55 protein-coding genes and 4 tRNA genes (1 of these 59 running past the window's edge) are annotated in these 55784 nt (G+C 62.9%); 40 read left to right on the top strand and 19 right to left on the bottom strand.

Going from position 1 to position 55784, the window contains the following annotated elements; genetic code table 11:
* On the bottom strand, positions 1-299 hold the 5' end (the start) of the coding sequence (locus BLP76_RS17360) for an outer membrane protein (protein ID WP_111328853.1). It extends 958 nt beyond the left edge of the window; the window shows 299 of its 1257 coding nt (coding positions 1-299); its start codon is at positions 297-299; its stop codon lies beyond the left edge, outside the window.
* Positions 300-537: 238 nt separating this feature from the next.
* Positions 538-1323, bottom strand: coding sequence for a 3-oxoadipate enol-lactonase (gene pcaD, locus BLP76_RS17355; RefSeq protein WP_092816270.1), 786 nt, complete (start codon positions 1321-1323; stop codon positions 538-540).
* Between the two features lie 236 nt (positions 1324-1559).
* On the opposite strand from pcaD, the gene BLP76_RS17350 reads away from it, so the two are divergent.
* From BLP76_RS17350 to BLP76_RS17310, 9 genes are all read left to right on the top strand, one after another.
* A complete protein-coding gene (locus BLP76_RS17350; RefSeq protein ID WP_092816268.1) occupies positions 1560-2480 on the top strand; it encodes an AAA family ATPase in 921 nt (306 codons plus the stop codon).
* A gap of 15 nt (positions 2481-2495) precedes the next feature.
* A complete protein-coding gene (locus BLP76_RS17345) occupies positions 2496-3692 on the top strand; it encodes a vWA domain-containing protein (RefSeq protein WP_092816266.1) in 1197 nt (398 codons plus the stop codon).
* Positions 3693-3703: 11 nt separating this feature from the next.
* On the top strand, positions 3704-4030 hold the full coding sequence (locus BLP76_RS17340; RefSeq protein ID WP_420867637.1) for an XdhC family protein: 327 nt from the start codon (positions 3704-3706) through the stop codon (positions 4028-4030).
* Entirely contained in the window at positions 4030-4725 is a 696-nt protein-coding gene (locus tag BLP76_RS17335) for an XdhC family protein (protein WP_092816264.1), read from the top strand. Before BLP76_RS17340 ends, BLP76_RS17335 begins: the two co-directional genes overlap by 1 nt.
* Positions 4722-6344: an NTP transferase domain-containing protein gene (locus BLP76_RS17330; protein WP_092816262.1), complete on the top strand. Its 1623-nt coding sequence runs from the start codon at positions 4722-4724 to the stop codon at positions 6342-6344. The genes BLP76_RS17335 and BLP76_RS17330 overlap by 4 nt, the downstream gene beginning before the upstream one ends.
* Positions 6345-6414: 70 nt before the next feature.
* The gene (locus BLP76_RS17325; RefSeq protein WP_244514655.1) at positions 6415-6738 is read left to right on the top strand and encodes a c-type cytochrome; all 324 of its coding nucleotides are present in this window, start codon (positions 6415-6417) and stop codon (positions 6736-6738) included.
* A gap of 102 nt (positions 6739-6840) precedes the next feature.
* Positions 6841-7122, top strand: coding sequence for an usg protein (locus BLP76_RS17320; protein ID WP_092816258.1), 282 nt, complete (start codon positions 6841-6843; stop codon positions 7120-7122).
* An 89-nt stretch (positions 7123-7211) separates the two neighbouring features.
* Positions 7212-7604 (top strand): Cu(I)-responsive transcriptional regulator, encoded by a 393-nt coding sequence (gene cueR, locus BLP76_RS17315; RefSeq protein ID WP_092816256.1) that lies wholly within the window; start codon positions 7212-7214, stop codon positions 7602-7604.
* Positions 7601-8005: a c-type cytochrome gene (locus tag BLP76_RS17310; protein ID WP_092816254.1), complete on the top strand. Its 405-nt coding sequence runs from the start codon at positions 7601-7603 to the stop codon at positions 8003-8005. The genes cueR and BLP76_RS17310 overlap by 4 nt, the downstream gene beginning before the upstream one ends.
* 18 nt (positions 8006-8023) lie before the next feature.
* On the opposite strand, the gene radC is transcribed toward BLP76_RS17310, so the two are convergent.
* Both radC and map read right to left on the bottom strand, forming a co-directional pair.
* Complete coding sequence (gene radC / locus BLP76_RS17305; protein WP_244514654.1) at positions 8024-8728, bottom strand: RadC family protein; 705 nt, start codon at positions 8726-8728, stop codon at positions 8024-8026.
* Between the two features lie 7 nt (positions 8729-8735).
* Positions 8736-9539 carry a type I methionyl aminopeptidase gene (gene map, locus BLP76_RS17300; RefSeq protein ID WP_092816250.1) on the bottom strand — a complete coding sequence of 268 codons (804 nt, stop codon included), beginning with the start codon at positions 9537-9539 and terminating at the stop codon, positions 8736-8738.
* Positions 9540-9692: 153 nt separating this feature from the next.
* Between map and BLP76_RS17295 the strand changes: the two genes are divergently transcribed.
* From BLP76_RS17295 to BLP76_RS17280, 4 genes are all read left to right on the top strand, one after another.
* A complete protein-coding gene (locus BLP76_RS17295; protein ID WP_244514653.1) occupies positions 9693-10454 on the top strand; it encodes a competence/damage-inducible protein A in 762 nt (253 codons plus the stop codon).
* 24 nt (positions 10455-10478) lie between these two features.
* The gene (gene gpt / locus BLP76_RS17290; protein ID WP_092816248.1) at positions 10479-10976 is read left to right on the top strand and encodes a xanthine phosphoribosyltransferase; all 498 of its coding nucleotides are present in this window, start codon (positions 10479-10481) and stop codon (positions 10974-10976) included.
* Positions 10977-10998: 22 nt separating this feature from the next.
* Positions 10999-12447 carry a TrkH family potassium uptake protein gene (locus BLP76_RS17285; RefSeq protein WP_244514652.1) on the top strand — a complete coding sequence of 483 codons (1449 nt, stop codon included), beginning with the start codon at positions 10999-11001 and terminating at the stop codon, positions 12445-12447.
* A gap of 50 nt (positions 12448-12497) precedes the next feature.
* Positions 12498-12584 (top strand) — tRNA-Leu (locus BLP76_RS17280).
* A gap of 222 nt (positions 12585-12806) precedes the next feature.
* Here BLP76_RS17280 and BLP76_RS17275 read toward each other — a convergent pair.
* The 3 genes from BLP76_RS17275 to BLP76_RS17265 all read right to left on the bottom strand — a co-directional run bounded on the left by BLP76_RS17275 (position 12807) and on the right by BLP76_RS17265 (position 16113).
* Entirely contained in the window at positions 12807-14555 is a 1749-nt protein-coding gene (locus BLP76_RS17275) for a PRC-barrel domain-containing protein (RefSeq protein WP_170130557.1), read from the bottom strand.
* A 139-nt stretch (positions 14556-14694) separates the two neighbouring features.
* Positions 14695-15831 carry an FAD-dependent monooxygenase gene (locus BLP76_RS17270; RefSeq protein WP_092816244.1) on the bottom strand — a complete coding sequence of 379 codons (1137 nt, stop codon included), beginning with the start codon at positions 15829-15831 and terminating at the stop codon, positions 14695-14697.
* A 45-nt stretch (positions 15832-15876) separates the two neighbouring features.
* Positions 15877-16113, bottom strand: a complete 237-nt coding sequence (locus BLP76_RS17265) for a zinc-finger domain-containing protein (protein ID WP_092816242.1) — start codon at positions 16111-16113, stop codon at positions 15877-15879.
* A 170-nt stretch (positions 16114-16283) separates the two neighbouring features.
* Between BLP76_RS17265 and BLP76_RS17260 the strand changes: the two genes are divergently transcribed.
* From BLP76_RS17260 to BLP76_RS17240, 4 genes are all read left to right on the top strand, one after another.
* Positions 16284-17048 carry an alpha/beta fold hydrolase gene (locus BLP76_RS17260; RefSeq protein WP_092816240.1) on the top strand — a complete coding sequence of 255 codons (765 nt, stop codon included), beginning with the start codon at positions 16284-16286 and terminating at the stop codon, positions 17046-17048.
* A 242-nt stretch (positions 17049-17290) separates the two neighbouring features.
* Positions 17291-18136 (top strand): serine O-acetyltransferase, encoded by an 846-nt coding sequence (gene cysE / locus BLP76_RS17255; protein WP_092816238.1) that lies wholly within the window; start codon positions 17291-17293, stop codon positions 18134-18136.
* 62 nt (positions 18137-18198) lie between these two features.
* Positions 18199-18411, top strand: coding sequence for a DUF3126 family protein (locus BLP76_RS17250; protein WP_092816236.1), 213 nt, complete (start codon positions 18199-18201; stop codon positions 18409-18411).
* A 250-nt stretch (positions 18412-18661) separates the two neighbouring features.
* Positions 18662-19189: a gamma carbonic anhydrase family protein gene (locus BLP76_RS17240; RefSeq protein ID WP_092816232.1), complete on the top strand. Its 528-nt coding sequence runs from the start codon at positions 18662-18664 to the stop codon at positions 19187-19189.
* 122 nt (positions 19190-19311) lie between these two features.
* Here BLP76_RS17240 and BLP76_RS17235 read toward each other — a convergent pair whose 3' ends face one another.
* Positions 19312-19977, bottom strand: coding sequence for a transglutaminase-like cysteine peptidase (locus BLP76_RS17235; protein WP_244514651.1), 666 nt, complete (start codon positions 19975-19977; stop codon positions 19312-19314).
* A gap of 228 nt (positions 19978-20205) precedes the next feature.
* Positions 20206-20871 carry a PilZ domain-containing protein gene (locus BLP76_RS17230; protein WP_092816228.1) on the bottom strand — a complete coding sequence of 222 codons (666 nt, stop codon included), beginning with the start codon at positions 20869-20871 and terminating at the stop codon, positions 20206-20208.
* A gap of 216 nt (positions 20872-21087) precedes the next feature.
* Between BLP76_RS17230 and BLP76_RS17225 the strand changes: the two genes are divergently transcribed.
* Positions 21088-21783, top strand: coding sequence for a rhomboid family intramembrane serine protease (locus BLP76_RS17225; protein ID WP_244514650.1), 696 nt, complete (start codon positions 21088-21090; stop codon positions 21781-21783).
* A gap of 149 nt (positions 21784-21932) precedes the next feature.
* Positions 21933-22361 (top strand): CBS domain-containing protein, encoded by a 429-nt coding sequence (locus BLP76_RS17220; RefSeq protein WP_092816226.1) that lies wholly within the window; start codon positions 21933-21935, stop codon positions 22359-22361.
* Positions 22362-22370: 9 nt separating this feature from the next.
* Here BLP76_RS17220 and hisI read toward each other — a convergent pair whose 3' ends face one another.
* Both hisI and folE read right to left on the bottom strand, forming a co-directional pair.
* On the bottom strand, positions 22371-22778 hold the full coding sequence (hisI, locus tag BLP76_RS17215; protein ID WP_092816342.1) for a phosphoribosyl-AMP cyclohydrolase: 408 nt from the start codon (positions 22776-22778) through the stop codon (positions 22371-22373).
* Positions 22779-22797: 19 nt separating this feature from the next.
* A complete protein-coding gene (folE, locus tag BLP76_RS17210) occupies positions 22798-23418 on the bottom strand; it encodes a GTP cyclohydrolase I FolE (RefSeq protein ID WP_092816224.1) in 621 nt (206 codons plus the stop codon).
* A gap of 123 nt (positions 23419-23541) precedes the next feature.
* Between folE and BLP76_RS17205 the strand changes: the two genes are divergently transcribed.
* From BLP76_RS17205 to thrS, 3 genes are read left to right on the top strand one after another with little or no spacing between them, the layout of a single operon-like run.
* Positions 23542-24039, top strand: coding sequence for an iron-sulfur cluster assembly scaffold protein (locus BLP76_RS17205; RefSeq protein ID WP_092816222.1), 498 nt, complete (start codon positions 23542-23544; stop codon positions 24037-24039).
* The gene (gene yidD, locus BLP76_RS17200) at positions 24008-24397 is read left to right on the top strand and encodes a membrane protein insertion efficiency factor YidD (RefSeq protein ID WP_338081430.1); all 390 of its coding nucleotides are present in this window, start codon (positions 24008-24010) and stop codon (positions 24395-24397) included. Before BLP76_RS17205 ends, yidD begins: the two co-directional genes overlap by 32 nt.
* Before the next feature lie 37 nt (positions 24398-24434).
* Complete coding sequence (gene thrS / locus BLP76_RS17195) at positions 24435-26426, top strand: threonine--tRNA ligase (protein ID WP_092816340.1); 1992 nt, start codon at positions 24435-24437, stop codon at positions 26424-26426.
* 17 nt (positions 26427-26443) lie between these two features.
* Here thrS and BLP76_RS17190 read toward each other — a convergent pair whose 3' ends face one another.
* Positions 26444-27577, bottom strand: a complete 1134-nt coding sequence (locus BLP76_RS17190) for a hypothetical protein (protein WP_244514649.1) — start codon at positions 27575-27577, stop codon at positions 26444-26446.
* A 77-nt stretch (positions 27578-27654) separates the two neighbouring features.
* Between BLP76_RS17190 and BLP76_RS17185 the strand changes: the two genes are divergently transcribed.
* Both BLP76_RS17185 and BLP76_RS17180 read left to right on the top strand, forming a co-directional pair.
* Positions 27655-28266 (top strand): nitroreductase family protein, encoded by a 612-nt coding sequence (locus BLP76_RS17185; RefSeq protein ID WP_244514648.1) that lies wholly within the window; start codon positions 27655-27657, stop codon positions 28264-28266.
* A 9-nt stretch (positions 28267-28275) separates the two neighbouring features.
* Positions 28276-28893, top strand: a complete 618-nt coding sequence (locus tag BLP76_RS17180; RefSeq protein ID WP_092816218.1) for a flavin reductase family protein — start codon at positions 28276-28278, stop codon at positions 28891-28893.
* Here the strand turns inward: BLP76_RS17180 and BLP76_RS17175 are convergent.
* Complete coding sequence (locus BLP76_RS17175; protein WP_244514647.1) at positions 28859-29782, bottom strand: HpcH/HpaI aldolase/citrate lyase family protein; 924 nt, start codon at positions 29780-29782, stop codon at positions 28859-28861. The two genes, BLP76_RS17180 and BLP76_RS17175, sit on opposite strands and share 35 nt — an antisense overlap.
* Before the next feature lie 121 nt (positions 29783-29903).
* Between BLP76_RS17175 and BLP76_RS17170 the strand changes: the two genes are divergently transcribed.
* Positions 29904-31046 carry a DUF2336 domain-containing protein gene (locus BLP76_RS17170; RefSeq protein ID WP_092816216.1) on the top strand — a complete coding sequence of 381 codons (1143 nt, stop codon included), beginning with the start codon at positions 29904-29906 and terminating at the stop codon, positions 31044-31046.
* Between the two features lie 3 nt (positions 31047-31049).
* On the opposite strand, the gene BLP76_RS17165 is transcribed toward BLP76_RS17170, so the two are convergent.
* A complete protein-coding gene (locus BLP76_RS17165) occupies positions 31050-31829 on the bottom strand; it encodes an NAD kinase (protein ID WP_092816214.1) in 780 nt (259 codons plus the stop codon).
* A gap of 145 nt (positions 31830-31974) precedes the next feature.
* Between BLP76_RS17165 and cutA the strand changes: the two genes are divergently transcribed.
* Both cutA and BLP76_RS17155 read left to right on the top strand, forming a co-directional pair.
* On the top strand, positions 31975-32340 hold the full coding sequence (cutA, locus tag BLP76_RS17160) for a divalent-cation tolerance protein CutA (RefSeq protein ID WP_092816212.1): 366 nt from the start codon (positions 31975-31977) through the stop codon (positions 32338-32340).
* A complete protein-coding gene (locus BLP76_RS17155) occupies positions 32337-32861 on the top strand; it encodes a P-loop nucleotide/nucleoside kinase family protein (RefSeq protein WP_200170622.1) in 525 nt (174 codons plus the stop codon). Before cutA ends, BLP76_RS17155 begins: the two co-directional genes overlap by 4 nt.
* 16 nt (positions 32862-32877) lie before the next feature.
* On the opposite strand, the gene BLP76_RS17150 is transcribed toward BLP76_RS17155, so the two are convergent.
* The 3 genes from BLP76_RS17150 to BLP76_RS17140 all read right to left on the bottom strand — a co-directional run bounded on the left by BLP76_RS17150 (position 32878) and on the right by BLP76_RS17140 (position 38479).
* Positions 32878-35052: a putative bifunctional diguanylate cyclase/phosphodiesterase gene (locus BLP76_RS17150; protein WP_092816208.1), complete on the bottom strand. Its 2175-nt coding sequence runs from the start codon at positions 35050-35052 to the stop codon at positions 32878-32880.
* Positions 35053-35210: 158 nt separating this feature from the next.
* Positions 35211-36860 (bottom strand): alpha-amylase family protein, encoded by a 1650-nt coding sequence (locus BLP76_RS17145; protein WP_092816206.1) that lies wholly within the window; start codon positions 36858-36860, stop codon positions 35211-35213.
* Between the two features lie 26 nt (positions 36861-36886).
* Positions 36887-38479 carry an alpha-amylase family glycosyl hydrolase gene (locus BLP76_RS17140; RefSeq protein ID WP_092816332.1) on the bottom strand — a complete coding sequence of 531 codons (1593 nt, stop codon included), beginning with the start codon at positions 38477-38479 and terminating at the stop codon, positions 36887-36889.
* A 300-nt stretch (positions 38480-38779) separates the two neighbouring features.
* Here BLP76_RS17140 and BLP76_RS17135 point away from each other — a divergent pair, with 300 nt between their 5' ends.
* From BLP76_RS17135 to BLP76_RS17090, 9 genes are all read left to right on the top strand, one after another.
* Positions 38780-39892, top strand: a complete 1113-nt coding sequence (locus BLP76_RS17135; RefSeq protein WP_244514646.1) for a transporter substrate-binding domain-containing protein — start codon at positions 38780-38782, stop codon at positions 39890-39892.
* Positions 39893-40073: 181 nt separating this feature from the next.
* Positions 40074-41297 carry a hydantoinase/carbamoylase family amidase gene (locus BLP76_RS17130; protein WP_170130558.1) on the top strand — a complete coding sequence of 408 codons (1224 nt, stop codon included), beginning with the start codon at positions 40074-40076 and terminating at the stop codon, positions 41295-41297.
* Positions 41298-41931: 634 nt separating this feature from the next.
* The gene (kdpF, locus tag BLP76_RS17120) at positions 41932-42021 is read left to right on the top strand and encodes a K(+)-transporting ATPase subunit F (RefSeq protein WP_092816200.1); all 90 of its coding nucleotides are present in this window, start codon (positions 41932-41934) and stop codon (positions 42019-42021) included.
* Between the two features lie 9 nt (positions 42022-42030).
* Positions 42031-43752, top strand: a complete 1722-nt coding sequence (gene kdpA, locus BLP76_RS17115; RefSeq protein ID WP_092816198.1) for a potassium-transporting ATPase subunit KdpA — start codon at positions 42031-42033, stop codon at positions 43750-43752.
* Positions 43753-43847: 95 nt separating this feature from the next.
* Entirely contained in the window at positions 43848-45884 is a 2037-nt protein-coding gene (gene kdpB / locus BLP76_RS17110) for a potassium-transporting ATPase subunit KdpB (RefSeq protein ID WP_092816195.1), read from the top strand.
* An 8-nt stretch (positions 45885-45892) separates the two neighbouring features.
* A complete protein-coding gene (gene kdpC, locus BLP76_RS17105; protein ID WP_092816193.1) occupies positions 45893-46504 on the top strand; it encodes a potassium-transporting ATPase subunit KdpC in 612 nt (203 codons plus the stop codon).
* Positions 46501-49200 carry a sensor histidine kinase gene (locus BLP76_RS17100; protein ID WP_092816191.1) on the top strand — a complete coding sequence of 900 codons (2700 nt, stop codon included), beginning with the start codon at positions 46501-46503 and terminating at the stop codon, positions 49198-49200. The genes kdpC and BLP76_RS17100 overlap by 4 nt, the downstream gene beginning before the upstream one ends.
* On the top strand, positions 49197-49889 hold the full coding sequence (locus BLP76_RS17095) for a response regulator (RefSeq protein WP_092816189.1): 693 nt from the start codon (positions 49197-49199) through the stop codon (positions 49887-49889). The genes BLP76_RS17100 and BLP76_RS17095 overlap by 4 nt, the downstream gene beginning before the upstream one ends.
* A gap of 826 nt (positions 49890-50715) precedes the next feature.
* Entirely contained in the window at positions 50716-51849 is a 1134-nt protein-coding gene (locus tag BLP76_RS17090) for a 1-propanol dehydrogenase PduQ (RefSeq protein ID WP_092816187.1), read from the top strand.
* Between the two features lie 311 nt (positions 51850-52160).
* Here BLP76_RS17090 and BLP76_RS17085 read toward each other — a convergent pair.
* Positions 52161-52236: transfer RNA gene (locus tag BLP76_RS17085), tRNA-Thr, on the bottom strand.
* A gap of 406 nt (positions 52237-52642) precedes the next feature.
* On the opposite strand from BLP76_RS17085, the gene BLP76_RS17080 reads away from it, so the two are divergent.
* Complete coding sequence (locus BLP76_RS17080) at positions 52643-53170, top strand: BA14K family protein (RefSeq protein ID WP_170130560.1); 528 nt, start codon at positions 52643-52645, stop codon at positions 53168-53170.
* A 34-nt stretch (positions 53171-53204) separates the two neighbouring features.
* Here the strand turns inward: BLP76_RS17080 and rlmB are convergent, their stop codons facing one another.
* On the bottom strand, positions 53205-53984 hold the full coding sequence (gene rlmB / locus BLP76_RS17075; protein WP_092816328.1) for a 23S rRNA (guanosine(2251)-2'-O)-methyltransferase RlmB: 780 nt from the start codon (positions 53982-53984) through the stop codon (positions 53205-53207).
* 198 nt (positions 53985-54182) lie between these two features.
* On the opposite strand from rlmB, the gene BLP76_RS17070 reads away from it, so the two are divergent.
* The 3 genes from BLP76_RS17070 (at position 54183) to tuf (ending at position 55768) form a co-directional block, all read left to right on the top strand.
* Positions 54183-54267 (top strand) — tRNA-Tyr (locus BLP76_RS17070).
* 19 nt (positions 54268-54286) lie between these two features.
* A tRNA-Gly gene (locus BLP76_RS17065) sits at positions 54287-54360 on the top strand.
* 232 nt (positions 54361-54592) lie between these two features.
* The gene (gene tuf, locus BLP76_RS17060; RefSeq protein ID WP_092816183.1) at positions 54593-55768 is read left to right on the top strand and encodes an elongation factor Tu; all 1176 of its coding nucleotides are present in this window, start codon (positions 54593-54595) and stop codon (positions 55766-55768) included.
* The last annotated feature ends 16 nt before the right edge of the window (positions 55769-55784 follow it).

Raw genomic sequence — 55784 nt, 5'->3', positions numbered from 1 at the left:
GTGATGTCACCTTCCAGGCCGAGGACGACATTGCCGAAGAGCCAGTTGTAGCCGCGCAGTCCGCCGCCGGAAAAACCGCCATGGTCGCTCATGGAGAAGTCGGTGCCGGCGGGGGTCCGACCGTCGATATTGTCCGACGACCAACCGAAATGCATGCCGGTGTAGAAACCCTCCCATTGCGACACGGACACTGGAGATGTGACCGGAACATAGGGTGCGGGCGCTTCTGGAAGATCGGCGGCGAGAGCGGGGCCTGCAAGGACGACCATGCCGAAAACGGCTGTTCCAAGACCACGCATCCAAATCACCTCGAGCTTCCGCGAACTTCGCAATCGAGGGCAGCTATCTTCCCCGCAGGATCAGGCGTCAATTGAACGAGCCTGCCGAGGTGCAGTTCACGAAACGGTGTTGCCGATCGGCCATAGAGCCCGGGAAGGCGGTCGGTGAATATTCCGGGCTGGTCCTTTGTGCAGTACGGGGCCTGCGGTTTTCGCAAGCCCCGAGGTCGCGAGCCCCGGCATTCGTGGAGGCCTTCGATCAGTTTCCGCGCAGATACGAGAAGACAGCGCGGTTAAATTCCGCCGGCGCTTCGACGGCCGACAAATGCGCTGCATGCACGATCTCCTTGCGAGCACCTGCGATGTTGTCGGCAATAAGTTCGCCGTCCTGAGGAGGTGTCGACGGGTCGCTGTCGCCGATGAGGATGAGAACGTCCGCCTTGATCGCGGACAGGGTGGGACGCAGATCCATGTCGCGGATCGCGGCGCAGCAGGCGGCATAGCCATCAGGTTCGGTCGCCCGGATCTGCTCTGCGATGCGCTCCACTTCCTCCGGATTGTCGCGGCGAAAGGTGGCTGTGAACCAGCGTTCGGTGACGCCGTCGACCAGGGCTTCCATTCCGTTGTCAGTGACGGCCTTGATGCGCTCGTTCCAGAGGTCGGCCGGCGGCATGTGGGCGGAGGTGTTGCACAAAGCGAGTTTGCCGAATCGCGCCGGGTGATCGCGCGCCAGGACGATGCCGGTCATGCCGCCCATGGAGAGGCCGCAGAAATCGGTCTTGTCGATCTTCAACGAGTCCAAGAGCTCGACCACATCCTGGCCGAGGCGCTCCATCGAGAAGGCTTCTGCCGGCACGGGTGAGCGGCCGTGGCCACGCTGGTCGTAGCGGATGACCCGAAAATCGCCTTCCGCCTCGTCGACCTGGGCGTCCCACATGGCGAGATTGGTGCCGAGCGAATTGGAAAAGACGAGGGGCGGCGCCGAGCGGTTGCCGGCTTCCTCATACCAGATGCGGGCTCCATCGCTTAACTCCCAAAACGGCATTCGGATTCTCCTTTGCGCGATTGTCGTGGAACAAGAGGGGTTTGGCGGGCAGGTCTGAGAGTTTGATTCCGCTTTCAGCCGCCGGTGAAACGATTCCTCTCGTCGCTCGGGCCGGTCGCAGACTTAGGCTTCGCCTGCGGCAGAGGAAAGGCGCGGAGGGCGTTTTCATCAGGCGGATGGTCTGGGGAGCGGCTTGATCTATACTGATAGCTAGAGCCCAAGCTAAAGGGAGCCCCATGTCCGTCCGACCATTGCCGCAATCGATCGACGAGACGCTCCAGCTTTTGAACGGTGCCGGATATGTCGCTGACCGTTCCCTCGCGACCGTCCTCTTCCTGTCTCTCAAGATGGGCCGTCCGCTTTTCCTGGAGGGCGAGGCTGGCGTCGGCAAAACCGAAATCGCCAAGGTCTTGTCGCAGACGCTCGATCGCCGCCTGATCCGGCTGCAATGCTATGAAGGCCTCGACGTCGCGAGCGCCGTCTACGAGTGGAATTACACCGCGCAGATGATCGAGATCAGGCTAGCCGAGGCCGCCGGCGACAGCGACCGCCGCATGCTTGCGGAGGATGTGTTCTCCGAGCGGTTTCTCATCAAGCGCCCGGTCCTGCAGGCGTTGGAGCCGGATCTGAACGGGCCGCCGATTTTTCTCATCGACGAACTCGACCGTGCCGACGAGGCATTCGAAGCCTTTCTCCTGGAAGTTCTGTCCGACAATCAGGTCACGATCCCAGAGATCGGGACGATCCGCGCGCCCGAACCGCCGGTCGTCGTCGTTACCACCAACCGCACACGTGAGATCCACGACGCTTTGAAGCGGCGCTGCCTCTATCATTGGGTGGATTATCCGGACGCCGAGCGGGAACTGCGTATCGTCAACGAGCGCGTGCCGGGCGTTCGCGAGCGGCTTGCCCGCGAGGTCGTCGGCTTCGTTCAGCGGCTGCGCCGGGAAGATCTGTTCAAGAAGCCGGGCGTTGCGGAGACGCTCGATTGGGCGAGTGCGCTCACCGAGCTCGATATGGTGGCGCTCGATCCGGAGGCGATTTCCGACACGCTCGGCGTGCTTCTCAAATACCAGGACGATATCGGCCGGATCGAGGGAAGCCGTTCTAAGCAGCTTCTGGACGAGGCGCGGGCCGAGCTGGCGGCTGCCGAATGAGGGACGGGTAGCGCCGTGGCGGAGACAGGCGGCAAAATCGCCGACAACATCGTCTATTTTGCCCGGGCGCTGCGACGCGCGGGCCTGCCGGTCGGCCCCGCCGCGGTCGTCGATGCGATCCGTGCGGTCGAGGTGGCGGGCATTTCTTCGCGCGACGACTTTTATTGGACCCTGCATGCGGTTTTCGTGAACAAGCGTGCCGATCGCCTGGTCTTCCATGAAGCGTTCGAGCTGTTCTGGCGCGAGCGCGGGCTCGTGGAGAAGATGCTCGAGCTCTTGTCGCCGGTGGCCCCGCCACGGCCCGCGGAGACCGAAAAGCCGAAGCCTGGGCAGCAGCGCGTCGAGGAGGCGATGCAGGCGCTGAAAGAGCGCCGCGAGGAAGAGGTCTTTCCCGAAATCGAGATCGATGCACGCATGACGGTGAGCGAGAAGGAGATTTTGCGCCGCAAGGATTTCGCGCAGATGAGCGCCGAGGAGATCGCCTCCGCGATGCGTGCGCTCGCCTCTCTGCAGTTTCCCCACGATCAGATCGTGACCCGGCGGCTTGTTGCTGCGACACGGGGCAAGGTCGATCCGCGCCGCACGGTCCGTGCCACCATGCGTTCGGCCGGCGATCTGATCCTGCCGCAGGCGCGCAAGCGCAAAGTGCAGGAGCCCCCGCTCGTGGCGCTTGCCGACATTTCCGGCTCGATGAGCGAATATTCCCGCGTGATGCTGCATTTCCTGCATGCGCTGTCGGCGCGCCGAAAGGTCTATTCGTTCCTCTTCGGCACGCGGCTCAGCAACGTGACGCGGCAGCTGCGCTACAAGGATCCGGACGAGGCGCTTGCGGGCTGTTCCGAGGCGGTTGTCGACTGGTCGGGCGGCACTCGCATCGCCGATGCGCTGCATGTCTTCAACCGCGACTGGTCGCGGCGGGTGCTCGGGCAGGGCGCGACCGTGCTTCTCATCACCGATGGGTTGGAGCGCGAGGAGGGGGCGGATCTCGCGGCAGAGGCTGCGAGGCTCGGCCGCTCCTGCCGTCGCCTGATCTGGCTCAATCCGCTCCTGCGTTTTGAGCATTTCGAAGCCAAGGCTCGTGGCATTCGCGCGATCCTGCCCCATGTCGATGACTTTCGGCCGGTGCATTCGTTGGAAGCAATCGAGGATCTGGTGAAGGCCTTGTCGACACCGGCCAAGAGGCCGCGCCCGGCATTGAGACGGGCCGCCTGAGGGAGAGGACCATGGCAGAGATGTTGGAACGCGACGCGCTGGCCACCGCTGAAGCCTGGCGCGAGGCAGGGCGGAAGGTGGCGCTCGCAACCGTCGTCGAGACCTGGGGGTCGGCGCCGCGGCCTGTCGGCAGCCACCTCGTCATCGACGAAGAGGGCAATTTCGAAGGCTCAGTCTCGGGAGGCTGTGTCGAAGGCGCCGTCGTCGGCGAAGCGCTGGAGCTTCTCGAGACCGGGGCCACGAAAATGCTCGAGTTCGGTGTCGCCGACGAGACGGCCTGGCGGGTCGGCCTTTCCTGCGGGGGCCGGATCCGGGTCTTCGTCGAACCGGTGGCATGATGGAGCTGTCGCTTCTCAAGGCGCTCAACGAAGAGCGCGCCGCCCGCCGCGCCGCCATCCTCATCACCGATACGGCAAGCGGCGAGGCACGTCTCGTCAAAGAGAGCGAGGCTGCGGGAGATCCGCTCGCCGAGGAGATTTCACGGCGCCTTCGCTCCGGCCGCTCCGGGATGCTGGAGGATGGGCACACCTTTCTGACGGTCGCGGTGCCGCCGCCGCGGCTCGTCGTGATCGGTGCGGTGCATATCAGTCAGGCGCTGGCGCCGATGGCGAAACTTGCCGGTCTCGACGTCACGATCATTGATCCGCGCACGGCCTTTGCGACGCAAGAGCGGTTTCCGGATGTTTCGCTCATTGCCGAATGGCCTGAAGAGGCGCTCAAAAATATCCCGTTTGACGCCTATACGGCGGTCGCGGCGCTCACCCATGATCCGAAGATCGACGATTTCCCGCTCCGGGAGGCGCTTGCCGCCGGCTGCTTCTATGTCGGGGCTCTCGGCAGCCGGAAGACGCATGGCAAGCGCGTGGAGCGGCTTCTGGAGGCAGGCGTCGGTGCGTCCGATGTCGAGCGCATTCATGCTCCGATCGGTCTCGACATCGCCGCGGCTTCGCCTGCTGAAATCGCCGTCGCCGTTCTGGCGGAAGTGATCGCGACGCTCCGCAAGGGCCCGTCGGCGGCGCGAGAGGCCGCTTGAAGTTCGGTTCGATCGCGATCGTGGAGGCCGAAGGTGCGATCCTGGCCCATAAGATCCGGGTAGGCGACCTCTCGCTGAAGAAGGGCGCGCGGCTGAGTGCAGAGGACGTTGCACGGCTTGAAGCTGCCGGAGTGTCGGACATCGTTGCCGCGCGGCTGGATGCCGGCGATATCCATGAAGATCAGGCCGCCGAACGCATCGCCCGCGCGATTTCCGGCGGCCATCTCCGCATCGAGGCGCCGTTCACAGGGCGCTGCAACCTTCACGCCGAAGTATCTGGAGTCTTTAGAGTCGGCAAAGACCTGATCAACGCGCTCAACCGGATCGATCCAGGGCTGACGGTGGCGACGCTCGCGCCGTTCGAAGCGGTGGAAGCGGGCCGTATGGTCGCGACGGTGAAGATCATCCCGTTTGCACTTTCCGAGGAGGTTCTCGCAACGGCCGAGAGGCTTCTTGAGAGCCATGAGCCGCCCCTGTCGGTGGCGGCGTTCCGCCCTTGCCGGGTCAGTCTCGTGGCGACATGCCTGCCATCGACGCAGGCGAAGATGCTCGACAAGACGCGACGGGTGCTCGAAGCCCGGCTCGAGAAAGCCGGTGCCAGCTTCACCGACGAGACGCGCGTCGCGCATGCGACCCAGGCGTTGGCGGAGGCATTGAGGGAGCCGGCATCGGAAGGTGCGGATATCATCGTCGTTTTCGGGGCGTCCGCGATCACCGATCAGAACGACATTATCCCGGCCGCGCTCCGCATGGCCGGCGGTCGCGTTCTGCATTTCGGAATGCCGGTTGATCCCGGCAATCTTCTCCTCATGGGCGAGCTCGGCGGCCGCCCGGTGATCGGGGCTCCCGGCTGCGCCCGCAGCCCGAAGGAGAACGGATTCGACTTCGTGCTGAATCGTTTCCTGGCCGGACTTGAGGTCAAGCCTGAAGACATCATGGGTATGGGGGTCGGGGGTCTGTTGTCTGAGATCGTGTCGCGGCCGCAGCCTCGCCAGCCGTCCGAGGGTCAAGGCGGTGTCGCCGCCATCGTGCTGGCGGCCGGCCGTTCGCGGCGTATGGGCGGGCCGAACAAGCTTCTTGCCCGATTCGATGGGGTGCCGCTCGTGCGTCGCACGGTGGAGACGGTCGCAGCCTCCGGTGTCTCGGAGGTCGTGGTGGTGACCGGCCATATGCGTGAGGCGGTTGAAGAGGCGCTTCAAGGAAGCGGAGCGCGCCCCGTCCACAATCCGGATTTTGCCGAAGGCCTTGCGAGCTCTCTGCGGGTGGGGTTGCGCGCCTTACCCGAAGACGTGTCGGGCGCGCTCATCGTGCTTGCCGATATGCCGGGCCTGACCCGTGAGGCGCTTGGCCAGATGCTCGCCGCCTTCGAGCCCGAAGCGGGCCGCAGCATCGTGCTTGCGACCGCCTCGGGAAAACGCGGCAATCCGGTTCTGTGGGCGCGCCGCTATTTTGGCGAGCTCCTGCAAGTGAGTGGTGATACCGGCGGCCGGCATGTGATCGGGCTTTATCCCGACGACGTCTTTGAGGTCGAGATCGGCGCGGCTGCGCGGCTCGACGTCGACACGCCCGAGGCGCTTCAGGCCGCCGGCGGCGTGATCGATCCGGCGCGCGGGGGTTGATCCTGGTCATGGCGCGGGTCGGAGCTGCGGCTATCCTGTGCTCATGAGGGGATCGATCGCATTTGCGGGCATGCTTTTGCTGGCAACCGCGCAGGGCGCTGCGGGCCAGAACATCGCCCGCGGCGAAGCGTTGGCGGAGGAATATTGCGCCCGCTGTCACGCCGTCGGATTGACGGGCACGAGCTCGATGCCGCCCGCACCAGCCTTTCGCGACCTGTCCGAGCGCTATCCGATCGACACCTTATGGGAAGCGCTCGCGGAGGGCATCGTGACCGGCCATCCGGCCATGCCGGAGTTCCGCTGGCCGCCCGCCGATATCGACGACATCCTCGGCTATATCGCCTCGATCCAGGCGCCCGAGGATGAGACGAAGTCTGGCAGCACTCTTAAGTGAAGGCTGCTAAGTCATTGTTCAAGCGTATGATTTCGACCAAGGGCTAGTAGACTTTTAATCTCTGAGACGCAATCATTGCACCTCCTGACCCAGGAGGAGAGCATGCAGCAGAACAGCGAGGAGAGTGATCTCGGCCGCCAGCTCGCCGGTTATGGCCTGACGACCGCCAGTGTTTTCTACTACATGCCGGAGCGTCCGAAGCTCATTCAAAGCTTCGTCTGGCAATTCTACGACTTAGCGCCTGACCATCCGCGATTGGAACGCTTCCTCGATTATTGGCGACGCGAGATCGATGCGGCCATCCATTCCGTGGAAATTGCGCATGAGCGTCTGATCAAGCCGTCGGAATGGCGTCTCGCGGCCTTCGAAGGGCGGCTCAATTAAAAGCCCGACGAGGAATCGGGCGCTCGGCCTTCCCTTGACTTTCCAGTAGCTGGAACCCTTATCCAGCGGGAAATCGTGGGAGTTGGCGCATGAATATCGGCGATGCGGCGCAGGCCTCCGGCCTGCCCCCAAAAACCATCCGCTATTACGAGGATATCGGTCTCGTACAGCCGGACAGGCGCGGCAACAATTACCGCGACTATTCCGATACCCACGTCCACAATCTGCAATTCTTGGCGCGAGCACGCTCGCTGGGGTTTTCCATCGAGGAATGCCGTCAGCTCCTGTCTCTTTACGGAGATCGCTGCCGGGCGAGTGGCGATGTGAAGGCGATCGCGATCCGCCATATCAGTGAGATCGAGCGCAAGATTGCCGAACTTCAGGCGATGCACGACACACTGTCGAGCCTCGTCGAGGCCTGCCATGGCGACCATCGTCCGGATTGCCCGATCCTCAAGGATCTGGCCGGGGACAGGACGTGACGTCGAAGGCGATCTCTTTCGTCGTCCTGGCGTTTGCGATCGCCGCTTTCCTCGTCATCCGGGCGTTCGTGCCGGGCAACCGCGATGTCCAGGTCGCGGAGGTCAAAGTGCCGGAGCTTTCGTCCGACGCTCAGACGGGCAGGGCGCTCTTTGAAGAGAACTGCGTCGCCTGTCATGGCGAGAGTGCCGCCGGGACGGAAGCCGGCCCGCCGCTCGTGCATGCGGTCTACGCGCCTGAACATCACAGCGATCAGGCGTTCCAGCTCGCGGTTGCTCGGGGCGTGAGCGCGCATCATTGGGGCTTCGGCGACATGGCGCCGGTGGAAGGCCTGTCTCAGGCCGAGGTGGGTAAGATCGCCGACTATGTGCGCGAATTGCAGCGTGCGAACGGGATTTTGTGAGCACGGCGCAAGCCGCCGCTACATCAGCCCCATGCCGCGAAAGCTCGCATGGCCGTCACGGCCGATGATGATGTGATCGTGCACAGTCACCCCCAAAGGCTTGCCGACGTCGATGAGCGTCTTCGTCATCTGAATGTCGGCCCGAGAGGGTGAGGGGTCGCCGGACGGATGATTGTGGACCAGAATGAGGGCGGTCGCCGAGAGTTCGAGAGCGCGGCGCATCACTTCGCGGGGATAGACCGGGGTGTGATCGACCGTGCCCCTCTGCTGCACCTCGTCGGCGATGAGTGCGTTCTTCTTGTCGAGGAAGAGGATGCGGAACTGCTCGCGATCCTCAAACGCCATTGCCGTGCGGCAATAGTCGAGAAGCGTCGACCAGGAGCCCAGAACCTGACGGCTTCTGACTTCGTGACGACCAAGACGTTCGGCGAAGGCGCGCATCAATTTCAGCTGCAGGATGACGGCGTCGCCGACGCCGTCGATTTCCTTCAGGCGTGTCGGCGACGCGGCCAGAACTTCGCCGAGCGAACCGAAGGTGGCGAGCAGAGCCTTGGCGATCGGCTTCGTGTCGCGCCGGGGCAGGGCGCTAAAGAGAGCAAGCTCCAAAAGCTCGTAATCCGCCAGCGCGTCGGCTCCTGCCTCGCGAAAACGGCTGCGCAGACGGTCTCGGTGGCCGTGATAATGGATCCGGGCAGGGCCGGCCTCTTCGAAATCAAAGCCCACGGACGTCTCAGGGCCGGCCGTAGCCGGCCGGCGACAGTGTGAAGATTTCCACCCCGTCCTCAGTTACCCCGACGGAATGCTCGTATTGTGCGGTGAGAGACCTGTCACGGGTGACAGCCGTCCAACCGTCGTTCAAGAGTTTGACGTGCGGGCGGCCGAGATTGATCATCGGCTCGATCGTGAAGATCATCCCAGGTTCGAGCGCTAGCCCCTCGCCGGGACGCCCGTAATGCAGGATGTTCGGCGGTTCGTGGAAGGCCAGCCCGACGCCGTGGCCGCAGAAATCGCGCACGACCGAACAGCGCTCGGCTTCCGCGTAGCTTTGGATGGCGTGACCGATATCGCCGAGCGTCGCCCCGGGTTTGACGGCGTCGATCCCGCGCATGAGACACTCATAGGTGACCTCCATCAGCCGTTCAGCCGCCCGCTTGATCTGGCCGACCGCATACATGCGGCTTGAATCGCCATGCCAACCATCAAGGATGAAGGTGACATCGATATTGGCGATGTCGCCCTCTTTCAGCGGCTTGTCGTTGGGAATGCCGTGGCAGACCACGTGATTGAGCGAGATGCACGAGGCCTTGCGGTAGCCGCGATAATTGAGCGTTGCCGGAAGCGCATCATGCTGAAGCGCGAAATCGTAAACGAAATCGTCGAGCTCTTGAGTGGTGACGCCCGGTTTGACGCGCTCGGTCAATTCATCGAGGCAAGTCGCGACGAGCTGACCGGCCCGGCGCATGCCGACAAAACCTTCCTCGCCGTAGGTATGGATGGAGGCCTTTTCGCGCTGGCCTGAAAGTGCGTTCTGCATAGGATGGAACCGTCCTTATTCGGCGACAAGCTAGCCGATTGAGGCGCCCCTTTTAAAGGGGCGATGGAGCATTTCGGCTTCCATATGGGGAAGGGGCCGGCGGCAAGCCAGATTGGACTTGCCGGCAGCTACGACAAAGGGCACTCAGTCTCAATGAGCGAGATCGAAGCGAATACCGCACATCCGACCGGGGCTGCACCCCGGGCAGCCATGCTGGTGATCGGCGACGAGATCCTGTCGGGCCGCACCAAGGACAAGAACATCGGCACGCTCGCCGATTTCTGCACCGACCTCGGTATCGACCTGGAGGAAGTGCGGATCGTCGGCGATCAGAAGCACGCGATCGTTGCGGCGCTGCAGGCGCTGTCGGCAGCGTACGACATCGTCTTCACCTCCGGCGGTATCGGGCCGACGCACGACGATATCACCGCCGATGCAGTTGCAAGCGCGTTCGATCGTCCGCTCATTCATCATCCCGAGGCGGTTCGGATCTTGCGGGAGCGGGCCGAGGCGCGCGGCTGGGAGCTCAACGAGGCGCGTCTTCGAATGGCGCGAACACCGGAAGGCGCCGACCTCATCGCCAATGCGGTCTCGGGCGCGCCCGGCTTCAAGATCGGCAACGTCTATGTGATGGCGGGCGTGCCGGCCGTGATGGAGGCGATGCTTGCGGCACTTGCGCCCACATTGCCGCATGCCGCGAAGATCATGTCTGTGACGATCGAGGCAGGACGCGGGGAAGGAGAGATCGCAGATTGGCTCTCCGATCTTCAGGACGAGCACCCTGAGGTGCGTTTCGGATCCTACCCCTACCAGGACGGGAGCCGCTTCACGACCCGCATCGTGATCCGCTCGCGCGATGCCGACGCGCTAAAAAAGGCGGCCGAGGCCGTGGAAAGCCGCCTGCAAAGCGGATAAGAGGCCGGAAAGAACGAGAGAGATATGGTGCAAGAAAAGGCCTTCCCGGTTTCCTGGGAGCAGTTTCATCGCGACGCGCGGGCGCTGACCTGGCGGCTCGCCGGCGCTGGCCCCTTCGAGGCGATCGTGTGCATCACGCGCGGCGGACTCGTGCCGGCGGCCGTGGTGTCGCGCGAACTTGAAATCCGGCTGATCGAGACAGTCTGCGTCGCGTCCTATCACGACTACAAGACGCAGGGCACGACCGAGGTCCTGAAGCCGATTTCGGAACAGGTGCGCCATCTCGGTGGCGCCGGCGGCAAGGGCGTTCTGATCGTCGACGACCTCGTCGATACCGGAAAGACGGCCGCCATCGTGCGAGAAATGTTACCGGATGCGCATTTCGCTACGGTCTATGCAAAACCCAAAGGGCGCCCGCTGGTCGATACGTTCGTTACGGAAGTGTCCCAGGATACCTGGATTTATTTCCCGTGGGATCTGGGGCTGAGCTTCCAGCCGCCGATTTCCGGCGCACCCAGCTGACGCCACAGGCGCAGGCGACACCTTGCTTCGGTATCAACCTATCCTGGCGATAACCGGCCTCCTTCTGGTGGCGCTCGGCGTGGTGATGATTCTGCCGGCCCTCGTCGATCTTTCGGCCGGCAATCCGGATTGGATGGTGTTTGCGCTCTCAGGCGTGGTGACGGCGCTCGTCGGCGCGGTCTTCGCCATTGCGGGGCGCGAGGAAGAGCCGCTCGGCCTCAATCTCAAGCAGGCCTTCATTCTCACCACCGTTCTGTGGTTCGTGCTGCCGGGTTTTGCGGCCCTGCCGTTCCTTGGCCTCGATGTCGATTATGCCGATGCGTTCTTCGAGACGGTCTCCGGCATGACGACGACGGGTTCCACCGTCCTCACAGGCCTCGACAGCCTGCCGCCCGGCATCCATCTCTGGCGCTCGCTCCTGCAATGGATCGGCGGCGTCGGCATCGTCGTCATGGCTATCATCATGCTGCCGTTCCTGAAGGTCGGCGGTATGCAGCTGTTCCATGCCGAGAGCTCCGATCGCTCGGAGAAGGTGCTGGCGAAGTCGTTCGATCTCGCCGCCTGGATCGGCGGAATTTATGTCGGGCTGACGCTCCTCTGCGCGCTCGCCTATGCGGCCGGCGGCATGACCTTCTTCGATGCGATCTGCCATGCGATGACGACGCTTTCGACCGGCGGATTTTCGACCCACGACGCATCCTTCGGCTATTTCGGCGACAATCCGGAGCTTCTTTGGACCGGAAGCTTCTTCATGCTGGCGGGGGCCATGCCGTTCGTCGCCTATATCGGCGCGTTGCGTGGTCGTCCTTACGAGATCGTGCGCGATCCGCAGGTGCTTGCGCTCGTCGGTCTCCTGCTGATCGTGTGTACGGGTCTTGCCGTCCAGCTGACGCTGACGGGCGAGTTCACGTTCGGCCAGGCGCTGCGCCACTCCACCTTCAACGTCGTTTCCGTGGTGACGACCACCGGCTATGCCTCGCTCGACTACACGCAGCTCGGCACCTTTTCGGTCGGACTCTTTTTCGTGCTCACCTATGTGGGGGGCTGCACCGGCTCCACGGCCGGCGGCATCAAGATCTACCGTCTCGTCATCCTTTGGGAGATCATTCGCCGCCAGATCAGGCTTCTCGCCCATCCTTCGCGCGTCGATCCCCTGCGTTATGCCGGTCGTCGTATCCCGGCCGATGTTCCGCCTTCGGTTCTGGCCTTCCTGACACTTTATGTCGGAACCACGGTGATCATCACGATGATCCTGGCGGCGCTCGGTCTCGATTTCATCACCGCCATTTCCTCGGCTGTGACCGCGGTCGGCAATGTCGGTCCTGGACTTGGCGAGATCGTGGGCCCGGCCGGCAATTTCTCTTCGCTTCCCGATGCCGCCAAGATCGCACTGACCTTTGCGATGGTGCTTGGGCGGCTGGAGCTCTTTACGGTCTTGGTGCTTTTCGACCCGGCCTTCTGGCGCTGGTGAGATACGCCTCTTGCCGGCTGTCATAAGCGCGGCTAGGCAAAGAGCCGCACGCGGGCGTGGCGGAACAGGTAGACGCAAGGGACTTAAAATCCCTCGGTTGGAAAACCATGCGGGTTCGAGTCCCGCCGCCCGCACCAACCCGCGATCTCCTCTGTCGCGCTGCATCACCTCGCCGTTATGACCGGTGAAGGCCGCGCGGCCGCTCAGTCGATGTCGGGAGCGTTCTCCCAAATACCGCTCAGGCTCCCCCCATACTCTCTGGAGAGGGAAGGGGCTGAGCTGCCCCTCGGCAGTCCGACAAAGAAAAACCCGCCGGCCGGAGCCGACGGGTCGCATCTGTCTGAGTGAACGCTGGGAGCTTACTGCGCGTCTTCGTATTCCGGCGCATCTTCCAGCTGATTCTGGGTGGCGTTGATCGAATAGCGGGTTTCGCCGTTCGCGTCCTTCTGGACGTTGAGCGTATCGTACTCGACCGCCACCGGCTTCTCGCCGATACCCAGGAAGCCGCCAACATCAATGATCACGGCACGGACATCGCCATTCTGGCCGACGATCACGTCGTCGATATCACCGACGCTCTCATCATTGCTGCCATAGACGGTCGCGCCCATGATGTCCTCAGCGCTCATTCCGCTGGGCTGTGCACCGCCCGGAGTGGACTTGCTGGAGCCCATGTCGCTCTGATCACGCGAAGCGGTGGTCATGGAGCCTGCGCCAGCACTTTCCTTCATGCCCGACTTGGTGGTGTCTGACTGGCTGTTCTGAGCGGTCTGCGAGCCCGTCGTATCGCCATTCATGTCGCTGGTGTTGCTGGCGACATTGCCTTCCTGGTCGGACATATCCCACTTCGGCGCGTTCTCCAGATCGGCGCGCGTCATCGGGATTGTGAGGCGAGGCTCATTCTCGTTCGAGGCCTGGGTCATCTCGACCTGGTCGAATTTGACGGCCACAGGCTTCTCGCCTACGCCGAGGAACCCGCCGACGTCGATCACGATCGAATCGATCTTGCCGTTGTCGGCAAGAATGACGTCGTTGATCTCACCCACGCTCTGCTGCTGATCGTTCGGATTTGCAGCGAGTGTTTCGTTTTGGCCAGCATTGCTGCCCGTCGCTGCATCGCCTGTTGCCGAAGCCGGACGATTCGTCGCCATCTGCTGATCAGTGCTGTCGCCGGACGCCGTTTCGCTCGTGCCCATGGCCGTCGTCTGGCCGGAGGCGTCGGTCTTCACGCGATCCTGCATGTCGGTGACGGGTTCGCCGCTCGCCATGGTGTCGCGCTCGCCCATAGCACCGCTCGCCTGACCGCTGTCAGTGTTGTTCTGCAGAGCCTGCTGCTGGCGCTGGCGAGCATCGCTGTCGGTTGAACCTGCGCCCATTGCGCCCTGTCCGCTCGCGGACGAGTACACTTCTCGACCAATCCAGTCGCTCAGGCGCGTTTCGCCCTGCTCCGGCTGAGCAAACGCCGTCTGCCGATCCTGGCCGCTCATCGCGCTGTTATTTGTGGCGCTGTTATTTGTGGCGCTGTCGTTCGTGGTCGTGGTGCTGGAGGCGGCCTGCTGCGATTGATCCTTGGTCATGGACCCGCTTGCAGCGCCAGCCGAAGAGGCGGTCGTCGACGAGGCATCCGTGGAGCTCGCGCTGTCGGTGCCACCGTCTTTCTGCATCTTCGCGTAGCTGCGCTGATTGTCATTCTCCTGGAATTCAGGAGCGTTCTTCAGCTCTTCTTCGGTGGCATCCACGACCAGGCGCATTTCGCCGTTCTGGTCCTGTGTCACCTGAAACTGATCGTAGTCGAGGGCGACTTCTTTTTCGCCCAGGCCGAGAAAGCCGCCGACGCCGATAATGGCCGCGGTGATATTGCCGTTCTCGTCGACGAGAAGATCGTCGATGTCGCCGACTTCTTCAGCGTCCGATCCGGCCGAGGAGTAGACGGTCTGGCCCATCCACGAGGAGGCGAGATCTTCGCCCTGCTTCTGCTGCGTCTTGACGCCCTCGGTGGTCGACTGAGCCTGCGTGGTCTCGTTCTGATTGGCCGGCTGCGTCTGGGCGATCGCGCCGGTGGTCAACAGTGCGGCAATCGCCGTACTCGCCATCAATGTGCGGATCATATAGTAATCTCCTTGCATCTCGGATGCTATTGAGGCCGCGCGGATGTGTGTGGAAGCCGTTCGCGCGGCCGTTACCACCCGACAACGTTAAGTGGTCGATCGGGTTCCGATTGCGGAGATGTATAACTCGCCGAAATGCTTAGGCGGTAAAAGAATATAGCCAATCCTGGCGGCGCATCAAAACTTCGCCGGGAAGTGCCAGAAGCGCAGTGTTCCTGAGGCCCGCGACGAGACTGGGCATGGTGTAAATCTGGAGATTGCTCTCCGCCATGGATACAACCTTACGGACGCGTGGCTTGCGCGCGAGCTCGTAACGGGCGAGTTGCCCAGCCAGCGCTCCGTCGCGCGCGAGCTCGGCGGAAAGCGTCGCTGCATCCTCGATCCCCATCGCGCCTCCCTGGGCGGCCGTCGGCAGCATGGCATGGGCGGCGTCGCCGAGGAGAACGGCACGACCTTTTGCCCAGGCAAGGCTCGGGTCGACGGTTTGGAGCGGCCAGGGCAGCCATTTCTCGCGCAGGGTTTCAGAGGCGAAGAACGTGGCGATTTCGGATGCCGCATGAAAGAGTACAGGGCCCGATGGTCCGGTCGCTTTTTGCGGCTCGATTGCCACGATGTTGAGGCGCTCGCCCCGCCTGATCGGATAGTGAACGACGTGCCAGCCGGGGCCCATCCATAACGTGGTGCAGCTCGTGTCGAGCCAGTCGGGTGCGGCCGCGACGTCGATGCTCACGCGCCAGGCGACATGTGTCGAGGGGGAGGGCTCAGCCCCTGAGACGAGCTTTCGGCGAACTACCGAGCGAAGGCCATCTGCACCGACGACGAGATCGGCGTGATTTTCCTTACCTGCAGCCTCGAAGGCGACACCGCTTTCTTGCGCGTCAAAAGCCTCCACACCTGCGCCGAGATGAAGGCGCACCGAGGCCTCTTTGCGAACCGCCTTCAGCAAAACGTCCTGCAGGTCGGCGCGATGAACGAGCCAATAAGGCGCGCCGTAGCGCGCCTGCGCCCATTCTCCCAAGGGCAGGGCCGCCAGAAGGTTGAGGCGCTGACCGTTGCCGATCTGCAGCTTATCGGGCGCAACGACGCATCTCCTCAATTCCTCCCCCAGGCCGAGCGCGAGGAGAAGGCGAGAGGCGTTGGGCGACAATTGGATGCCGGCGCCCACTTCTTCCAACGTTTCGGCACGCTCGAAGAGATCGAGCTCGAAGCCCTTGCGTGCCAGCGAAAGCGCGAAAGTCAGGCCGGAGATGCCGGCTCCGATGACGGCGACACGCATCTTATAAGGAAGGGCAGGGGCGGGTGCCCATGCTCCCCTGCAGCCTCATTCCTGGTAAACGGCTTCGGCCGGCCGCGCCTGCTTGGGGCTGAGCGAACGATCGAGCTTGTAGAGGGTCGAGCAGTACGGGCAGATGATTTCGTGCTCGTCGCCCATGTCGAGGAAAACGTGCGGATGGTCGAACGAGGGCAGCGCGCCGATGCACATGAACTCGCTGGCGCCCACAGAAATCGCCTCCACTCCGCCGGTATTATGAAAATGCGGAACCACGTTCTCCGCCATCGTCACTCGTCCTGTGCGTTGTTGTCGGTTTGCGGAACATAGGCGTGCAAGGGCGGCGGGCCAACGCCAAAATGCCGGCTCGTCGAGATGTCCGCTTGTGCTTCGCGTTGACCGTCCGCAGCATGAGGGGCTAAGCGGCGGCATGATCCATTCACACGTCCATCAATCTCATGCCCTCCTTTGAAACGTCAGACGGCCTTGCCATCGCCTATCTCGACCAGGGAGAGGGCGAACCACTCCTCCTTATCCATGGCTTCGCTTCGAGCCATCGGGTCAACTGGCAGTCCACCGGCTGGGTGCAGGCCTTCAATGAGGCCGGATATCGCGTGATTGCGCCTGACAATCGCGGGCATGGCTGGTCCGACGCGCCGCATTCGGCCGATGCCTACGGCATGGAGCGGATGGGACGGGACATGCTGGAGCTTCTCGATCATCTCGGCATCGAACGCGCCCTCATGATGGGCTATTCGATGGGCGCGCGGATCGCGACGCACCTTGCCGTCGGAGCGCCTCAGAAGGTCGAAGCCCTCATCATCGGCGGGCTCGGAGATCAGCTCGTCCAGGGATTCGGCGAGGCCGATGACGTTGCAGCCGGCATGCGTGCTGCCTCCATGGAAGAAGTCGTTGGCGAAACCGCAAAAGGATTTCGTGTCTTCGCCGAACAGACCGGGTCGGATCTCCTGGCGCTTGCCGCCTGTATGGAGGCCGGCCGCGAAAACCTTACTCCCGACATGCTTGGCAAGCTCACCATGCCTGTGCTCATCGTTGTGGGGTCTGAGGATGAGGTGGCCGGCGATCCGGAAGCGCTGGCAAAACTCATCCCCGGCGCCGAGACGGCGATCATCCCGCGGCGTGACCACATGCGCGCGGTTGGGGACAAGGCGACCAAGGCGGCGGTCTTGGAGTTCCTGGAGAGCCTTCGCAAAGTGGCCTAGCGGCGTCCGAGAGTGGTGGGCAAACGGTGCGAACCGGCGCCGATCATGTCAGGGAGCTGTTGACCCCGGGTCGGGCCAGCATATGCTGATTTTCATTGGAAGCTATATAACACGGTGCGTGGCCCGCGGGAGCGGTGGTGACGGCAGAGAGAGCCTGCATGATCTCTCTGGCAAACTGAGCGCGCCGCACCAGATATCCGGGCGCCGGACAACCGGATCGTGACGTAGCGAGAGGAGCCGATATGGCTGTCGAACAAACCCGCCTGAGCTCGGGAGCCGAAACGGTCGATCCGGTCTGGGCTCAGCTTCGCCGCGAAGCCGAAGACATTGTCGCCCGCGAGACCGTGCTGGCCGCCTTCATCTATTCGACGATCTTGAACTATCCGCGGCTGGAGGATGCGGTCGCCCATCGTGTCGGTGACAGGCTGCGCCATCCCGGCATTTCGACAGGACAAATTATCCGGTCTTTCGGTGAGATGTATGAGGATCAGCCGGAACTGTCGGAGGTTCTGCGCATCGATCTGATGGCCGTTTATGACCGCGATCCGGCATGTGAACGGCTGATTGAGCCGGTGCTCTATTTCAAAGGTTTCCACGCGATCCAGTCGCACCGGCTGGCGCATTGGCTTTGGCAGCAAGGTCACAAGGATTACGCGCTCTACCTGCAAAGCCGGGCTTCGGAAGTTTTCCAGGTTGATATTCATCCGGCCGTGCCTCTCGGACGGGGGATCTTCATCGATCACGCGACTGGTATCGTGATCGGCTCCACTGCCGTGATCGAAGACGATGTCTCGATCCTCCAGAACGTGACACTCGGTGGGACTGGAAAATCCTGTGGGGACCGTCATCCCAAGATTCGTCACGGCGTCCTCATCGGCGCCGGCGCCGAGGTTCTCGGCAATATCGAAATCGGGCATTGCTCGCGTGTGGCGGCCGGGTCGGTCGTGTTGAAACCGGTGCCGCCGATGGTGACGGTTGCGGGCGTGCCGGCGCGAATCGTTGGAAAAGCGGGCCGCGATGAACCCGGTCGTTCCATGGATCAGCTCCTGCGCGAGGCGGAGCAGGGCAGCGACGACGTTTCCGGCTGAGCCGGTTGAGATCGGCCCCTCGTTATGTCAGGACGGGCCAAACCAAGTTAAAGGGTGTCGCGTTGAGCATCGACGAACTGAAAAAACTCCAGGCCTACCTGCAGAGGCTTTTCGACAACGAGAAGATCCAGGTGAAGGCTCGGCCGCGGAAGGACGATTCGGCGGAGGTGTTCGTCGGCGAGGAATTCGTCGGCCTCATCTTCCGGGACGATGAGGATGAGGATCTCTCCTACAACTTCTCGATGGCGATCCTGGATTTCGACCTGCGCGCCTGACGGCCGCCGCAGACGAACATGACGTGAAAATGCGGGCGGTCGCGGCGAGCGGCCGCCCGTATCTCGTTGGGCCCATCCGAGACGGTTACGTTAGCTTTCCAGCGACCGCGACGTGCACCTTGATGTGCTTTGGCGCCTTGCGTCGCAGGGAAGCTGCGCCAAAGATCGTGGCCCTCGGGCTTGCCGTGGCGGGTCTGGGGAGCGCATGTTCGGGCACGATGTTTCTCAGTTTCCTGGTGGCTGCCCGCACATGAGCATTTATTGTCTGAAAGAACGGAAGCCTGACCTGCCCGAGAGCGGCGCCTACTGGATCGCGCCCTGCGCAAGCGTGATCGGCGACGTGCGCCTGGGTGACGACGCGAGCATCTGGTTCGGCGCCGTTTTGCGGGGCGACAACGAGCCGATCACCGTCGGCCCACGCTCCAACGTCCAGGATCTCAGCGTCATCCATACCGATCCTGGGTTTGCCTGCACGATCGGCAGCGATTGCACGATCGGCCACCGCGCCATCCTGCATGGCTGCACGATCGGGGATTTCTCACTCGTCGGGATGGGCGCGATCGTTCTGAACGGCGCGAAGATCGGCCGCTTCTGTCTGATCGGCGCGGGTGCCCTCATCACCGAGGGCAAGGAGATCCCGGATTATTCTCTCGTCGTCGGCTCTCCCGGGAAAGTGGTGCGCATGCTCGATGAGGCTGCGCAGGAAGGCCTGCGGGAATCGGCCGCGAGATATGTCGACAACGGTCGACGCTTTCGGGAATCTCTTGGCGAAATATAGAGCGCTTCAGTCCGGAGCCCGGCTATCCTAGCTCGATAAAGCGCCGGGCGGTTCCTTGAGGGACCGGCCGCTGAGCCTGGTTGGAAACCGGAGAGTTTGGAGGCGAGCTGGCTAGATCAGATTCAGCGCACGCGACCTGTGGCGTCGAGCGGCTGCCAGCGGGAATCGTCGATGGCGACCCATTTCTTCGGATCCGCGATGTCCTGCCGTTTCACGTAGCGGTAGCCGGTTTCGCTCCACAGGCGGATATCGGAGACCTTGTTGTCGAGCACGTAGTCGCCGCGATCGGTGCGCACCACGAGCACGGCATGGCCGGCGCCAACTTCGTCGAAAACCACGGCGACCAGGAGGTCGGAGGTGGGCCAGCCGCGTGCGACGAGCTGTTTGCGCTTTAAAAGGACGTAATCCTCGCAATCGCCGTAGCCTTGCGGAAGTGTCCAGACTTCTTCCTGCCCATAATATTCTTCGTCCGTCACTGCCTTGACAGTATCGTTGACGTAATTGTTGACCCGTACCAGATCCTGCCAGCGCGAGGGCGTCAACGGTAAGGGCGAGCGGCCGCCATGAACCACGCATTCGCCCGGAAACGATTTGCAGAACGCACGATGTCCAATCGGCGGCGATGCATAACGGCCCGTGCGCATGACCGGTGCGCTGATGCTGCCCGTGATCCTGATGCCAAGACCGGAGCTTTTTTGTTGAGCCTGGACCTCCGCCGGTGCCGCCACAAAAACGGCGAGGGCAAAAGCTGCCCCAAGCATTGTTCCGGTCACTCTGTTCAACCGCATATCGCGATCCCTCGTTTTGAGAGACCGTATCGCCGGCGGCTTATGCGCGGGCTAAGCGGTTCTTTCGGAGTTTCACACTTTCGGCAAGCTCTTCTTTACGCTGCCTACCATTTGGTTGAAATCAGGAAGTTTTCCTGAAATTGTCGGCAAGTTGAAGTGCTTTTACATCAGAGTCGAATGTCGGTCTGGTTAAAAAGATGTTGTTGCGGAGCCCGGCAAAGAGCGGCGTCATAGACTCCCGTCGGTGAAGAACTCTTCCTCGATAATCTGCTCGATCTCTTCTTCCGACATGATGCGCATAAATTCGATGGCGACGCCGTCGCTGAAATGGCGCACGACGCGGCCGCCCAGCCTGCCGAGGTTCACGCGTGAGCCAATCGGCGGGCGCTCCGAAATGGCGAGCGCGGCGCCGGTCTTCGACATATCGATGATCTTGCAGTCGATCTGCTTGCCACCCGGCAGCGTCACCCGCGTTTCCGTGGTGGCCGGTACCCGCCGCACGGAGCGGCGGTCATCGCGGAGCTTGAGCACGTCGCGGCGTCCGAGCCACGCGAGGGTGTTGGCGAGCTTTTCCCGTTTGCGTGCCGAAGCCGTGATCGTGATGGCGAAGCCATTTTGCGTGTGACGCGTGATGATGCCTTCGATGCGTCCGATTTGCTCGGCATAGATGATGATCTTCTCGCCGACGTTGCCTCTGGCGGGGCTGATGATCGCGGCCCCACCGGCGGACACGTTGCGCATCTCGCAAGGGTTCTCTCGCTGATCCGCAAACATGCAGCGTCCGAGCAGGTTGACCTCGACGCGCTCGTGCTGACGACGATTGCCTTCGAGGTCCTCCACGGTGATTTCCACCGTATCTTTGGGTGCATCAGTGTCTGTGGGAGCGATGGTCATTGCTCGTGAAGCCAGGAGCCTGTGGCAAAACTATCATAGTGCAAGTTAACCATCTGTAAGCGTGTGTGGCAGAAATAAACAGTGTTTTTCCAAGCCTTTTCCTTGCCCGGACGCTCAGTGCTTGCGAAGGGGTGGGGCGTCATCCCCCGGATGCTCCACTTTTCGCCTTTCTCCGAAGAAGCGACCCGTCCCATGCCAGAACGAGAACGAGAGAGAATGTTCAACCTGCCGACGGTCCTCGTATGGACTGTCGGTGTGCTGATCGTCGTGCACGTCATACGCGCCCTGTTGCCTTACCAGAGCGACGTCGAGGTGCTCATGACGTTTGGCTTCGTGCCGGCACGCTACACGGGGGCGGCCGAATTCCTTCCTGGAGGGATCGCCGCCTGCTTCTGGACGCCTCTCACTTATGCGCTGCTGCATGCCGACTGGCTGCATCTTGGGGTGAACGTTCTTTGGATGCTGAGCTTCGGGAGTGCCGTGGCGCGGCGTTTCGGGACCTCTCGCTTCCTCCTCTTGCTGCTGGTGACGATCGCCGCGGGTGCGCTCGCGCAGTTTCTGGCAATGCCAGGGAACGAGACCCTCGTCATCGGAGCCTCTGCCGGCGTCTCTGGCATTACGGCGGCGGCCGCACGGTTCGCGTTCGCGCCGGGTGGGCCTCTGGCGGGCGGCGGCACCCATCCGAACGCCTACCTCGTGCCGGATCCGGGGCTGAGAGCGAGCCTGCTCAATCCCTACTCCGCCTTTTTCATTTTGATGTGGTTCGGCATCAATCTCTTGTTTGGTGTCGGCGGACAGATGCTCCCTGGTGTGGGAGGCGCGATCGCCTGGCAGGCCCATATCGGCGGATTTCTCGCAGGCCTTCTTCTTTTTCCCTTGTTCGACCCGGTTGGACACGAAGCCCGTTCATAGGCTCTCGGCGATCTCTGGGGTCTTGGTTCTTCGAGAAAACTCAATCTCAGAAGAGTTCAAACTTGTGCCGTCTCGCCCTAGGATACTGATAAGCGGACCAAGCAAATGTCCGCATTCGGGCAAATGTCCGCATTCGGGGAGGACTACACATGCATGTACGGCAATTGCTGGAGAGCAAAGGCAATGACGTCGTGACGTGCAGGCCACAGATGAGCCTGCACGAAGTCGCAGTCATGTTGTCAGAACATCGTATCGGCGCGGTCGTCGTGACCGAGGGAGCGGCCATCAAAGGTATTTTGTCGGAGCGCGACATCGTTTCCGCCGTCGCACGCGAGGGAACGGGTGCGCTCAGCCAGCCGGTAGCGAATTTCATGACGGCGCGCGTGCGTATCTGCCGCATGCATCATACGACCGACGACCTCATGGAGATGATGACCAACGAAAGGTTTCGCCATCTGCCTGTCGAGGAGGACGGCAAACTCGTCGGGATCGTGTCGATCGGTGATGTGGTCAAACGGCGGATCGCCGAGGTGCAGAACGAGGCCGAGGCGATCCGGGAATACGTGACGCAGGGCTGATCGGAACGCCTAATCGCGCATGCGGAGGCGGAGCCCGTCGGGCGTTGCCTCCGCGATGCGGTAAAAGCAATCCCCGCGGCCGGTGTGGCAGGTCCTGGCACGATCTGCGACCGCGACGCGTGCGAGAAGACAATCCTGGTCGCAGTCGATCCGAAGCTCGATCAGCTTCTGGATGGCGCCGGATGTCTCGCCCTTCTTCCACAAGGAGTTCCGAGAGCGGCTGAAATAGTGCACCTCACCCGTAGCGAGCGTGAGATCGACAGCCTCGCGGTTCATCCACGCCATCATCAGGACGTCGCCGCTTTCGGCATCCTGGGTGATGCAGGGCAGGAGGCCCGCTTCGTTGAAGCGGGGCCGGAAATCCCGCGTCTCTTCGATGGCGGCCTCCGAAGAGGCCGTTGCCTGATCGTTCCTCATCGACATCGTCGTCTCTTGATCAGCGGCCTGTCGGACGCACGAGGTTGAGGAATTTTTCGCGTTCGGCGGCCTCGTCATGGAAGAGGCCGGTGAAGCGCGACGTCATGGTCGACGAGCCCTGCTTCTGCACGCCACGCATCGACATGCACATATGCTCAGCTTCCACCATCACCGCGACGCCACGCGGGCTCAGCGCGTTTTCGAGCGCATCGGTGATCTGAGCCGTCATCGTCTCCTGCGTTTGCAGGCGGCGCGCATAGGCTTCCACGACGCGGGCCATCTTCGACAGGCCGACGACGCCGTCGTTCGGATAATAAGCGATATGCACATGCCCGAAAAACGGCAGCATGTGATGCTCGCAATGCGAGTAGAAGGCGATATCGCGAACCAGCACCATGTCGTGATAGCCGCCCACATCCTTGAAGGTGCGTGCGAGCAACGTCCCCGGATCCTGAGGGTAGCCGGCGTAGAGCTCCTCATAAGCCGAAACCACGCGCCGCGGCGTGTCACGCAGACCCTCGCGGTCGGGGTCATCCCCGAGCCAGGCGATCAGCGTTCGCACGGCAGCTTCTGCCTCCTCGCGGCTTGGCTTTCGACCCGCCACCGCGGCCGAGGAGAAGAGCTTCAACGTGCTGTCCATCTTGCGTCCTTTCGAGACGTGCCGGCCGCTCTCGGGTGGAGGTGTGACGCCGGCCTGTCGAACCTATATAAGGCGAAGTAATGATTTTGCCCAAGCTCGGCCACCCCCCGAGCGGAGTGAGCTATGATCGACGACGTCTATAACGCCAGAATTCTGGAATTCGCAGGGAACATTCCCCGGATCGGCAGGCTTGCCGACCCCGACGCAAGCGCCAAGGCGCATTCGCGCTTGTGCGGCTCGACGGTCACCGTCGACCTGAAGCTGCAGGATGGGCGGATCGCGGATTTCGCGCACGAAGTGAAGGCCTGCGCGCTCGGCCAGGCCTCTTCCTCCATCATGGCTCGAACGGTGATCGGTTCGACGCCCGACGAGCTGCGGCAGGTGCGTGAGGAGATGCGCGCCATGCTCAAGGAAAACGGGCCGTCGCCGCAAGGACGCTGGGCCGATCTCCGTTTTCTGGAGCCGGTGCGCGATTATAAGGCGCGGCATGCTTCGACGATGCTGACATTCGACGCCGTCGTCGATGCCCTCGATCAGATCGAGGCTGCGGGTCACGAAGACCCGTCCTCGTTCGGGAGCGGAGAGGGCCGTGAAGCGGCCGGCGCCGGTCAGGCCGCGTGACGCTATGGAGAGGGCTGAAGGATCAGAAGGCGGTCGGCTGAAGCCGCGGCGTTTCTCGCCCGTCGCCAGTGGTCTCCTCGGACTGATCAGGATTTATCAGCTTTCGCTTTCCTCGGTCATGGGCCGCACCTGCCGGCATCTGCCGAGTTGTTCGGACTATACGAGCGAGGCGATTCGTACCTTCGGCGCCTGGCCTGGGCTGTGGATGGGGCTTGCCCGCTTCTCGCGGTGTCATCCTTTCGGCAGCAATGGGCTCGACCCGGTGCCAGCCCGCTTGCCCGACAATGCCCGCTGGTATACGCCGTGGCGTTACGGCCTATGGACGGGCCGACACATCACCGAACGCTTTTCGGATTGAACTATGGAGCGGGCCGATGGGCCCGGACTTTGCTGTCATGAGCCGGATTAGACTTCCCGACGGCCAGGAGCGCAGCTTGCCCGAAGGGGCGAGCGGTGCCGATCTCGCTGCGTCGATCTCCAAATCTTTGGCGAAGAAAGCCGTTGCCGTCGAAGTCGACGGTCAGCTCGCCGATCTCGCCGACAAGCTGCCGGAAGGCGCTACGGTGAAGATTGTCACGCGCGAGGATCCGGAGGCGCTTTCTCTCATTCGTCACGATTGCGCGCATGTCCTCGCGGAGGCCGTTCAGGAGCTTTTCCCTGGCACGCAGGTCACTATCGGGCCTGTGATCGAGGACGGCTTCTATTACGATTTCTTCCGCCAGGAGCCGTTTTCGACCGAGGACTTCACTGCCATCGAAGCGAAGATGCGCGAGATCATCGCGCGCAACCACCCCTTCACGAAAGAGGTGTGGGATCGCGACGAGGCGAAGCGGGTCTTCGGCGAAATGGGCGAGCAGTTCAAAGTCGAGCTCGTCGACGCGATTCCCGAGGGTGACAACGTCAAGATCTATCGCCAGGGCGACTGGTTTGACCTGTGCCGTGGGCCGCATATGGATTCGACCGGCCGCATCGGGGACGCCTTCAAGCTGACGAAACTGGCCGGCGCTTACTGGCGCGGTGATTCCAGCCGCCAGCAGCTGCAGCGCATCTACGGCACCGCCTGGACCTCCAAGAAAGAGCTCGACGCCTATCTCACCATGATCGAGGAGGCGGAAAAGCGCGACCACCGCCGTCTCGGGCGCGAGATGAACCTGTTTCATCTGCAGGAAGAGGCGCAGGGGTCGGTCTTCTGGCATCCCAAGGGCTATGCTGTGTGGCGGGTCCTGGAGGACTACATTCGCCGGCGCCTCGATGAGGATGGCTATGTCGAGGTGAAAACCCCGCAGCTCCTCGATTCGAGTTTCTGGGAGAAATCCGGGCACTGGTCGAAATTCCGCGAAAACATGTTTGTGGTTCCCGATCAGACCCCGAATACGGAAGAAGATGGGCCGGTTCTCTCCGACGAGGTCGATACCTGGCTGGCGCTCAAGCCCATGAACTGTCCGGCGCATGTGCAGATCTTCAAGCACGGGATCAAATCCTATCGCGACCTGCCGATCCGCATGGCCGAATTCGGCTGCTGCCATCGCAACGAAGCGCATGGCGCGCTTCATGGGCTGATGCGCGTGCGGCAGATGACGCAGGATGATGCGCACATCTTCTGCACGGACGATCAGGTGGTGAGCGAAACCGAGCGCTTCCTGAAGCTGTTTGCCCGCGTCTATACCGATATGGGCCTCACCAATATCCGCTATAAGCTCGCGACCCGGCCGGAGACCCGTGCCGGCGACGATGCGACTTGGGATCGCGCCGAGAAGTCCCTTGCGGATGCTCTGACGGCGGCCGGCGTGGAGTTCGAGATCGCCGAAGGCGAGGGAGCGTTCTACGGCCCGAAGCTCGAGTTCCACCTGACCGATGCGATCGGCCGAACCTGGCAGTGCGGCACCTATCAGCTCGATTACGTGCTGCCGGAGCGGCTTGACGCGTCCTATGTCGGAGAGGATGGCGAGCGCCATCGGCCGGTGATGCTGCATCGTGCCGTCTTCGGCACCTTCGAGCGCTTCATCGGCATCGTTCTGGAGCATTATGCCGGGCGCCTGCCGCTGTGGCTTGCGCCGGTGCAGGCGGTCGTCGCGACGATCGTTTCGGAAGCCGATGATTATGCGCGCGAGGTCGAGGAGAAGCTGAAGGCTGCGGGCCTTCGCACCGTTGCCGATCTCCGAAACGAGAAGATCAATTACAAGGTCCGCGAGCATTCGGTCGGCAAGGTGCCGGCGATGCTCGTCGTCGGCCGCCGCGAAGCGGAAGAGGGAACGATTTCTCTGCGCCGTCTGGGTCAGAAGGATCAGATGACGCTGCCGCTCGACGAAGCGCTCCGTCGCCTCAAAGAAGAGGCGACGCCGCCAGACCTTCGCCCGGCCGGCGAAGCCCAGGCCGCCGCGGCATAAGGCTCAAGTGCCTGGCTCTAGCGAGCCAGGCGCATTCCTTCCGGGCGGACGAGGTCGGTCAGCCGGACTTCGACGTCACGGTTCATCCCCGCCTTGATCTCGAAATCACGGGCATAGGTCGTGTCGTCGTGGCGCGCGACTGCGGTGTAGGTGCCTTCCGCAAGGATGATGTGGGGAAAGGCGCCGACCGATTCGTGAATCGTGTCGCCGCCCTGCGTCAGCACCGTCCAGCGTGTGTTGGCGAGCGCTTCGCCGCCTTCCTGTTCCACGAGCTTGAGCGTCACCTCGGCACCGGCATGGTGGATGACGGCTTCCGTCAGCTCGCCGGGTTTCACCTCGATTTCCGCACGCACGATGGCGTTGAGTGTGCCGTACCGGCTGACGACGCTGTAGGTGCCGGCATGCAGACGCACGATGTGATCGGCTTCCGCGTTGGGCGTGACGAGCTCGCGCTTGTCGTTTTCCGCCTCATAGAAGATCTCGAAGGTGACCTTGTCCGCGTCGACGGGGAAGTCGTCACCGACGACGGCCGAAAGCCGAAGCCCTCCTGCCTCCAGAACGAGATCCTCGGTTTCCGGAACGCCGTTCAATTCGATGCGCTGGGTGGCACCCGCACGGCCGAAGGCGGCATGCACATAATAGGCGCCATCGGGGAGGGTGAGCCTGGCCGTCCCGCCGGATGAGGTCGCGATCAGCGGCAGGCTGCCGTCTTCGCTCGGCGTGGTGCCGAAGATTCGCCAGGTCAGACCCTGGCTGAGGTCGGGGCCATCATCTGTCAGACGCGCATTCAACGTGAGGACGTTGCCACCGAGCAGCAATCCCTTTGCATCGCCATCCGGGTTGTTCGGAAAGATGATGGTTTCTTCCGGTCCGGGAAGATTGAACTCGCTCGAAGGCGCGACGAAGTCGAGCTTGTGGGGCGGATCTTCCTGTTGGGGAGGCGGAGGTCCATCCTTGCGAAAGAAGCTCCTTGGCTCATCCCCTAGCGGAGGGGCGCCCGGGCCGAGATCTGAGGCGCCGGGTCCGAAGAAGCCCGCTCCGCCACCGCCCAGGCCGTCTTGAGCATAGGCCGGTGCGGTTACGAGCGTTCCGCCGAAGGCGGTCGCCACGGTCGCGAAAGCTAGGACAATAACCGGGGTGAAGCGGATCATCGGCTCATGCTGTTGAAGGTTCTCTCTGGTCGTAAGCGGCGAACCATGTCGATTTCAAGGTTGAAACGGCCGGAGGCATGATGGAAACCGTTCGGCGCAAAGGCAAAATGACACAGGCGACGATGCACGACCTCCTCGACCATCTGCGCAAACGTCGGAGCACACCCTCCGTCCAGCTTGGCGATCCGGGACCGGATCCAGATACGTTATCCGATATTCTGACCATCGGGGCGCGTGTGCCCGACCACGGCAAGCTCGCACCCTGGCGCTACATTATCTACAGCCGCGAAGACCGGCAACGTTTGGCGGAAACGCTGAAGGTTTTGGTTCTTAAGAGCGGTGACCCCGAGGCCGAGCGCAAAGCGGGAAAGGCCACCCAGTTTGCGATTGCGCCGCTCGTCATCGGCGTTGTCTCGACAGCGGCTGCGCATGCGAAAGTGCCGGTCTGGGAGCAGGAGCTGACGGCGGGCGCCGTTTGCATGAACCTCCTGCACGCAGCCGCGGGTCACGGCTTCGCCGCCCAGTGGCTCACGCAATGGTTCGCCTTCGATCCGGCGGCGCTCCGCGCGCTCGGCGTCGGCGAGAACGAGAAGCTTGCCGGATTCATCCATATCGGGACGGCGAGCCTGGACACGCCGGAACGCGACCGGCCGGATATCTCCGCGCTCACCACTTTCTTTTCCAACTGAGGATTGCAGATGCGTTATACGCCGCGCCTGCGGGACCACGGCCTCGCACATGATCCGTTCAAGGCCATTGTCGCGCCTCGTCCGATCGGCTGGATTTCGAGCCTCGATCCGGACGGGCGTCTCAATCTTGCGCCCTATTCCTTTTTCAACGCCGTCTCCAACGATCCTCATATCGTGATGTTCTCGTCCTTCGGCGAGAAGGACAGCGTGAAGAACATCGAGGCGACCGGCGAGTTCGTGTGCAATCTCACGACGTTCGATCTCCGCGAAGAGATGAATACGACCTCTGCCGCCTATCCACGCGGGGTCAGCGAGGCGGAGGAGGCGGGCCTTGCCATGGCGGAGAGTGCCGTCGTCAAACCGCCGCGCGTTCGCGACGCTCCGACGGCGCTCGAATGCCGGCTTCTCAAGGCGGATCGGCTCGCCGGTCTCGACGGGCAATGGTCCGGCAACATCGTCGTTTTCGGAGAAGTCGTCTCGATCTATGTCGATGACCGCTTCATCCGCGACGACCGCTTCGATATGGCAGCAGCCCGAACGATCGCGCGCTGCGGCTATTTCGACTATGCGGTGGTCGACGGCGTCTTCGAGATCATTCGCCCCAAGGATCCGAAGGTGACGGGCTGACGGCCTGATCGGTTTGAGCGATCTGAGCGGCGCGCGCGACAAGGCGTTCCGCCCGTCTCAGATCGCTCTGATCGCAGGCGCGCCCCTCAATCGCGAGTACGCCCGGATTTCTGGCCTCTCGGAACGCGGCAATGAGGGACTCGGCCACCACGATCTCGTCGGGGCTCGGCGTAAACGCACCATTGATCGCCTCCACCTGTGAGGGATGGATGGCGATCTTGCCCGTAAAGCCGTCCCTGGCAGCCTTCGCCGCTTCGGCGGCAAGCCCATCTGAGTCGGCAAAGTCCTGATAGGGTCGATCGATGCCATCGACATGCGCTGCGCCGGCCGCAAAAAGGCACAGATTGCGCACAAGCGCGGCCGGGTTTCCCAAGTCGCCGTCCTCGTTTCCTGCGCCCTGGCGTCCGATTCCCGCCGGCGGTCGACTGCCACACCAGGCAAGGCCGCAAAGGCGCGGAACGTCGCCGGCATAGCTTCCGAGGGCCAAGACGGAATCGGGCCGATCGCCGGCGATTGCGAGAATTCGCGTGCTGCCGTCTGGAAGGCCGTGAAGCGCTTCGCGGACTGCGATGCGGGCACCGAGGAGCACGACATCGTCGTTTCCTCCCGCGGCCGACAGCACGATGCCCGCCGGCGCTCCGGTCATGACGTGGTCGAGGTCGCCGTCGCTCAAGGGGCTTGCGAGAGCGTCGATACGCACGAAGAGGCGAGGGCGCAGGAGGCCGCGGTGCCTGAGCAAAAAGTCTGTCGCCAGCTTTCGAGCCTTGCCCTTGTCCCGCGACGCGACCGAATCGGCGAGATCGAGAATGAGCGCGTCGGCGCCGCTCGTCAGCGCTCTTGCGAGCTTCCGCTCGCTGTCTGCAGGTACGAGAAGGTAGGAGCGCATCATTTTTCACCCATGGTTGGGGCCATAGTTGGGGACTGAGGAGGGCGCTGCGCCAAGGCCGACGCTATGGTGAACCGATCATTAATCATCCCCGTGCACGATCCCTGTCGAGGAGAGTGTCCTGATGATCGTCGAACGGTTTTTGACCTGGATCGAAAGTGCCGCACCGAGGCGACGTGTGGAAGCCGCGCGTGCGCTCGCACGTGCTTTTCTCACCTCCGAATTGTCGCCGGAGGAGCATGACGGCCTCGAAGCGGCCATGACCATTCTGCTCGACGATCGGAATCGTCTTGTGCGTCTGGCGCTCGCGGAACAGCTCGCAGACAGCGAGATGGCGCCGCACCATGTCATTCTCGCGCTTTCGGCAGATCATTTTGAAGTGGCGACGATCGTGGTCGAACATTCGCCGCTTCTCCTCGACAGCGAACTCGTCGATCTCGTGGCGACACGCGAGCCGGAAGTGCAGGCGGCGATCGCGCGTCGCAGAACCGTGTCGCGCGCGCTTGCGGCCGCGGTCGCAGAAGTCGGGTGCCTGGACGCTGTGATGGATCTCCTTTGCAACGATGGGGCCTGCGTGGCGCGTTTCTCCCTCGACCGGATCGTCGCGCGCTATGGCCACGAGGCGGAGCTGCGCGAAATGCTCTTGGCGCGCAGCGATCTGCCTGTCAGCGTGCGCCAGGTCCTTCTGGAAGATCTCGCTGACAGCCTCTGCGCCTTTGTCTCGGCGAAAGGCTGGCTCTCCCCGATGCAGGCGCGTGCGGTTGCAGACGAAACGCTCGAACGGTCGGCGCTCGTCTTGGCGGAAGACGCCGGACCGGCGGGGCTCGTGCAACTCGTCAACCGACTTCTCGATTCGGATCAGCTGACGCCCGTGCTCCTCGTGCGCGCGGCGGTCTGCGGACAGATCGATTTTTTCGAGCAAGCGATCGCCGCGCTTGCCGATATGCCGCGGCGGCGGGTTTCCGCCCTCGTGGCCGCCGGGCGCTCCTCCGGGCTCGGCGCACTTCTTCGAAAGGCCGGACTGCCCGAGAGCGCCGTGCCTGTCATCGTGACCGTCGTGGAGGTCCTGCGCGACCTCGATTGCGAGGCTGGGTCGGGTCATGATTATCGGCGCGCTACCAGGCTGATCGATGCCGTTCTCCTGCGTTATGGAGCCCGGCCGACGGGCGAGCTCGACGATCTTCTCGCTCTGCTGCGGCGTCTTGCGATGGATGCAAAGCGTGATGCTGCGCGCGGTTACGCCCTTCAGATCAAGGCGGCCGCCTGATCGTCAGTAGCGGAACTGCTCGGCCAGGATGCGTTCGTCCCAGCCGTGATCCGGGTCGAACATGATAAAGCCGGTCACCGTCTTGTCTTCGACGATCGAAACCTGACGCACGCTCTTGAATTCCGTATGGTCTGCGACCGCATTGACCGGCCGCTTATCGGTCTCCAGCACTTCGAGCGTCACTTCGGCCCGATCGGGTAGCAGGGCGCCGCGCCAGCGACGCGGCCGAAACGGGCTGATCGGGGTCAAGGCCAATAAGGGCGCGTTGATCGGGATGATGGGCCCGTGGGCGGAGAGATTGTAGGCCGTCGAGCCTGCCGGTGTCGCAAGCAGGATGCCGTCGCAGATGAGCTCTTCGAGGCGGACATGGCCGTCGATCGTGATCTTCAGCTTTGCAGCCTGATAGGATTGGCGGAAGAGCGCCACTTCATTGACGGCGTGCGCCATGATCGTCTCGCCGTCTGCGGTGAGAACGCTCATGCGCAGAGGATGGACCGGCTCGACCTTCGCTTCCGAAATGCGTTCCATCAGACCTTCCGGCCGGAATTCGTTCATGAGGAAGCCGACGGAGCCGCGGTTCATGCCGTAGATCGGCTTGCCCGAATCCATGTGCGCGTGCAGCGCCTGCAGCATCAGCCCGTCGCCGCCGAGAGCCACCACGACATCGGCATCGTTGGGCGGCACCTCGCCATAGGTTTCTCGCAGAAGGTCTGCCGCCCCCAACGCCTCGGGCGAATCGGAAGACATGATGGCGATCTTCTTGATCGGCGATACGATCGTCATGAGGGCGTGTCGGTAGCGGCGGTTGTGGCGAGCCCAGGTTCGGGTCACGTTTCGCCTAGCACGGAGCCGGCCGCTTCGGCAAAGCTGTAGTTGTGGGCGGACCCCGGGTGAGCTCTGCGGATACGGAAATCAAAGGCGAACGAGCATGAACGACGAAGAGGCACAAAAGCGCAGCGCAGACGGGCCGCAGGAGACGGGGCAGTTGGTGCTTCTCTATATTCCCTGCCCGGGCATGGAGACCGCCAAAGAACTCGCCGCAGCCGCGGTTTCCGAAAGGCTGGCAGCCTGCGCCAATATCCTTCCGACAATGGTCTCCGTCTATCGCTGGCAGGGCGCCATCGAGGACGAGGAGGAGACGGTTCTGATCCTGAAGACACCGCCCGAGAGGGAGGCGGATCTGCGTCGCCTCATCGAGGCGCGGCACCCTTATGACGTTCCGGCCATCCTGACGCTTGCCGCGGTGCGGGTGAACACACCCTATCTCGAATGGGCGCAGGCGGAGACGGCGTGAGCCATCACGCGAAGCGCGGCTTCCTCGTGTCTCTCTCCGGTCTCCCCGGCGTTGGTAAGTCGAGCATCGCGCGCCTGCTTGCCGCTGAGATCGGCGCCATCTGGCTTCGTATCGATTCCATCGAGAGCGCCCTGCGCTCCTCCGGCGTCGTGGATGGCGATATGAAGGATGCCAGCTACCGCGCGGCCTATGCCGTCGCTGCGGACAATCTCGCTTTGGGCCATCGCGTCATTGCCGATTGCGTCAATCCGTGGATGCTGACCCGCGATGCGTGGCGCGACGTCGCGCTTACGGCCGACGCAGAGCTTCTGGAGTTGGAAGTCATCTGCACGGACCGTGATGCGCACCGCCATCGGGTCGAAGCCCGGATAATTGAGGCGGACGGCGGCAGAGGACCTGGCTGGCAGGAAGTTGTGGCGCGGGATTATCGGCCCTGGACACGGCCCGTTCTGGTCGTCGAAACCGCGGGCAGAAGGGTTTGCGACTGTGCAGCCGATATCCGGCACATATTGGCGCTTTGAGGGCCCGTATGCGCAATCAGGCTGCGCCGCGCTGCCTTTCTTCAATCAGCATTTCGTTGATCGCTTCTGGCGGGACTGGCCCGGAAAACAGGAAGCCCTGGATTTCGTCGCAGCCGATGAAACGCAGATATTCGCGCTGCCGCTCGGTTTCGACGCCCTCGGCCGTCACCAGAAGTCCGAGCGCGTGGCCGAGTTCGACGATCGCGTCGACGATCGCGGTTGAATCGGCCGTTTCGCCGATCGGTTGCACGAAGGAGCGGTCGATCTTCACCTTGTCGACCTTCAGCATTCTGAGCCGGTTGAGGCTCGAATAGCCTGTGCCGAAATCGTCGAGCGCGACCTGTACGCCGTGGCTTCGCAGCTGCTGCAGCTCCTCCGCGGCATTTTTGCCTTCCTTCAGGAGGACGCTCTCCGTGATTTCGATCTCGACCTGGCTCGGATTTACCCGTTCCTCGTGCATGATCCGGAGCAGGCGCCCGGCAAGCCCGTGCCGTTCGAAAGAGCAGGGCGATATGTTTACCGCAACGGTCAAGTCCGGCCATTCCCGTGCCTGACGGCAGGCGTGACGTAGAACCCACTCGTCGAGCTTGGCCACGAGGCGCGTGTCTTCAGCGAGGCGGATGAAGGCGCCGGGCAGAAGGAAGCCGAGCCGCGGATGGCGCCAACGCAGGAGCGCCTCCACCCCGCGAATTTCGCCGTCGCGCCCTGACACCTGCGGCTGATAGTGAAGGACGAGATCGCGACCGCCTCGCGCCAGCGTCGCTGCGAGTTCTTCTTCGATGAGATGGCGGGCGCGCAGGGCTGCGTCCATCTCCTGTGAGAAGGCGACGAAGCGATCGCGGCCTTCGCGCTTGGCCGCATAAAGGGCGATGTCGGCGCGCCTCAGAGACTCGCTTCGGGGCATGTCGGGATGAAGAAACGTGTAGCCGATCGAAACACCGACATGGGCCGTGCCTTCTTCGATTGAGAAAGGTTCGCTGGCGCATGAGAGGATGCGCTCGCAGATCACCGAGATATCGTCTCGCGTGTCGAGATTGCGAAGGAGAATGGCGAATTCGTCGCCACCGAGACGCCCGAGCATGTCGTTTTCGCCGAGCAAGCAGGTGACGCGGGCCGCGAACTGCCGGATGACATCGTCGCCCGCCGGATGCCCGTAGGTGTCGTTCACTTCCTTGAAGCGGTCGAGATCGGCGAAAAGGAGCACAATGCTCTCTTCTCCTGCCCGAGGCAGGATGCGCTCCAGACGTTGGATCACGCCTGAGCGATTCGGCAGGCCTGTGAGGCCGTCGTGCGATGCGAGATGGAGCGCGCGAAGTCGCCCAGCCTCGATCTCGGCCGAGCTGCGGTAGATGCTGCGGGCATAGAAGGCGATGAGTGCAAGCATCGCAAGACCCGCGATCACCGCCGTCGGGAGCACCTGGTTGAGGATTTCGCGGCCGGGAAGGTCGGGTTTCCATGCGAGATAAGCGAGGGCGTTGCCGTTGCCGTCCAGAACCGGGAGAGAGGTTTCGTCGAACCCCGTCGCCTCGGTCTCCTGGATGCGCGCCTTGGGCAGGAGATAGCCGTCACGTATGTGATCGAGGAAGGCATGGTCGACGAACTGCACGCTGACGAGCACGTGTTCCTCGCCTGGCCGCACACGCAGCTCTTCCGAGTAAGCCAGGAGCGGGAGGAGGCTGATGATCGCGGGCCGTCCGCCGATCATTTTGACGCTGCGCTCGACGACTGCGTCGCGTCCCTCGACTTCCGCGAAACGACGGTGAAGTCTTGCCAGTTCGGGTGCCGCGATGGGCAGCACCTCTGCGGCGGTCCCCAGGTCTGCGGCCCGGCCTTCTTCCATGGCGTAGATCGCGCGGTCGTCAGCGGCGATGACAAGGGTGCGGTCGTGGCCGAAAAATTGATACATCCATTCGCCGAGATTCTCGTGAATCCATGGCATATCTCGGGCGTTGACCGCCTCTACGGCTTCATCCCACCATGTGATGCTCTTTTGCTCCTTGGAGACACGTGCCTCCTGAGCCTCCATGGCATGGCGCACGAGCTGCTGCTGTCTTTCGATGGAGACATGGTCCGTCCCCACGAGCGCTTGCAGGACAACGAACAACATTCCCCCAACAGCCAGGAGGGCGAACAGGCTCATCACCCACAATACGTGGGTGGAAAGCGCTTTCGCCTTGCGGATAGCTCCCATGTCGAAACCTCTTTGAATCGAGATCTGATGGGATAGCTACCTGAGCTGGAGCTGGTGTCCCGAGCGCCAGCGGGCTGGGCAAGGGGAAACGTGGTTAAAAAAACACAAACTTTGTGCGGGACGTCGTGCCGCCGTCCGGGAGCGTTTGCCGCTTGCCGTCAGCGTCGCTCCTGGTCCGGCCGCAGCCAGGCGAAGCCGTAGGGCGCGAGCGTTAGGCTCTTGCCAGGCTTCAAATTTTGAGGGGGCACCCCCTGTCCGAAAAGAACGGAGGTGTAGGCGGTCTCCTCTGTGTCGCTTTCCTGCGCGGGTTCGAGTGTCACCTCGACATCGTCTTCGGAGAGGTTGTGATAGGTGAGGGTGACGTTCCCCTTCCATTCGCAACGCATTGCGAGGATCCGCGTATCGCCGGCGAGAACCGTCCATTTTCCCCAACCGATCTCGGGCAGAGAACGGCGAATGCGTACGAGCTCGCGCACGAAGGAGAGCAGCGAATCCGGGTCGTGCATGGCGTCGGCGACGTTGACCTTGTCGTAGGCGAAGGGGCCGTCGTTCAGGACGGGGCGGACGAGATCGTCGGGGTCGGCTGATGAAAAGCCGCCATTCTTGCGGTCCGACCATTGCAGCGGCGTGCGCACGGAATTGCGCTCCTCAAGGCTCTGGTCGTCGCCCATGCCGATTTCCTCGCCGTACCAGATGACGGGTGTTCCGGGCAGCGCGAACATGAGGGCGTAGGCAAGCTTGAGGCGGCGCACATCGCCCTCGAGCATCGGTGCAAGGCGGCGACGGATGCCTCGGTCATAGACGATCATTCCGGGGTCCGGCGCCATGGCGTCGAAGACCTCCTGGCGCTCTTGCGATGACAGGCGGCCGAGATCGACCTCGTCATGATTTCTGAGAAAAGAACCCCACTGACCTTCGATGGGCAGGTCCGGCATGATCGACATGATGCGACGGATCGGCTCGGCATCGCGGCGCGTGAAGGCCAGAAACATGTGCTGGTTCAGCATGAAGTTGAAGACCATGTGCATGCGGTTGCCGTCTTCGCCGAAATAGCCCGTCACCTCTTTCATGCTGACGTTGGCTTCCGCCAGAAGCACGGATTCGGCTTTCCGCCAGGAGAGAAAGCGCCGCATGTCTGAGAGGTATTCGGCCGGGTTCCGGGCCGGTGCGTGATCGAGGCCGAGATATTCGATCAGGAAGGGCACGGCATCGATGCGGAAGCCGGAGACGCCGAGCTGCAGCCAGAAGCCCATGATCTTGTCGATCTCTTCGCGCACCTCCGGGTTGGCGATGTTGAGGTCGGCCTGGTGTTTGTAGAAGCGATGCAGGTACCACGCCTTCGCTTGTCTGTCGTAGGTCCAGATCGCCTCCTGCACGCCGGGAAAGACGATGCCGTCGTGGATGTTTTCCGGCTTTTCCTCCGACCACACATACCAATCGCGATATGGCGAGTTGGGGTCGGAGCGGGCGGACTGGAACCAGGGATGGTCCGTCGAGGTGTGGTTGACGACGAGGTCGACGAGAACACGCAGACCTCTGTCTGCTGCCGCCCGTGTGAAGGCGACGAAATCACCGAGCGTGCCAAGACGCGGATCGACATTATAGAAATCGGAAATGTCGTAGCCGTTGTCGCGGTTGGGCGATGGGTAGAACGGCAGGAGCCAGATGCAGGTGGCTCCGAGCGCTTCGATGTGGTCGAGGCGATCGGCAAGCCCCCGGAAATCGCCGACGCCGTCGCCATTGCCGTCCATGTAGGCGTCGACATCGAGGCAATAGATGACGGCGTTCTTGTACCAGAGATCGAGCATTGCGTGGGCTCCTGCCTGAGGGGAGGTCAGTCGGCGAGTTCGATGATGAGGCCTTCGTTTGCAGGGATCTCGACAGAGCCGGAGATCTCTGCGCCTTCATTTCTTCCCAGGCAGGAAAGCAGAACCCGGCCAGTCGTTCCCTCGTCCAGCATCAGCCGATGCGCGGTGCCACCGAGGTTGAGAGCGATGAGCAAGTTTTCGCCGTCGCTCTCGCGGCGGAAGGCGAGGATGTCTCCGTCCGCCGTCACCGATACGTAGCGTCCGATGGAAAGAGCCTTTCGCTCGCGCCTCAGTTCCAACAATCGCTGGTAGAGGGAGAGAAGCGAGGAATGATCCTGCTTCTGCGTGGCGACGTTGCGCTCGGGCGCCCGGTGATCCACCGGCAGCCAGGGCTCGGCATTCGAAAAGCCGACATGGTCGCTGTCATCCCATTGCATGGGCGTGCGGGCCGGATCGCGGTTGAAGCCGAGCCCGGGCTCGTTCTTCTCCCACGGATCCTGGACGCGCTCGGGAGGGATCGGAACCTGCACCATGCCGATCTCGTCGCCGTAATAGAGCGTCGGGGTGCCTCGGAGGGTGAGAAGCAGCAAGGCCGCGACCCGCGCCTGGGCTGGACCGAGACGGTCGGCGATGCGCGCCTGGTCGTGGTTTCCGAGCACCCAATTCGGCCAACCGCCTTCGGGAAGCGCTGCCTCGTATTCCCGGATGAGATTGTCGATGTGGCGGGCATCCCAGGCCGATTGCAGCAGCTGGAAATTGAATGGGAGATGCGCGCCTTTGAGGTCGTTGCCGTAATAGGCCATCAACCGCTCGATCGGCAGATAGATCTCGCCGATCAAAACGCGCTCGTCGTATTCCTCCAGCACGGCGCGCATTTCAGCGATCACTTCGTGCACTTCCGGCTGGTCGCAGGAATGAACCTCGAGCAGACGGTTGAGTTCGCGCTGATGCGGCTCATAAGCCGGGTTGATCGGGTTGTCGCGCAGCTCCGCATCTTTGATCAGATGCCAGATCACGTCCACGCGGAAGCCATCGACGCCTCGGTCGAGCCAGAAGCGCAGCGCATCGTGCATGGCCCACCGCACTTCCGGGTTTCGCCAGTTGAGGTCCGGCTGCTCCTTCAGGAAGGCATGGTAGTAATACTGCCCGGTCGCTTCGTCGAACTGCCAGGCGCTGCCGCCGAAATTGGAGATCCAGTTGTTGGGTGGGCCGCCATCCGGTGCGGGATCGCGCCAGATGTACCAGTCCCGTTTCGGGCTATCGCGCGAGATGCGGCTTTCCTGGAACCAGGGATGCCGGTCCGATGTGTGGTTCGGCACGAAGTCCAGGATGAGCTTCATGCCCGCTTTGTGGATGTCGGCGCTCAGCCGGTCGATATCCTCCAGCGTCCCGAAGATCGGATCGACGTCGCAATAATCGGCAACGTCATAGCCGAAATCGGCCATGGGAGACGGATAGAAGGGCGAGATCCAGACTGCGTCGACACCGAGCCAGGTGAGATAGGGGAGGCGCTGGCGGATGCCTTCGAGGTCACCGATGCCGTCGCCGTTGGAATCTTGAAAAGACCGCGGATAGATTTGGTAGATCGTTCCATGCTGCCACCACAAAGTCTCGGACATCTCGCCCCTTTCGTCTCGATCTCTCGTCGCTGTGAATTTGCTTTCGTCCCCGGCCATTGAACGCGTGAGAGCGGTCGAGGTTCGCGCCTGCGGAAAACCGATTTCGCGTGGGGGATAACGAGGGTTGCGGATCGGTAAGTCGGCGTTCCGAGGTCGTGTTAGGCGACGGCTAAGACATCTTGACGAAGATGTGCCCGGAAAAATCGAAAAACCAAAGAAGGCCGCCGGGGGACAAAGTCAGTGAAGTCATCAATTCTTTCTGTTTTCGAGAGGCGGTCGACGGCGCTTTCTCATCTCGTGATGCTTTTGCTCGTTCTCGTTCTCATGAGCACTGTGGGCGAAGCGTTTGCCCAGACTTTTGACGGCGAACCGGCGGCAATTGACGAACAGACGCAGGATCGAGCATCGCCGCGTGCGGTCGATGTCGGGCTATACATGAGCCCGCCCTTCGTCATGGAAAAGGACAACCGCTACGAGGGCATGGCGATTGATCTCTGGGAGTCGATTGCCGGCCGGCTGAACTTCAAAACACACTACCAGCCCTATCCGACCATTGCGGCACTTCTCGACGCGACCGCCTCTGGCGAGATCGACGTTGCGGTCACCAATCTCTCCATCACCGAAAAGCGTGCTCACCGGATCGACTTCACCTATCCCTGGTTCGACGCGGGCCTTCGGATCATGATCAACGAAGATGCCGGTGTAGGTTTCGGCGAAGTTGTTTCGGGGTTGAGGGATAGCGGCTTTCTGAGAGCCTATCTTTGGCTCGCCTTCGTCATTCTCGTGGCGACGGTCCTAAGCACCATCTACTATCGCCGCTTCGATCCGGAGTTTCCTAAGGCTTGGCCCGATGCGCTTGCCGAGGGATTTTACTCGGTCATGTCGGTGGCGACGTCCGGCCGCGCTCCGATCCGCAAGAACCTGTTCGGCTGGGTCGGCCGGGTCTGGGCAGCCCTCTGGCTCGTCTGCGGTGTCGCTGTCGTTGCTTATCTGACGTCTACGGTGACGAGCGTCATGACGGCGATTTCGATCAACAGCCAGATCGACAGTCTTGCCGATCTGCCGGGAAAGACCGTCGGGGTGTTCAAGGGCGGCGTGTCGGAGGCTTTCGCCCAGGAGGCCATTCTCGAGACGCGGGCCTACAATGATCTCGACGGGGCTGTGGCCGGTCTTCTCGACGGCGATATCGATGCCATCATCGCCGATGCGCCCGTCCTGGAATATTACGCCCACACGCATCAGGACGAGCCGATGGACGTCGTCGGTCCGATCTTCGAGCCGGACAAATATGGTTTCGGCGTCAGTCGCAATTCCGGTCTGACGCGGGATTTGACTGTCGAGGTCATCTGGGCCGAAGAGAGCGAGCTGGTGGAACGTTTGCGCACGCAGTATTTCGGCGACGATCCTTCCTGAGTCTTCTGCATCGCGGTTGGCGCACTCCGCCGCCGTCGGCGGCGTTCCTGCACGTGGTCGTGCCTTCGGCGCTCGACGACGGTTGCGATCCGCGCCATGAAGGAGCCTTCAATTGTTCGCGGCAGTCGGGGCGGCGCATCGATCGCTCTGGCTTCGTCCGCGCCAGAATGAAGAGCCGGCTGTGGTTGAGATCAAAAATGAACGGCTGATTGCGGATTTGCGGCGCCTGGCCGAATTCGGAAAGTACAAGACCGGGGTCGATCGGGTCGCTTTTTCGCCGGCCGATGTCGCCTCGCGGGACTGGCTCAAAGAGAGACTGGGCGAAATCGGCCTCCTCGTGAAGCAGGATCGGTTAGGCAATGTCTACGGGGCGTGGCCGGATGTCGATCGGGCGCTGCTGATCGGTTCGCATTCCGACACGGTGCCGCGCGGCGGCTGGCTCGACGGTGCCATGGGCGTCATCTACGCACTCGAAGTCGCGCGGGCATTTCGTGAGAGCGGCACGGGCGTTCCTATCGGTGTCGACGTCGTCGCCTTCCAGGATGAGGAGGGCACCTATCTGCCGCTCCTGGGCTCCAAGAGCCTCGCCGGACTCCTGTCGGAGGGCGACGTTGGGCATGCGCACCGATCGGATGGCGAAGCGCTCACCTCCGCCATCGCCTCTGCGGGTTTTTCGGGTGATCCGATCGTCGCCGACAGGCATCGTCTCGTTGGTTTTCTTGAGGGTCACATCGAGCAGGGCCCACGGCTTCTTGCCGCCGGGCGGAAGATCGGGGTCGTGACCGGTTTTGCCGGGACGCGGCGAATGAGCATCAAGGCGGAGGGGCGTGCGGATCACGCCGGAACGACGCCAATGACGATGCGCCGCGATGCGGGTCGCGCGATCTTCGCTTTCGCGTCCTGGGTGGATTCGGCCTTTTCGGAGCTCTCCGGAGCAGAGACCGTGTGGAATATCGGCAGTGCGACCTTGAAGCCGGGCGCACCGAACGTCGTGCCGTCTCGGGCCGAACTCGCGCTCGAGTTCCGCGATGGCGACCTGGGGCGGCTGGAGCGGATGGAATCGGCGGTGCACGACAAGGCGGCGGGACTTCAGCGCGAGACCGGGCTTGCTGTCTCCGTCGATGTGACCACGCGAGTCCCTCCGACGACGACCAATTCGAAGCTTGCGGAGGAACTCGCCGAAGCGGCCGCAGATCTTGGCGAACAGCCGATGCAGCTTGCGAGCGGAGCCGGTCACGATTGCATGATTATCGGCCAGACGATGCCGGCGGCGATGTTTTTCGTCCCCAGCATCGGTGGACGCAGCCATGATATCGACGAAGATACAGCGGAAGAGGATATTGTCCTCGGCTGTCGGGTCCTGGCTCGTGCGGTCGAGCGACTGATTTCAAACGAGCTGCCGTGACGAGGGGAAGAACGATGCGCGTCATTCACCGTCGAAAGGACACGTCCTCTTCGAACCTCACCTCGAAGGTCGTGACGCAAGCTGCCCTGGCGCTTGGTCTTTTCGCCGTTCTTGGAACGCTTGGCGGATGCGGGATGGGCCGCACGGTGTCGGATACGTCCAACACGTTCGATGACCTTTCTGGCCTCGCTCAGAAATGGCACGAGCCGGACCGAAAGGCAGAGGACGGGAGCCCGGCCTCGGAAACGGAGCCCGCGTCGCGTTAGGCTCCAGCGAGACGTTCCGACTGCGAAGTCCGGAATCGTCTCAATGACTTCGGTCGAAACGTTCATCCAAGCATTGCGGCAGAGGACGGGCAGGGCGCTTCACCCGCTAATGGCCCATGGTCTGCCCTTGGGGACTCTGTGTGACGTCGTGGTCGTGTGAGGGAGGCCCGATGTCGCCTCCTTCATTTATGCCTCGTTGATGCGATCCGCCAAAAACGCGAATGGCCCGTTTATGGCCTCCGCGCCCATCTTCCGGTCACGTTCCGGATGATGGAGATGACATGCTCGACGTCTTTTTTGTCGGCCTCGCCCTTGGCTTTTTCGCTGCCGCGGCGCTTTCGCTGCGCATCATCGAGAGGCTCTGAGCGATGGCCTTCGACCTTGTTCTCGGCGCCGTCGTGGCGCTCGCGCTTCTCGGCTATCTGGTCTGGGCGCTCCTCAACCCTGAAAAGCTTTGAGGCGCGGCTATGTCTTCCGACATCCTTCTCTTCATCGTCTACTGCGTTGCGGTCACGGCGCTCGCCTGGCCGCTCGGCCTCTTCATGGCGCGGCTCTTTTCGGGAGAACGAACCCTCCTGACGCCGGTCCTCGGCCCGATCGAGCGGCTCTTCTACCGCGCCGGTGGCATCGATCCCGAGGCGGGTCAGAATTGGGCGCGCTACGCGGCCGCCTGCCTCGCATTCAACGCCGTCGGCTGGCTGATCCTCTATGCAATCCTGCGGCTGCAGGGACACCTGCCGCTCAACCCGCAAGGCTTTGGGGGCCTTGCGCCCGATCTCGCGTTCAATACGGCGGTCAGCTTCGTCACCAACACCAACTGGCAGGCCTATGGGGGCGAGACGACGCTTTCGTATCTCAGCCAGATGGTGGGTCTGACGGTGCAGAACTTCGTCTCGGCCGCGACCGGCATCGCGGTCGGCGCTGCCGTGATCCGAGGCTTTGCCGGTCGCGCTTCCGATGGCTCGGATGCGCGCAATCTCGGCAATTTCTGGGTCGATCTCACCCGGGCAGTCCTCTACCTGCTCTTGCCGCTCTCGATCCTCTTGACGCTCTTCCTCGTCTGGCAGGGCGTGCCGCAAAACCTGTCCGCCTATGTGGATGCCACGACGCTCGAAGGCGCACGACAGACGATCGCGCAGGGGCCCGCGGCAGCGCAGATCGCCATCAAGCAGCTCGGGACCAATGGCGGCGGCTTCTTCAACGCCAATTCCGCAGTGCCTTACGAAAACCCGACGCCGCTTTCGAACTTCGCCGAGATGGCCGCAATCCTTCTCATCCCGGCGGCCTTCACCTTCATGTTCGGTCGCTTGGTGCGCGATATGCGCCAGGGCGTGGCGATCTTCGCCGCCATGGGCATCCTCTTCCTCGGTGCGCTGGCGCTCACCTATGGGGCGGAGAGCGAAGGCAACGCGCTCTTCGCGAACCTTCCCGTCGAGCAGGCCGCCGGCAATATGGAGGGCAAAGAAGTCCGCTTCGGCGTTGGCGAATCAGCGCTCTGGGCGACGGCGACGACTGCCGCCTCCAACGGCTCCGTCAATTCCATGCACGACAGCTTCACGCCGCTCGGAGCGCTCGCGCCGATGCTGCTCATGCAGGTCGGTGAGGTGGTCTTCGGCGGCGTCGGCTCCGGCTTCTACGGCATGCTCGCCTTCGTCGTGCTGACGGTATTCCTGGCCGGATTGATGGTCGGGAGAACGCCTGAATATCTCGGACGCAAGATCGAGACGAAAGAGGTGAAGCTCGCCGTCATCGCCTTCCTGGTGATGCCGCTCGGCGTCCTCGTCTTCGGCGCCGCGGCCGCCACTCTCCCGGTGGCGCTCGCCTCGCTCCAGGACAAAGGCCCGCATGGGCTGTCGGAAATCCTTTACGCCTATTCCTCGGCGACGGGGAACAATGGCTCCGCCTTTGCGGGCTTCGGCGCCGCCACGCCCTTCCACGACACGCTCCTTGGCATTGCCATGCTCCTCGGCCGTTACGTCTTCATCGTGCCGATGCTGGCGATCGCTGGCTCGCTGGCGGCAAAAAAGAAGGTCGCGCCGTCGGCCGGCACATTCCCGACGGACGGTCCTCTCTTCGTCACACTTCTCGTCGCGGTCGTCTTGATCCTCGGCGGGCTCACCTTCTTTCCGGCGCTCGCCCTCGGGCCGATTGCCGAACACACGGCGATGCTCGCCGGGGAGACATTCTGATGCCGCGAGCTCCATTGCCTGCCGCAACCCGCGGCAATCTCCTGAGCGCCGACACGGCGGCTCTCCACCAGCATCCTGTCAGAAAGCCAGGCGCCATGCGCAGAAAGCCCGACATTTCCCTCTTCGACATGCAGGTGACGGGGCCGGCGTTGCGCGTCGCGCTCGTCAAGCTCGACCCGCGTCATCTGATGAAAAACCCCGTCATCTTCGTCACGGAGGTGGCGGCGGCGCTCTCCACGCTCCTTTTCCTGCGCGGCCTCGTGAGCGGCGCCGGCGAGACGGCGGTGGTGGGCCAGATCGCAGCCTGGCTCTGGTTCACGGTCTATTTCGCGACGTTTGCCGAAGCGATGGCGGAAGGTCGTGGCAAGGCGCGGGCGGACACGCTGCGGGCGACGCAGACCGAAACGCCTGCGAAGCTTCTCGCAGCGCTCGATGCGACGGAGACGCGGACGGTTTCGAGCCACACGCTGAAACCCGGCGATCTCGTTCTCGTCGAAGTCGGAGACATCGTCCCGGCGGATGGCGAGATCGTCGATGGCATCGCCTCGGTCGATGAATCGGCGATCACCGGCGAATCCGCCCCCGTCATTCGCGAGGCGGGGGGTGATCGCTCCGCCGTCACCGGTGGCACTCGCCTCGTCTCCGACTGGCTGAAGGTCAAGGTCACGTCGAAGCCAGGCGAAACCTTCCTCGACCGCATGATCGCGCTCGTGGAGGGCGCGGAGCGGCAGAAGACGCCGAACGAGGTGGCGCTCGGCATCCTGCTTGCCGGGATGACCATCATTTTCCTGATCGTCACCGCGACGCTCGAGCCCTTCCTGCTTTATTCTGGCGCGACGGTTCCCGTGGCCTTCCTGATCGCGCTTCTCGTCACCCTCATCCCGACGACGATCGGAGGTCTTCTCTCCGCGATCGGGATTGCCGGCATGGACCGGTTGGTGAAGGCGAACGTTATCGCCAAGTCTGGCCGGGCCGTAGAGGCGGCAGGCGATGTCGACACGCTTCTCCTCGACAAGACCGGAACGATCACCTTCGGCAACCGGATGGCCGACGATTTTCTGCCGGTTGCAGGCACCGATGAACGGCAGCTTGCCGAGCTTGCCCATCTCGCTTCGGCGGCAGACGAGACGCCGGAAGGAAAATCGATCGTCGACCTTGCCCGCAAACGCCTCGGCCGGCAGATCGATCACGACGACCGCGTGGTCACGACCATTCCGTTCAGTGCACAGACCCGGATCTCAGGGGCGGACCTGAAAGACGGACGCGAAATCCGCAAAGGGGCGAGCGACGCGATCCTCGCCTGGTGCGACAAGGCCGCGACGCCGGAGCTTTCGCGCCTTATCGAACGTATCGCGCGCTCCGGCGGCACACCGCTCGTCGTCGCCGCCGACCGCAAGCCGATCGGCGTCGTGCATCTGAAGGACGTGGTGAAGCCCGGTATCCGCGAGCGTTTTGCCGAGCTTCGGCGCATGGGTGTGCGCACCGTCATGGTCACGGGCGACAACCCGCTGACGGCGGCCGCGATCGCTGCCGAAGCCGGCGTCGACGATTTTCTGGCGGAAGCGACGCCGGAGAAGAAGCTCGAACTCATTCGTGCCGAGCAGGCGGGGGGCAAACTCGTCGCCATGTGCGGCGACGGGTCTAACGATGCGCCGGCGCTGGCGCAGGCGGATGTCGGCGTCGCCATGAATTCCGGGACACCCGCCGCCAAGGAGGCCGGCAATCTCATCGATCTCGACAGCGATCCGACGAAACTCATCGAGATCGTGCTGGTGGGCAAGCAACTCCTGATCAGCCGAGGGTCGCTCACCACCTTCTCGATCGCAAATGACGTGGCGAAATATTTCGCGATCCTGCCGGCGATCTTCGTGGCCGCTTACCCCGGTCTCGCAGCGCTCAACGTCATGCGGTTGGAAAGCCCGGCAAGCGCCATCCTCTCGGCGGTGATCTTCAACGCGCTCGTCATCATCGCGCTCATTCCGCTCGCCTTGAAGGGCGTGCGCTATGCGCCGGCGACGGCCGCGAGCCTCTTGCGGCGCAATCTTCTCATCTACGGCCTCGGGGGGCTCATCGTGCCCTTCATCGGCATCAAGGCCATCGACCTTCTCATCACCTCCATCGCAATCGTCTGAGCAAAGCCATGATCGACCAGCTTCGTCCTGCCATCATTCTTTCGGTCCTCATGACCGTGCTTCTCGGCCTTTGCTATCCGCTCGCCATGACCGGTCTTGCTCAGGCCTTGTTTCCGGCCGAGGCCGCCGGCAGCCTCGTCGAGCGCAACGGAAAGGTTGTGGGATCGCGTCTGGTCGCCCAGACATTTTCGGCTCCGGGTTATTTCCATCCACGGCCGTCTGCCGGTGACGTCGATGCCGGCGCGTCCGGAGGCAGCAATCTCGGCCCCACCAGCGCTGCCCTCTTCGAGCGGGTTTCGAGCGAGGCGGAAAGGCTCAGCCGGGAAGCCGGCGGTGCGCGCGTGCCCGTCGATCTCGTCACCGCATCCGGCAGCGGTCTCGATCCGCACATCTCTCCGGAAGCGGCTTTCTTTCAGGCGCCGCGCGTCGCCAAGGCGCGAGATATTCCCCTGCAGCAGATGCGCGACCTGGTCAGGCGTCATATCGAGGGGCGCAGCCTCGGACTTTTCGGTGAGACACGGGTGAATGTTCTTGCGCTCAACCTGGCGCTCGACGAGCTTCGTCCGGCCGGGAATAACGGTGTGCCGGTGGCGGAAGGGGCGAGCAGCAGGACACAATGAACGAGCCGGATAACCGTCCCGAGCCCGAGGCTCTTCTCGCGGAAGCGTCGCGGGAAGGCAGGGGGCGGCTCAAGATTTTCCTCGGTGCGGCGCCCGGCGTCGGCAAGACCTATTCCATGCTCGAGGCGGCGCGCGAGCGCCGCACCGCGGGTCTCGACGTTGCCGTCGGCGTCGTCGAGACGCATGGCCGTGCCGAGACGGAACGCCTCGCAGCTCGGCTTGAAACCATCCCGAGACGGCGCGTCCTCTATCGCGGCCGGTTTCTCTCCGAGATGGACGTCGATGCGATCCTAAAGCGCCGGCCGGGCCTCGTCCTCGTCGACGAGCTTGCCCACACCAACGTTCCCGAAAGCCGACATCCGAAGCGCTGGCAGGATGTGGAGGAACTGATCGGCGCGGGCATCGACGTCTATACGACGCTCAACATCCAGCATCTGGAGAGCCTCAACGATGTCGTCGCGCGCATCTCCGGCGTGCGTGTGCGCGAGACGGTTCCAGACCGCGTCGTCGAATTGGCGGATGAGATCGAGCTGATCGATCTGCCTCCCGACGAGCTGATCGAGAGGTTGCGCGAGGGGAAGGTCTACGTCCAGGACCAGATTGCACGGGCCATCCAGAACTTCTTCTCCAAGGGCAACCTGACGGCTCTGCGCGAGCTCGCCATGCGCGTCGCGGCCGACCGCGTCGATGCGCAGATGATGGCGCATATGAAGAGCCACGCGATCCCGGGCCCGTGGCCGACGCAGGAGCGAATCCTCGTTTGCGTCAACGAATCGCCGGTCGCCGGAGCGCTCGTGCGTGCCGCGAAACGTGCCGCCGATCGTGGCCGCTTCCCTTGGATCGCCGTGAACGTCGTCACCCCCGCCTCGGAGAGCCTGCCGGAGGCCGCAAAGGACCAGATCGCCGAGACTTTGAGGCTCGCAGAGACCCTTGGCGGCGAAGTCGCCTCGCTCAACGCGGAATCGCGTATCGCGCAGGAGATTCTCGCTTTCGCACGCTCGCGCAATGTCAGCCGCATCGTCGTCGGCCGCCCGCGCATGCGCACCTTTTCCGCACGGTTCTTTCGCGAGAACGTGGCGAACGAGATTATACGCGCTGCGAGGGATTTCGAGGTCACGGTGATTGCCTCGGACGCTACGCGAACGCGTCGCGACAAGGTGAGGGCGCCGCATCTCTTTCCAACCTGGGAGGCGGAAGCCTATGGGGTGGCGACCCTCGCCGTTCTCGCGAGCAGTGCGATCGGGGCCGCGGTTCATCGGGCTCTGCCGGTGGAGAGCCTGTCGCTTCTCTATCTCGCTTCGGTGATCGCCATCGCCACGCGTTACGGCCTCTGGCCCTCGGTCTATGCGAGCGTCCTGTCCTTCCTCGCCTACAACTACTTTCTGACCGAGCCGTATTATACGTTCAGCGTCCACAGTGAGACGGTGGTCCGCACCCTTTTCCTCTATCTCGCCGTGGCGATCGCGACCGGCAATCTGGCCGCGCGGTTGCGCGCGCAGGTGAAGGCACAGCGCAACATCGCCCGGCGTACGGCGGCGCTCTACGATTTCAGCCGCAAGATTGCGAGTGCAGCTTCGCTCGACGACGTCGTGTGGGCGGCCGTCCACCACGTCGCCTCGACGCTGAACTGCTCCTCGCTCATCCTCGGGCCCGGCCCGGACGGGCAGCTGACCATCCTCGGCGGCTATCCACCCGAAGACCAGCTCGAGGCGAAGGATCGCGGCGCGGCTGAATGGGCCTGGGAGCACGGAGAAATCGCCGGCTGGGGCTCGCCGACACTGCCGGCTTCCTCGTGGCTGTTCCTGCCGCTCAAGACGGCGCATGGCAGGGAAGGGCTCCTCGGCGTCAGCTTTGCGCGCTCGCAGCCTCTCGCCCCCGACGAGCGTCGCCTTCTGGAAGCGCTCGTCGATCAGGTGGCGATCGCCGTCGAGCGCACCCGTCTGGCGGCCGACATGGAGGAGACGCGCCTTCTCTCCGAGACGGAGCGGCTGCGCGCGGCGCTTCTGTCGTCCGTCAGCCATGACCTGCGCACGCCGCTCGTTTCCATCATCGGAGCCGCGTCAGGTCTCCTGGAGGCCGATGAAGCGCTTGGTCCCTCCGGTCGCGTGGCGATGGCCGAGACCATTCGCGACGAGGGCGAGCGGCTCAACCGCTATATCCAAAACCTGCTCGACATGACGCGTCTCGGCTATGGCGCATTGCAGGTCCGGCGCGACTGGGTCGACATGCGGGAGGTGGTGGGCCGCGCCGTTCGTCAGCTCCGTCGACGCCTGGCGTCACACACGCTCGCCATCGATCTGCCGCGTGACTTGCCCCTGGCTGCTGGGGATCCGGTGCTTTTGGAGCAGGTCATCGCGAATCTCCTCGACAATGCCGCGAAATACGCCGAGGCCGGCACCGAGATCACCGTTTCGGGCCGCGTCGAGGCCGGGCAGCTTCATCTGTCGGTGCGTGACGAGGGCCCCGGCATCCCGGTCGAGGACCGGGCCCGTGTGTTCGACATGTTTTATCGCGTGCGTGCCGGTGACGCGCAGAGAGCGGGCACCGGCCTCGGGCTCGCCATCTGCAAGGGCATCGTGGAGGCGCATGGCGGCGAGATCACCATCGGCGTGGGCTCGGGAGGCCGCGGAACCGTCATAAACGTGAAGCTTCCTCTTGCTCCCGAAGTGCCGAAGAAGGCGACGCCAGAGCCATGAGCGCCACACGTATCCTGATCATCGACGACGAGCCGCAGATCCGGAAGTTCCTCCGGGTGGCGCTCGGAGCGCACGGTTTTGAGGTTTTCGAGGCGGAGAATGGCCGCAAGGGCGTGGAGGCCGTCGCCCTGAGGGAACCCGACCTCGTCATTCTCGATCTCGGTCTGCCCGACATCGACGGCAAGGAGGTGATCACGCGGCTTCGCGAATGGTCGAACCTGCCGATCCTCGTGCTGTCCGTCAGGGAAGGCGAGGACGAGAAGGTCGCGGCCCTCGATGCGGGAGCCAACGATTATGTGGTCAAGCCATTCGGGATCCCGGAGTTTCTGGCTCGCGTGAGGGTTCTTCTGCGTCCTGCGAGAAAAGCGGGCGAGGACAGCGCCGAGATCGTCGTCGGGGATCTGAAGCTCGATCTCGCCCGCCACGAAGTGTCGCTCGCGGCGGAGAAGCTCAAGCTGACGCCGAAAGAATTCGAGCTTCTCGCCTACCTGATGCGCAATGCCGGCCGCATCCTCACCCACCGGCAGATCTTGACGAGCGTCTGGGGGCCTGCGAATGCCGAAGACGTCCAGTATCTGCGCGTCTTCGTCGGACGTCTGCGCCAGAAACTCGGCGATGACCCTGCGAGCCCTCGCTATATCCTGAACGAGCCCGGGGTCGGCTACCGCTTCCTGCGCCCGGAGGAGTGAGGGATGCTTGCCGGGGCTGGTTCTTGGCAGCGCTCAATATGGAAGAGGACGGTTCGCTTTATAAGACAATGCGATATCGCGCTCTTTTCGAGTCAAAACTCAGAACATTGGGGGCGATTCCGCCAGGGCCTCTCGTAAATGAAGCCGGGCCGTTACTGGCTTTCGTTCAAGTTGGGCGCCCGTTCCGCTTCGGGATTGCGCCATGGGTTGCACCTTCCGATTTCTTCGGTGGCATTGGACTGGGTGACAGTGAAATGACCCGTGGTAGCGCTTTCAGTTCCATCCGGTTCCGGGAGCCGGGTTTTGCGACCCGTCAATCAGGGGTTGTTCTGCGTGGGCTCTCGATTGTCGACGTGCGGCCCGGGATCGGCTGAGACGGATATTCTCGTCACCAACGGTGAGGGGGGAAGTCTCAAAAAGACGAGGAAACACAGGGGCATAATGCCGCGGACGTGCGTGCGGGCACGATGCGCGGCGGCTGCAGACAGCGCGCATGCGGGCCATTTGAGGCGTCGAAAGCCGCGACAAAGCGCCCGAGACCGCGCGCTTCCGTGATTGTCCGGTCGATTCGGCCTGGACCGATCAGGCAATCGTGACCAGGAGCCACCCTGCGGCGCGCGCCAAAGGCGGGCCGATTGGCCGACATACTACCCCTCATCGCTAGACGGGAGCGTGAGGACACTCCAGATGATGGCGCACTGATCCGAAACTGGATGCGATGTCGCTTGGGGCTTGATGCGATGGCGCGAAGGGACCGGTTTTCAGCTCCGGGCAACGCCGGACCTAAAAATGCGGGGGAGCTCTTCGGCTAAAGGAGGCCAAGACGATGAGCGCCATGCATACGTTTTCACTCAAGACAGAGGTTGTCTCTGGGGTGGGTACCCTCGAGCGGCTTCGTGAGTTTCACCGCGAGCGGGTCGGTATCGTCACCGACGCGCTCATGGTAAAGCTCGGCGTGGCGGACCGGGTGCGCCAATACCTCTCCGACAGCGCCGTCACGATCTACGACAAAGTCACCCCCGACCCGCCCATTGCCAGCGTCAAGGAAGGCGCAAGGGAGCTTTCCGCCTTTCGCCCGACAATCATCATCGGGCTCGGCGGCGGCTCGGCCATCGATGCGGCGAAAGCGATTCTGGCTATCCTGCGGGAGATGAACAGCCGGAGCCGTATCACCTTCATCGCCATTCCGACGACGAGCGGTACCGGCTCCGAGGTGACGGCTTATTCGGTGATTTCTGATCCGGAGAAGGGCACGAAGTTCCCGCTCGTCTCCGACGAGCTGATTCCGGATATCGCGCTCCTGGAGCCGGAATTCGTGCGCACCGTGCCGCCCCAGATCACGGCGGACACCGGCATGGACGTGCTCACCCATGCGCTGGAGGCTTATGTCGCCAATTGTGCGACCGATTTCTCCGATGCTCTTGCGGAGAAGGCCGTCAGCCTGACCTTCAAGAACCTTCCGGTGGTTTTCGACGATGGCCAAAACGTCGAGGGCCGGATCGCGATGCACAACGCCTCGTGCATGGCCGGCATGGCCTTCAACTCGGCCGGGCTCGGTCTCAACCACGGGCTGGCGCATGCCATCGGAGGCCGCCTGCATATTCCTCACGGGCGCATCAACGCCATGCTCCTGCCTTATGTGATCGGGTTCAATGCCGGCCTCGACAAGAACTCGCCGGAGCCCGCGGCGGAGCGCTACGCGCGTTTGGCCCGGCTCCTCGACCTTGGAGGCGAGACGGCGCTAAAGGGCACGCAGAATTTGATCGACGCGATCGTGGGACTGAACAAGCGCTTCGGAGTTCCGCTGACCCTCAAGGCTTTGGGTGCTGACATGGATGTGCTGGCGCAGTCCAAGGATGCGCTGGTTGCTTCCGCGCTGGCGGATTTCTGCACGTCCGGCAATCCGCGCAAGCCGAGTGCGGAAGATGTCCGGCGGCTCATTGACAAGGTGGCTGGCTGAGGCAGCGACCCGGTCGATGAAGGCGTCGTCCGGGTGCCGCCGACATCTTTGAGCCGCCTTCAAGCGTCTCTTGGCGACCCTTTCCTGGCGTTGCAATCTTAACGGAAAGGTGGGGATCCAACTTGGCGCTCGATTCCTCGGGGCTGGGCTGCGGCGCAGTCCCGGTCGCCAGACAAAAGGCCGCGCCTCAACGGCGCGGCCGGCGTTCTGCCTGAGTTGAGAGGCGTCGTGCGGCCGGACAAGCGCGCGTCGCCCAGTCGTTACGCGGCACGCGACGAGTCGAAAAAGGCGCAGTCTTTTCAAGGTGACAATGGTGCCGGCTGAGGGACTCGAACCCCCGACCCCCTGATTACAAATCAGATGCTCTACCAACTGAGCTAAGCCGGCATGGCGCGGGACGGCGGGATCCGCCTGTGTCTTCCGTGCGCCTTCAGGGCTCCAAATTCGGCCATTCGAAGCCGCTTGGAGCGGATATTCCCTAACCGCTCCGTCTGGCAGGCGCAACAGCTTCGTCGGTGCGCTCGCAAGCCTGCCACGACGATCTTATTTTAGGAGAACGATGTAGCGCCAGCGACACCGTGGGATCCTCCTTAATGCCCCTCAGTGGCGGAAGGGCGCGTCGCGATGACGGCGACGGAAGAGGCGAGAATCAATGATGTTCGCAAGCCTCTCGGTAAAAGACACGTGATCGAACCTTTTCAGCAGGGAACATGCGGCTGCTTAATTTGTTAGCATTCTAAGAATGGTTGGCTGCACGAGAATCTTGTGGTGCGGCCCTCAGGAGATTTTCGTCATGCAATCCAGGTCTACTCGGGCAGCAATCGCGATCGCGGCAGGGCTATCGATGGTGATTGCATCTCTTTCCCCGACAATGGCAGCGATGCCTCGGGCACCGCAGGCTTCGCCGGCGAGTGGCGTCGAAGCCCCTCTGATTAAGGTGCAGGATCGGCACTGGCGGGGCGGGCACCGCATCGGGCCGCGAGTCCCGAGCCGTCATTATCGGGGTCACCGATATCGCGGTCATCATTACCGCGGGCGGCATCACTACCGCGGAGGGCATTATCGCTACGGGCGGCATCATTACCGGCATCGTCACAGGAACGGCATTGGCGCGGGTGTCGCCGGCCTGGGCCTCGGGCTCGCGCTCGGCAGCGCCATGGCCCAGCCGCGCTATTATGCGGCCCCTCCCGCCTATGCCGGAGCACGGCCTGCCCCTTGGTCGCGCGAATGGTACGCCTATTGCGCCTCGAAGTATCGCAGCTTCGATCCGCGCAGCGGCACGTTCCAGCCCTATAACGGCCCGCGCCGCCTCTGCCGCTGAGGCAAGGCGGCTGATGCGAGGCCGCTAAGGAAAGTCAGCCGCGTTGGGGGCGGCTTGCTTCATAAAGCGCGATAGCGGCTGCGTTGGAGACGTTGAGACTTGCGATCGGCGGGCGTGTGGGAAGCCGCACGAGCCGATCGCATGTCGCAGCAGTTTTTTCACGCAGGCCTTTGCCTTCGGCGCCGAGCACGAGCACGGCTGGTTTCTGCAAGGGCGTATCGCCAAGCGCGTCCGTGGCCTCTCCATCGAGCCCCAGAAGATGGAAACCTGCGTCGCGCAGTTCCTCCAAAGCGTTGGAGAGGTTTCTCACCCGAACGATTTCGACATGTTCCAGCGCGCCGGAAGCGGTCTTCGCAAGAACGCCGGTCTCGGGCGGTGAATGGCGCGCCGTCATGATCAGAAAAGTCGCTCCGAAGGCGGCCGCAGAGCGAAGAACCGCGCCGACATTGTGCGGGTCCGTCACCTGATCGAGCGCGACGATCATCTCCGCGCCGATGCAATCGGAGAGTTCCGGCTCGGGGAGGGGATCGCAGAAAAGCGCGACTCCTTGATGCACCGTGTCGGCGCCGAGGAGTTTATCCATCTCGCGGGTGGAGGAGGGTTCCGGCCATTCCATGTCGGGCACGAGCCCTTTCAGCCGGTTGAGCGCATTGGCCGTTGCGACAAGCCGATGGATGTTTCTCTTCGGATTCTTCAAGGCTTCGCTGACGGCGTGAAACCCGTAGATGACCGAAGGCGAATCGGCCGGGGGCGTGCGCGGGCTTCGCCGGCTGGGCCGTCCGCCCTTCTCGCCTGGGCGGCGGCACCTTCTCATATTCGTATCGTTGGACATGGCTTGCTTGCTCAATTTACCGGCTTCTCCCTTCGCACCGAACTTCAGGGAATGGCAACGGTGAGCTTTCGTGCTGCGGGCGTTGACAGGCCGGGGCGCCACCTGCATATACGCCGCCACCGACGGTTTCGGTTCTCCAACCGAGACCTCGCTTTCGCCAGTCGTTTCGACGGCCGCACCGGAGGGGTGCCCGAGTGGCTAAAGGGGACGGGCTGTAAACCCGTTGGCTATGCCTACGTTGGTTCGAATCCAACCCCCTCCACCAGCGGCCCGCGAAACGCTGTGCGGGTATAGCTCAATGGTAGAGCAGCAGCCTTCCAAGCTGAATATGCGGGTTCGATTCCCGCTACCCGCTCCAGATTTCGACAAGAGCCGAAGCCAGATCCGCTTGTGCGCCGCACATCGATGGGTGCGTCACTTTGGGGCTCTGCCATATGACCTCGCCGACAGCCTGACGCGCGATCTTTGCAGCGCTTTGCGGGGATCATCTTTGTCGCGTGCATGTGACGCACGGCCTCTTGCACCATCGCGCGGACCATCGTACTAGGCGCGCCGAAAATCCCCGTCGAACTCAGCCTTGGTAGAGGGAAATGGCAAAAGAGAAATTTTCGCGCACGAAGCCGCATGCGAACATCGGGACGATCGGTCACGTCGACCATGGCAAGACGACGCTGACGGCAGCGATCACGAAGTTCTTTGGCGAATATCGGGCCTACGACCAGATTGATGCGGCGCCGGAAGAGAAGGCGCGCGGCATCACAATCTCGACGGCGCATGTGGAGTACGAGACGGAGAACCGTCACTACGCGCATGTCGACTGCCCGGGTCACGCCGACTATGTGAAGAACATGATCACGGGCGCGGCGCAGATGGACGGCGCGATCCTGGTGGTGTCTGCGGCCGACGGTCCGATGCCGCAGACGCGTGAGCACATTTTGCTCGCCCGTCAGGTCGGTGTTCCGGCGCTTGTCGTTTACATGAACAAGGTCGACCAGGTCGACGACGAGGAGCTTCTTGAGCTCGTCGAGCTCGAGGTTCGCGAGCTTCTGTCGTCCTACGAATTCCCGGGCGACGACATTCCGGTGATCAAGGGCTCGGCGCTTGTGGCGCTCGAGGACGGCGACAAGGCGCTTGGCGAGGATTCGATCCGCGCTCTGATGGCGGCTGTCGACGAATATATCCCGACGCCGGAGCGTCCGATCGACCAGCCGTTCCTGATGCCGATCGAGGACGTGTTCTCAATCTCCGGGCGCGGCACGGTTGTGACGGGTCGTGTGGAACGCGGCCAGATCAAGGTGGGTGAGGAAGTCGAGATCGTCGGCATCCGCGACACCCGCAAGACGACGGTGACGGGCGTTGAGATGTTCCGCAAGCTGCTGGACAGCGGCCAGGCGGGCGACAACATCGGCGCACTTCTTCGCGGCATCGACCGCGAGGGCGTGGAGCGCGGGCAGATCCTGTGCAAGCCGGGTTCGGTGACGCCGCACACGAAGTTCAAGGCGGAAGCGTACATTCTGACGAAGGAAGAGGGTGGCCGGCACACGCCGTTCTTCACCAACTACCGTCCTCAGTTCTACTTCCGGACGACGGACGTGACGGGTGTCGTGACGCTGCCCGAGGGCACCGAGATGGTGATGCCGGGCGACAATGTGACGATGGACGTCACGCTGATCGTGCCGATCGCGATGGAAGAGAAGCTGCGCTTCGCCATCCGTGAAGGCGGCCGCACCGTCGGCGCCGGCATCGTCTCCGAAATCATCGAGTAACCGAGATCGGGCGTGG

The organism is Afifella marina DSM 2698 (genome assembly GCF_900102695.1).
GTDB lineage: Bacteria > Pseudomonadota > Alphaproteobacteria > Rhizobiales > Afifellaceae > Afifella > Afifella marina.
This window is presented reverse-complemented; position numbering and strand designations above follow the sequence as displayed.

Excerpts from the sequence above, each read along its gene's own strand:
- pcaD (WP_092816270.1), bottom strand. The coding sequence starts at position 1,323 with ATGCCGTTTTGGGAGTTAAGCGATGGAGCCCGCATCTGGTATGAGGAA.
- BLP76_RS17350 (WP_092816268.1), top strand. The coding sequence starts at position 1,560 with ATGTCCGTCCGACCATTGCCGCAATCGATCGACGAGACGCTCCAGCTT.
- BLP76_RS17340 (WP_420867637.1), top strand. The coding sequence starts at position 3,704 with ATGGCAGAGATGTTGGAACGCGACGCGCTGGCCACCGCTGAAGCCTGG.
- BLP76_RS17335 (WP_092816264.1), top strand. The coding sequence starts at position 4,030 with ATGGAGCTGTCGCTTCTCAAGGCGCTCAACGAAGAGCGCGCCGCCCGC.
- BLP76_RS17325 (WP_244514655.1), top strand. The coding sequence starts at position 6,415 with ATGCTTTTGCTGGCAACCGCGCAGGGCGCTGCGGGCCAGAACATCGCC.
- BLP76_RS17320 (WP_092816258.1), top strand. The coding sequence starts at position 6,841 with ATGCAGCAGAACAGCGAGGAGAGTGATCTCGGCCGCCAGCTCGCCGGT.
- cueR (WP_092816256.1), top strand. The coding sequence starts at position 7,212 with ATGAATATCGGCGATGCGGCGCAGGCCTCCGGCCTGCCCCCAAAAACC.
- map (WP_092816250.1), bottom strand. The coding sequence starts at position 9,539 with ATGCAGAACGCACTTTCAGGCCAGCGCGAAAAGGCCTCCATCCATACC.
- BLP76_RS17295 (WP_244514653.1), top strand. The coding sequence starts at position 9,693 with ATGAGCGAGATCGAAGCGAATACCGCACATCCGACCGGGGCTGCACCC.
- gpt (WP_092816248.1), top strand. The coding sequence starts at position 10,479 with ATGGTGCAAGAAAAGGCCTTCCCGGTTTCCTGGGAGCAGTTTCATCGC.
- BLP76_RS17275 (WP_170130557.1), bottom strand. The coding sequence starts at position 14,555 with ATGATCCGCACATTGATGGCGAGTACGGCGATTGCCGCACTGTTGACC.
- BLP76_RS17270 (WP_092816244.1), bottom strand. The coding sequence starts at position 15,831 with ATGCGTGTCGCCGTCATCGGAGCCGGCATCTCCGGCCTGACTTTCGCG.
- BLP76_RS17265 (WP_092816242.1), bottom strand. The coding sequence starts at position 16,113 with ATGGCGGAGAACGTGGTTCCGCATTTTCATAATACCGGCGGAGTGGAG.
- BLP76_RS17260 (WP_092816240.1), top strand. The coding sequence starts at position 16,284 with ATGCCCTCCTTTGAAACGTCAGACGGCCTTGCCATCGCCTATCTCGAC.
- cysE (WP_092816238.1), top strand. The coding sequence starts at position 17,291 with ATGGCTGTCGAACAAACCCGCCTGAGCTCGGGAGCCGAAACGGTCGAT.
- BLP76_RS17240 (WP_092816232.1), top strand. The coding sequence starts at position 18,662 with ATGAGCATTTATTGTCTGAAAGAACGGAAGCCTGACCTGCCCGAGAGC.
- BLP76_RS17235 (WP_244514651.1), bottom strand. The coding sequence starts at position 19,977 with ATGCGGTTGAACAGAGTGACCGGAACAATGCTTGGGGCAGCTTTTGCC.
- BLP76_RS17230 (WP_092816228.1), bottom strand. The coding sequence starts at position 20,871 with ATGACCATCGCTCCCACAGACACTGATGCACCCAAAGATACGGTGGAA.
- BLP76_RS17225 (WP_244514650.1), top strand. The coding sequence starts at position 21,088 with ATGTTCAACCTGCCGACGGTCCTCGTATGGACTGTCGGTGTGCTGATC.
- BLP76_RS17220 (WP_092816226.1), top strand. The coding sequence starts at position 21,933 with ATGCATGTACGGCAATTGCTGGAGAGCAAAGGCAATGACGTCGTGACG.
- hisI (WP_092816342.1), bottom strand. The coding sequence starts at position 22,778 with ATGAGGAACGATCAGGCAACGGCCTCTTCGGAGGCCGCCATCGAAGAG.
- folE (WP_092816224.1), bottom strand. The coding sequence starts at position 23,418 with ATGGACAGCACGTTGAAGCTCTTCTCCTCGGCCGCGGTGGCGGGTCGA.
- BLP76_RS17205 (WP_092816222.1), top strand. The coding sequence starts at position 23,542 with ATGATCGACGACGTCTATAACGCCAGAATTCTGGAATTCGCAGGGAAC.
- thrS (WP_092816340.1), top strand. The coding sequence starts at position 24,435 with ATGAGCCGGATTAGACTTCCCGACGGCCAGGAGCGCAGCTTGCCCGAA.
- BLP76_RS17190 (WP_244514649.1), bottom strand. The coding sequence starts at position 27,577 with ATGATCCGCTTCACCCCGGTTATTGTCCTAGCTTTCGCGACCGTGGCG.
- BLP76_RS17185 (WP_244514648.1), top strand. The coding sequence starts at position 27,655 with ATGATGGAAACCGTTCGGCGCAAAGGCAAAATGACACAGGCGACGATG.
- BLP76_RS17180 (WP_092816218.1), top strand. The coding sequence starts at position 28,276 with ATGCGTTATACGCCGCGCCTGCGGGACCACGGCCTCGCACATGATCCG.
- BLP76_RS17175 (WP_244514647.1), bottom strand. The coding sequence starts at position 29,782 with ATGATGCGCTCCTACCTTCTCGTACCTGCAGACAGCGAGCGGAAGCTC.
- BLP76_RS17170 (WP_092816216.1), top strand. The coding sequence starts at position 29,904 with ATGATCGTCGAACGGTTTTTGACCTGGATCGAAAGTGCCGCACCGAGG.
- BLP76_RS17165 (WP_092816214.1), bottom strand. The coding sequence starts at position 31,829 with ATGACGATCGTATCGCCGATCAAGAAGATCGCCATCATGTCTTCCGAT.
- cutA (WP_092816212.1), top strand. The coding sequence starts at position 31,975 with ATGAACGACGAAGAGGCACAAAAGCGCAGCGCAGACGGGCCGCAGGAG.
- BLP76_RS17150 (WP_092816208.1), bottom strand. The coding sequence starts at position 35,052 with ATGGGAGCTATCCGCAAGGCGAAAGCGCTTTCCACCCACGTATTGTGG.
- BLP76_RS17145 (WP_092816206.1), bottom strand. The coding sequence starts at position 36,860 with ATGCTCGATCTCTGGTACAAGAACGCCGTCATCTATTGCCTCGATGTC.
- BLP76_RS17140 (WP_092816332.1), bottom strand. The coding sequence starts at position 38,479 with ATGTCCGAGACTTTGTGGTGGCAGCATGGAACGATCTACCAAATCTAT.
- BLP76_RS17135 (WP_244514646.1), top strand. The coding sequence starts at position 38,780 with ATGCTTTTGCTCGTTCTCGTTCTCATGAGCACTGTGGGCGAAGCGTTT.
- kdpF (WP_092816200.1), top strand. The coding sequence starts at position 41,932 with ATGGCCTTCGACCTTGTTCTCGGCGCCGTCGTGGCGCTCGCGCTTCTC.
- kdpA (WP_092816198.1), top strand. The coding sequence starts at position 42,031 with ATGTCTTCCGACATCCTTCTCTTCATCGTCTACTGCGTTGCGGTCACG.
- kdpB (WP_092816195.1), top strand. The coding sequence starts at position 43,848 with ATGCGCAGAAAGCCCGACATTTCCCTCTTCGACATGCAGGTGACGGGG.
- kdpC (WP_092816193.1), top strand. The coding sequence starts at position 45,893 with ATGATCGACCAGCTTCGTCCTGCCATCATTCTTTCGGTCCTCATGACC.
- BLP76_RS17100 (WP_092816191.1), top strand. The coding sequence starts at position 46,501 with ATGAACGAGCCGGATAACCGTCCCGAGCCCGAGGCTCTTCTCGCGGAA.
- BLP76_RS17095 (WP_092816189.1), top strand. The coding sequence starts at position 49,197 with ATGAGCGCCACACGTATCCTGATCATCGACGACGAGCCGCAGATCCGG.
- BLP76_RS17090 (WP_092816187.1), top strand. The coding sequence starts at position 50,716 with ATGAGCGCCATGCATACGTTTTCACTCAAGACAGAGGTTGTCTCTGGG.
- BLP76_RS17080 (WP_170130560.1), top strand. The coding sequence starts at position 52,643 with ATGCAATCCAGGTCTACTCGGGCAGCAATCGCGATCGCGGCAGGGCTA.
- rlmB (WP_092816328.1), bottom strand. The coding sequence starts at position 53,984 with ATGAGAAGGTGCCGCCGCCCAGGCGAGAAGGGCGGACGGCCCAGCCGG.
- tuf (WP_092816183.1), top strand. The coding sequence starts at position 54,593 with ATGGCAAAAGAGAAATTTTCGCGCACGAAGCCGCATGCGAACATCGGG.